Origin of the sequence: Pseudomonas sp. Irchel s3a10 (assembly GCF_900187525.1) — a bacterium.
In the GTDB taxonomy this organism is placed as follows: Bacteria; Pseudomonadota; Gammaproteobacteria; order Pseudomonadales; family Pseudomonadaceae; genus Aquipseudomonas; species Aquipseudomonas koreensis_G.
Window position 1 is genome coordinate 576,716 of record NZ_FYDR01000003.1, and the last position, 57,286, is coordinate 634,001.

49 protein-coding genes (2 of these 49 cut by a window edge) are annotated in these 57,286 nt (G+C 61.2%); 24 read left to right on the plus strand and 25 right to left on the minus strand.

Annotated elements, in window-relative coordinates; translation table 11 throughout:
* Positions 1 to 1,228, plus strand: the 3' portion of a protein-coding gene (locus CKW11_RS12600; RefSeq protein ID WP_256582062.1) for an autotransporter outer membrane beta-barrel domain-containing protein. The gene continues 953 nt to the left of window position 1, outside the view; only the last 1,228 of its 2,181 coding nucleotides appear in the window; the start codon falls outside the window, past its left edge; it ends in the stop codon at positions 1,226 to 1,228.
* Between the two features lie 135 nt (positions 1,229 to 1,363).
* Here the strand turns inward: CKW11_RS12600 and oadA are convergent, their stop codons facing one another.
* Together oadA and CKW11_RS12610 are read right to left on the minus strand one after the other, a co-directional pair.
* Positions 1,364 to 3,172 carry a sodium-extruding oxaloacetate decarboxylase subunit alpha gene (gene oadA, locus CKW11_RS12605; RefSeq protein ID WP_095137762.1) on the minus strand — a complete coding sequence of 603 codons (1,809 nt, stop codon included), beginning with the start codon at positions 3,170 to 3,172 and terminating at the stop codon, positions 1,364 to 1,366.
* A gap of 11 nt (positions 3,173 to 3,183) precedes the next feature.
* The gene (locus CKW11_RS12610) at positions 3,184 to 4,599 is read right to left on the minus strand and encodes an acetyl-CoA carboxylase biotin carboxylase subunit (protein WP_027610345.1); all 1,416 of its coding nucleotides are present in this window, start codon (positions 4,597 to 4,599) and stop codon (positions 3,184 to 3,186) included.
* 190 nt (positions 4,600 to 4,789) lie between these two features.
* On the opposite strand from CKW11_RS12610, the gene CKW11_RS12615 reads away from it, so the two are divergent.
* Complete coding sequence (locus tag CKW11_RS12615; protein WP_095137763.1) at positions 4,790 to 5,752, plus strand: LysR family transcriptional regulator; 963 nt, start codon at positions 4,790 to 4,792, stop codon at positions 5,750 to 5,752.
* On the opposite strand, the gene CKW11_RS28830 is transcribed toward CKW11_RS12615, so the two are convergent.
* The 3 genes from CKW11_RS28830 to CKW11_RS12635 form a co-directional block, all read right to left on the minus strand.
* On the minus strand, positions 5,694 to 5,906 hold the full coding sequence (locus tag CKW11_RS28830; RefSeq protein ID WP_095137820.1) for a PA3496 family putative envelope integrity protein: 213 nt from the start codon (positions 5,904 to 5,906) through the stop codon (positions 5,694 to 5,696). The genes CKW11_RS12615 and CKW11_RS28830 overlap by 59 nt on opposite strands.
* Positions 5,907 to 6,138: 232 nt before the next feature.
* Positions 6,139 to 7,005, minus strand: a complete 867-nt coding sequence (hexR, locus tag CKW11_RS12630) for a transcriptional regulator HexR (protein ID WP_007962240.1) — start codon at positions 7,003 to 7,005, stop codon at positions 6,139 to 6,141.
* A gap of 127 nt (positions 7,006 to 7,132) precedes the next feature.
* On the minus strand, positions 7,133 to 9,934 hold the full coding sequence (locus CKW11_RS12635; RefSeq protein WP_262924713.1) for a GGDEF domain-containing phosphodiesterase: 2,802 nt from the start codon (positions 9,932 to 9,934) through the stop codon (positions 7,133 to 7,135).
* A 329-nt stretch (positions 9,935 to 10,263) separates the two neighbouring features.
* On the opposite strand from CKW11_RS12635, the gene uvrD reads away from it, so the two are divergent.
* From uvrD to CKW11_RS12650, 3 genes are all read left to right on the plus strand, one after another.
* Complete coding sequence (gene uvrD / locus CKW11_RS12640; RefSeq protein ID WP_095137765.1) at positions 10,264 to 12,447, plus strand: DNA helicase II; 2,184 nt, start codon at positions 10,264 to 10,266, stop codon at positions 12,445 to 12,447.
* A 288-nt stretch (positions 12,448 to 12,735) separates the two neighbouring features.
* Positions 12,736 to 13,611, plus strand: coding sequence for a Tim44 domain-containing protein (locus CKW11_RS12645; RefSeq protein ID WP_095137766.1), 876 nt, complete (start codon positions 12,736 to 12,738; stop codon positions 13,609 to 13,611).
* A gap of 136 nt (positions 13,612 to 13,747) precedes the next feature.
* On the plus strand, positions 13,748 to 14,155 hold the full coding sequence (locus tag CKW11_RS12650; RefSeq protein ID WP_095137767.1) for an SMI1/KNR4 family protein: 408 nt from the start codon (positions 13,748 to 13,750) through the stop codon (positions 14,153 to 14,155).
* Between the two features lie 21 nt (positions 14,156 to 14,176).
* On the opposite strand, the gene CKW11_RS12655 is transcribed toward CKW11_RS12650, so the two are convergent.
* Entirely contained in the window at positions 14,177 to 15,940 is a 1,764-nt protein-coding gene (locus CKW11_RS12655) for a cation:proton antiporter (RefSeq protein ID WP_007960872.1), read from the minus strand.
* A 282-nt stretch (positions 15,941 to 16,222) separates the two neighbouring features.
* On the opposite strand from CKW11_RS12655, the gene CKW11_RS12660 reads away from it, so the two are divergent.
* Positions 16,223 to 16,705 carry an acyl-CoA thioesterase gene (locus tag CKW11_RS12660; protein WP_041073853.1) on the plus strand — a complete coding sequence of 161 codons (483 nt, stop codon included), beginning with the start codon at positions 16,223 to 16,225 and terminating at the stop codon, positions 16,703 to 16,705.
* Positions 16,706 to 16,834: 129 nt separating this feature from the next.
* Here the strand turns inward: CKW11_RS12660 and pdxY are convergent, their stop codons facing one another.
* Positions 16,835 to 17,707, minus strand: a complete 873-nt coding sequence (pdxY, locus tag CKW11_RS12665) for a pyridoxal kinase PdxY (protein ID WP_027610337.1) — start codon at positions 17,705 to 17,707, stop codon at positions 16,835 to 16,837.
* Positions 17,708 to 17,824: 117 nt separating this feature from the next.
* Between pdxY and CKW11_RS12670 the strand changes: the two genes are divergently transcribed.
* Entirely contained in the window at positions 17,825 to 18,238 is a 414-nt protein-coding gene (locus CKW11_RS12670; protein WP_095137768.1) for a DUF3301 domain-containing protein, read from the plus strand.
* 1 nt (position 18,239) lies between these two features.
* On the opposite strand, the gene CKW11_RS12675 is transcribed toward CKW11_RS12670, so the two are convergent.
* The gene (locus CKW11_RS12675) at positions 18,240 to 19,211 is read right to left on the minus strand and encodes a GTP-binding protein (RefSeq protein WP_095137769.1); all 972 of its coding nucleotides are present in this window, start codon (positions 19,209 to 19,211) and stop codon (positions 18,240 to 18,242) included.
* Between the two features lie 28 nt (positions 19,212 to 19,239).
* Between CKW11_RS12675 and CKW11_RS12680 the strand changes: the two genes are divergently transcribed.
* Positions 19,240 to 19,596, plus strand: coding sequence for an NADH:ubiquinone oxidoreductase (locus tag CKW11_RS12680; RefSeq protein WP_095137821.1), 357 nt, complete (start codon positions 19,240 to 19,242; stop codon positions 19,594 to 19,596).
* 4 nt (positions 19,597 to 19,600) lie between these two features.
* Here CKW11_RS12680 and CKW11_RS12685 read toward each other — a convergent pair whose 3' ends face one another.
* Complete coding sequence (locus CKW11_RS12685) at positions 19,601 to 20,251, minus strand: DUF1826 domain-containing protein (protein ID WP_095137770.1); 651 nt, start codon at positions 20,249 to 20,251, stop codon at positions 19,601 to 19,603.
* Positions 20,251 to 21,456, minus strand: a complete 1,206-nt coding sequence (gene zigA, locus CKW11_RS12690; RefSeq protein ID WP_095137771.1) for a zinc metallochaperone GTPase ZigA — start codon at positions 21,454 to 21,456, stop codon at positions 20,251 to 20,253. The genes CKW11_RS12685 and zigA overlap by 1 nt, the downstream gene beginning before the upstream one ends.
* 234 nt (positions 21,457 to 21,690) lie before the next feature.
* Between zigA and CKW11_RS12695 the strand changes: the two genes are divergently transcribed.
* Positions 21,691 to 22,068 carry a glutamine synthetase gene (locus CKW11_RS12695; RefSeq protein ID WP_095137772.1) on the plus strand — a complete coding sequence of 126 codons (378 nt, stop codon included), beginning with the start codon at positions 21,691 to 21,693 and terminating at the stop codon, positions 22,066 to 22,068.
* Here CKW11_RS12695 and CKW11_RS12700 read toward each other — a convergent pair.
* Positions 22,065 to 23,267, minus strand: coding sequence for an N-acetylmuramoyl-L-alanine amidase (locus tag CKW11_RS12700; RefSeq protein ID WP_095137773.1), 1,203 nt, complete (start codon positions 23,265 to 23,267; stop codon positions 22,065 to 22,067). The two genes, CKW11_RS12695 and CKW11_RS12700, sit on opposite strands and share 4 nt — an antisense overlap.
* Positions 23,268 to 23,351: 84 nt before the next feature.
* Here CKW11_RS12700 and folE2 point away from each other — a divergent pair, with 84 nt between their 5' ends.
* The 6 genes from folE2 to CKW11_RS12730 are packed head-to-tail and all read left to right on the plus strand — an operon-like array spanning position 23,352 to position 28,558.
* Positions 23,352 to 24,248, plus strand: coding sequence for a GTP cyclohydrolase FolE2 (folE2, locus tag CKW11_RS12705; RefSeq protein ID WP_095137774.1), 897 nt, complete (start codon positions 23,352 to 23,354; stop codon positions 24,246 to 24,248).
* Positions 24,245 to 24,913, plus strand: coding sequence for a metal ABC transporter ATP-binding protein (locus CKW11_RS12710; RefSeq protein ID WP_095137775.1), 669 nt, complete (start codon positions 24,245 to 24,247; stop codon positions 24,911 to 24,913). The genes folE2 and CKW11_RS12710 overlap by 4 nt, the downstream gene beginning before the upstream one ends.
* Complete coding sequence (locus CKW11_RS12715; RefSeq protein WP_095137776.1) at positions 24,913 to 25,779, plus strand: metal ABC transporter permease; 867 nt, start codon at positions 24,913 to 24,915, stop codon at positions 25,777 to 25,779. The genes CKW11_RS12710 and CKW11_RS12715 overlap by 1 nt, the downstream gene beginning before the upstream one ends.
* A gap of 11 nt (positions 25,780 to 25,790) precedes the next feature.
* Positions 25,791 to 26,666, plus strand: a complete 876-nt coding sequence (locus tag CKW11_RS12720) for a metal ABC transporter substrate-binding protein (protein WP_095137777.1) — start codon at positions 25,791 to 25,793, stop codon at positions 26,664 to 26,666.
* On the plus strand, positions 26,663 to 27,223 hold the full coding sequence (locus CKW11_RS12725; RefSeq protein ID WP_095137778.1) for a DapH/DapD/GlmU-related protein: 561 nt from the start codon (positions 26,663 to 26,665) through the stop codon (positions 27,221 to 27,223). Before CKW11_RS12720 ends, CKW11_RS12725 begins: the two co-directional genes overlap by 4 nt.
* 3 nt (positions 27,224 to 27,226) lie before the next feature.
* The gene (locus tag CKW11_RS12730) at positions 27,227 to 28,558 is read left to right on the plus strand and encodes a dihydroorotase (protein ID WP_095137779.1); all 1,332 of its coding nucleotides are present in this window, start codon (positions 27,227 to 27,229) and stop codon (positions 28,556 to 28,558) included.
* Between the two features lie 81 nt (positions 28,559 to 28,639).
* Here CKW11_RS12730 and CKW11_RS12735 read toward each other — a convergent pair whose 3' ends face one another.
* The gene (locus CKW11_RS12735) at positions 28,640 to 29,158 is read right to left on the minus strand and encodes a DUF3617 domain-containing protein (RefSeq protein WP_027610324.1); all 519 of its coding nucleotides are present in this window, start codon (positions 29,156 to 29,158) and stop codon (positions 28,640 to 28,642) included.
* A 131-nt stretch (positions 29,159 to 29,289) separates the two neighbouring features.
* Here CKW11_RS12735 and cls point away from each other — a divergent pair, with 131 nt between their 5' ends.
* Positions 29,290 to 30,729, plus strand: coding sequence for a cardiolipin synthase (gene cls / locus CKW11_RS12740; protein ID WP_095137780.1), 1,440 nt, complete (start codon positions 29,290 to 29,292; stop codon positions 30,727 to 30,729).
* Between the two features lie 38 nt (positions 30,730 to 30,767).
* On the opposite strand, the gene cfaB is transcribed toward cls, so the two are convergent.
* From cfaB to hflK (CKW11_RS12765), 5 genes are all read right to left on the minus strand, one after another.
* Complete coding sequence (gene cfaB / locus CKW11_RS12745; protein WP_095137781.1) at positions 30,768 to 31,955, minus strand: C17 cyclopropane fatty acid synthase CfaB; 1,188 nt, start codon at positions 31,953 to 31,955, stop codon at positions 30,768 to 30,770.
* 210 nt (positions 31,956 to 32,165) lie between these two features.
* The gene (locus CKW11_RS12750; protein ID WP_095137782.1) at positions 32,166 to 34,073 is read right to left on the minus strand and encodes a heavy metal translocating P-type ATPase; all 1,908 of its coding nucleotides are present in this window, start codon (positions 34,071 to 34,073) and stop codon (positions 32,166 to 32,168) included.
* Positions 34,070 to 35,131, minus strand: a complete 1,062-nt coding sequence (gene hflK, locus CKW11_RS12755; RefSeq protein ID WP_095137783.1) for a protease modulator HflK — start codon at positions 35,129 to 35,131, stop codon at positions 34,070 to 34,072. The genes CKW11_RS12750 and hflK (CKW11_RS12755) overlap by 4 nt, the downstream gene beginning before the upstream one ends.
* Complete coding sequence (gene hflC, locus CKW11_RS12760) at positions 35,128 to 36,168, minus strand: protease modulator HflC (RefSeq protein WP_095137784.1); 1,041 nt, start codon at positions 36,166 to 36,168, stop codon at positions 35,128 to 35,130. Before hflC ends, hflK (CKW11_RS12755) begins: the two co-directional genes overlap by 4 nt.
* Complete coding sequence (gene hflK, locus CKW11_RS12765) at positions 36,165 to 38,126, minus strand: protease modulator HflK (protein ID WP_095137785.1); 1,962 nt, start codon at positions 38,124 to 38,126, stop codon at positions 36,165 to 36,167. The genes hflC and hflK (CKW11_RS12765) overlap by 4 nt, the downstream gene beginning before the upstream one ends.
* A 210-nt stretch (positions 38,127 to 38,336) precedes the next feature.
* On the opposite strand from hflK (CKW11_RS12765), the gene lpdA reads away from it, so the two are divergent.
* Positions 38,337 to 39,737, plus strand: a complete 1,401-nt coding sequence (lpdA, locus tag CKW11_RS12770) for a dihydrolipoyl dehydrogenase (protein ID WP_095137786.1) — start codon at positions 38,337 to 38,339, stop codon at positions 39,735 to 39,737.
* A 111-nt stretch (positions 39,738 to 39,848) separates the two neighbouring features.
* Here lpdA and CKW11_RS12775 read toward each other — a convergent pair whose 3' ends face one another.
* Entirely contained in the window at positions 39,849 to 40,322 is a 474-nt protein-coding gene (locus CKW11_RS12775) for an Lrp/AsnC family transcriptional regulator (RefSeq protein ID WP_007960832.1), read from the minus strand.
* Positions 40,323 to 40,466: 144 nt separating this feature from the next.
* Here CKW11_RS12775 and CKW11_RS12780 point away from each other — a divergent pair, with 144 nt between their 5' ends.
* Positions 40,467 to 41,096: a LysE family translocator gene (locus CKW11_RS12780; RefSeq protein ID WP_095137787.1), complete on the plus strand. Its 630-nt coding sequence runs from the start codon at positions 40,467 to 40,469 to the stop codon at positions 41,094 to 41,096.
* Here the strand turns inward: CKW11_RS12780 and CKW11_RS12785 are convergent.
* The 7 genes from CKW11_RS12785 to CKW11_RS12815 form a co-directional block, all read right to left on the minus strand.
* Positions 41,093 to 43,231 carry a hypothetical protein gene (locus CKW11_RS12785; RefSeq protein ID WP_095137788.1) on the minus strand — a complete coding sequence of 713 codons (2,139 nt, stop codon included), beginning with the start codon at positions 43,229 to 43,231 and terminating at the stop codon, positions 41,093 to 41,095. The two genes, CKW11_RS12780 and CKW11_RS12785, sit on opposite strands and share 4 nt — an antisense overlap.
* Complete coding sequence (locus CKW11_RS12790; protein WP_095137789.1) at positions 43,218 to 44,405, minus strand: DUF3142 domain-containing protein; 1,188 nt, start codon at positions 44,403 to 44,405, stop codon at positions 43,218 to 43,220. The genes CKW11_RS12785 and CKW11_RS12790 overlap by 14 nt, the downstream gene beginning before the upstream one ends.
* A gap of 149 nt (positions 44,406 to 44,554) precedes the next feature.
* Positions 44,555 to 45,382, minus strand: coding sequence for a class I SAM-dependent methyltransferase (locus CKW11_RS12795; protein ID WP_095137790.1), 828 nt, complete (start codon positions 45,380 to 45,382; stop codon positions 44,555 to 44,557).
* Positions 45,376 to 46,530 carry an acyltransferase gene (locus CKW11_RS12800; protein WP_095137791.1) on the minus strand — a complete coding sequence of 385 codons (1,155 nt, stop codon included), beginning with the start codon at positions 46,528 to 46,530 and terminating at the stop codon, positions 45,376 to 45,378. Before CKW11_RS12800 ends, CKW11_RS12795 begins: the two co-directional genes overlap by 7 nt.
* Positions 46,527 to 47,405, minus strand: a complete 879-nt coding sequence (locus CKW11_RS12805; RefSeq protein WP_095137792.1) for a class I SAM-dependent methyltransferase — start codon at positions 47,403 to 47,405, stop codon at positions 46,527 to 46,529. Before CKW11_RS12805 ends, CKW11_RS12800 begins: the two co-directional genes overlap by 4 nt.
* Positions 47,402 to 48,706, minus strand: a complete 1,305-nt coding sequence (locus CKW11_RS12810; protein ID WP_095137793.1) for a glycosyltransferase — start codon at positions 48,704 to 48,706, stop codon at positions 47,402 to 47,404. Before CKW11_RS12810 ends, CKW11_RS12805 begins: the two co-directional genes overlap by 4 nt.
* Positions 48,700 to 50,325: a glycosyltransferase gene (locus tag CKW11_RS12815; protein ID WP_095137822.1), complete on the minus strand. Its 1,626-nt coding sequence runs from the start codon at positions 50,323 to 50,325 to the stop codon at positions 48,700 to 48,702. The genes CKW11_RS12810 and CKW11_RS12815 overlap by 7 nt, the downstream gene beginning before the upstream one ends.
* A gap of 427 nt (positions 50,326 to 50,752) precedes the next feature.
* Between CKW11_RS12815 and CKW11_RS12820 the strand changes: the two genes are divergently transcribed.
* The 6 genes in view from CKW11_RS12820 to CKW11_RS12845 are tightly spaced (at most 3 nt apart) and all read left to right on the plus strand, a layout consistent with a single transcriptional unit that may run on beyond the window.
* Entirely contained in the window at positions 50,753 to 51,667 is a 915-nt protein-coding gene (locus CKW11_RS12820; RefSeq protein ID WP_095137794.1) for a GDP-mannose 4,6-dehydratase, read from the plus strand.
* Positions 51,664 to 52,632: a GDP-mannose 4,6-dehydratase gene (gene gmd / locus CKW11_RS12825; protein WP_007960806.1), complete on the plus strand. Its 969-nt coding sequence runs from the start codon at positions 51,664 to 51,666 to the stop codon at positions 52,630 to 52,632. Before CKW11_RS12820 ends, gmd begins: the two co-directional genes overlap by 4 nt.
* 3 nt (positions 52,633 to 52,635) lie before the next feature.
* Complete coding sequence (locus CKW11_RS12830) at positions 52,636 to 54,078, plus strand: mannose-1-phosphate guanylyltransferase/mannose-6-phosphate isomerase (RefSeq protein ID WP_095137795.1); 1,443 nt, start codon at positions 52,636 to 52,638, stop codon at positions 54,076 to 54,078.
* Positions 54,078 to 54,875 carry an ABC transporter permease gene (locus CKW11_RS12835; RefSeq protein ID WP_047596956.1) on the plus strand — a complete coding sequence of 266 codons (798 nt, stop codon included), beginning with the start codon at positions 54,078 to 54,080 and terminating at the stop codon, positions 54,873 to 54,875. The genes CKW11_RS12830 and CKW11_RS12835 overlap by 1 nt, the downstream gene beginning before the upstream one ends.
* Positions 54,875 to 56,140: an ABC transporter ATP-binding protein gene (locus tag CKW11_RS12840; RefSeq protein WP_095137796.1), complete on the plus strand. Its 1,266-nt coding sequence runs from the start codon at positions 54,875 to 54,877 to the stop codon at positions 56,138 to 56,140. Before CKW11_RS12835 ends, CKW11_RS12840 begins: the two co-directional genes overlap by 1 nt.
* Positions 56,137 to 57,286 carry the 5' portion of a glycosyltransferase family 1 protein gene (locus CKW11_RS12845; RefSeq protein ID WP_095137797.1) on the plus strand. 227 nt of this gene lie beyond the right edge of the window, so the window shows 1,150 of its 1,377 coding nt (coding positions 1-1,150); it begins with the start codon at positions 56,137 to 56,139; its stop codon lies beyond the right edge, outside the window. Before CKW11_RS12840 ends, CKW11_RS12845 begins: the two co-directional genes overlap by 4 nt.

A 57,286-nucleotide genomic window follows, 5' to 3' on the forward strand; every position in this document is an offset into this window, starting at 1 on the left:
GACACCCTCCACATCTCAGCAACCTCAGCAACCTCAGCAACCTCAGCAACCTCAGCAACCTCAGCAACCTCAGCAACCTCAGCAACCTCAGCAACCTCAGCAACCTCAGCAACCTCAGCAACCTCAGCAACCTAAAGAGCCTGAGCCCTCCGGCGAGTCTGCGATAGCCCTTGGCTCATCCGCTGCTACCAACCAGGCGGTCACATCCCTGCTGGGTGCCAGCAACGCAACGGCCAGCGTGGCCCTTGAACAACTTGCCGCTGGCAGCAACGCCAACCTTGCCAAAGCCACCCTGAACAGCGTCAACCCGATCAGCGCCAGCATGCTCTCGGCGATGCATCAACTGGGGGGCAACGCAGGTGCAAAAAGCCTGGGTAGTGAGCCGCGCCCGGCTGCTGATGGTGCCGGTTCCGGACGTGTCTGGCTGCAAGCTCTGGGACATGGCGGCAAGGTCGATCGTGATTACGACAGTGCCCTCAAACACTCCACCCACGGTTTGGTCCTGGGGGCCGACTGGCAATTCGACGAACAGTGGCATGTCGGCCTGATGGGGGCGAAAGCGCAAACCCGGCTCGATGCCCAACAGTTTGACGGCGATCTCGACAGCTGGCACCTCGGCGCCTACGCGCTGCGTCAGGACGGCCCGTTCGCCCTGCGTCTGGGGGCCTCGTACGGCAATCATGACGGCAGTGGCAAACGTCACGTTGCCTTCAATGGTTTCAGTGATCGCCTCAAGAGCAGCTATGACGCCAGCACCCAGCAGGTGTTTGCCGAAGTCGGCTACGACCTGGGGCGTGGCAACGTCAGCTTCGAACCGTTCGCCAGCGTCGGCTATCAACGCTACCAGCGTGATGGTTACACCGAGAAAGGTGGCGATGCGGCGCTCAAGGTTCAGGGGCAAACCCGGGCGAACCCGAGCAGCACCGTCGGCCTGCGCCTGGCGAAAACCAGTCACTTGGCCAACGACATGCAGTTGACGCCGCGTCTCAGCGCCAGCGTGAAACACACCTATGGCGAGCTCGATAACGAAACGCGCCAGCAGCTGGTCAAGGGTGGCAAAAGCTTTGAAGTCGCCGGGGCCGAGATGGATCGCAACAGCTTCACGCTGGACGCCGGTCTTGATCTGACCTTGTCCGCCAGTAACACTCTGGGCATCGGCCTCACCGGCGAGACCGGAAGCGACAGCCGCAGTTACGGCGTGACGGGCCAGTGGCGTATGGCGTTCTGACACAACTCTACGTGTAAAAGCTGCCGCAGGCTCGGGCCTGCGGCAGCCCCTACAAAGAACAGCCATATTGCAGGCGAAAAAAAAGGGGAGCACATGCCCCCCCGAGGTTTAAAACGTTGAATCGCGGCAGTTATCTCAGCCTTCGATCTCGATCAGGATTTCGCCAGGATTCACCCGGTCGCCCTTGGCCACATGGATGGCGGTGACCTTGCCGGCAATCGCTGCCTGAACTTCGGTTTCCATCTTCATCGCTTCGGTGATCAGCACCGACTGGCCAGCCTTGACGGTGTCGCCCTCCTTGACCAGCACATCGACAATGTTGCCCGGCATGGTGGTACTGACGTGGCCCGGTGCCGACGCTTGTTTGCGTTTGCTGCTGCCACCGCCGACGAATTCGTTGAGCGGTTCGAACACCACTTCTTCCGGCATGCCGTCGATGGACAGGTAGAAGTGACGCTTGCCTTCGGCCTTCACGCCAACCCCGGTGATGTCGACGCGGTAGGTTTCGCCGTGGACGTCGATGACAAACTCGGTCGGTACGCCTTCGCCACCGGCCTTCGCCACACCACCGGCCTCAGGGATCGGCAACAGCACTTCCGGAACGAGGGTGCCGGCGGCACGCTCTTCGAGGAACTTGCGGCCGATGTCCGGGAACATGGCGAAGGTCAGCACGTCTTCTTCGGACTTGGCCAGCGCACCGATGTCGGCACGCAGCTTGGTCATTTCCGGCTTGAGCAGATCGGCCGGGCGTACGTCGATCACCTCTTCGCTGCCGATGGCCTGACGACGCAGTTTTTCATTAACCACGCCCGGCGCTTTGCCGTAGCCGCCTTGCAGATACAGCTTCACTTCGTTGGTGATGGTCTTGTAGCGCTCGCCGGCCAGCACGTTGAAGAACGCCTGGGTGCCGACGATCTGCGAGGTCGGAGTCACCAGCGGCGGGAAACCGAGGTCTTCCCGTACACGCGGGATTTCCGCCAGTACTTCGCCCATGCGGTTCAACGCGCCCTGCTCTTTCAACTGGTTGGCGAGGTTGGAGATCATCCCGCCCGGTACCTGGTTGACTTGCACACGGGTGTCGACGGCGGTGAACTCGCTTTCGAACTGGTGGTACTTTTTGCGCACGGCGTAGAAGTACAGACCGATTTCCTGCAGCAACTCCAGGTTCAGACCGGTGTCGTACTCGGTGCCCTTGAGCGCAGCGACCATTGACTCGGTGCCCGGATGGCTGGTGCCCGAGGCGAAGCTGGAGATCGCGGTGTCGATGTGGTCGGCGCCGTTTTCGATGGCTTTCAATTGACACATCGCCGCCAGACCAGCCGTGTCATGCGAATGGATGAACACCGGCAGCGACTGCTCGGCTTTCAACGCACGAACCAGTTCACCGGTGGCGTACGGGGTGAGCAGACCGGCCATGTCCTTGATTGCCACCGAGTCGCAACCCATGGCTTCCATCTGCTTGGCCTGCGCCACGAACGCGTCGATGGTGTGCACCGGGCTGGTGGTGTAGGCGATGGTGCCCTGGGCGTGTTTACCCGCAGCCTTCACTGCTTCGATGGCCACGCGCAGGTTACGCACGTCGTTCATCGCGTCGAAGATGCGGAACACGTCGATGCCGTTGACCGCGGCCTTGGCGACGAAGGCTTTGACCACGTCGTCGCTGTAGTGGCGATAGCCGAGCAGGTTCTGGCCGCGCAGGAGCATTTGCAGGCGGGTGTTAGGCAGCGCGGCACGCAGTTGGCGCAGACGCTCCCACGGGTCTTCTTTCAGAAAGCGCACGCAGGCGTCGAACGTCGCACCGCCCCAGCACTCCAGCGACCAGTAGCCGACTTTGTCGAGCTTGTCGCAGATCGGCAGCATGTCTTCAGTGCGCATGCGGGTGGCGAGCAGCGATTGGTGAGCGTCGCGCAGGATGGTATCGGTGACAAAAATCTTCTTGGACATTGTTGTATTCCTCACAGGCCTGCGTGGGCGGCGATGGCGGCGGCGATGGCCAGGGCCAGCTCTTCGGGTTTGCGCTTGATCGAGTAGTTGGTCAGTTCCGGGTGGCTTTCCACGAAGCTGGTATTGAACTGGCCGCTACGGAATTCCGGGTTGCGCAGGATTTCCTGGTAATACGCGGCGGTGGTTTTCACGCCTTGCAGACGCATGTCGTCGAGGGCGCGCAGGCCACGGTCCATCGCCTCTTCCCAAGTCAACGCCCAGACCACCAGTTTCAGGCACATCGAGTCGTAGAACGGCGGAATGGTGTAGCCGGTGTAGATCGCCGTGTCGGTGCGCACGCCCGGGCCGCCAGGGGCGTAGTAACGAGTGATCTTGCCGAAGCTCGGCAGGAAGTTGTTTTTCGGGTCTTCGGCGTTGATGCGGAACTGCAACGCGAAACCACGGTGCTGAATGTCTTCCTGCTTCACCGACAGCGGCAGGCCGGAGGCGATGCGGATCTGTTCGCGGACGATATCGATCCCGGTGATTTCTTCAGTGATGGTGTGCTCCACCTGCACCCGGGTGTTCATCTCCATGAAGTACACCTCGCCCTCGGCGAGCAGGAACTCCACGGTGCCGGCGTTCTCGTAACCCACGGCCTTGGCCGCACGCACCGACAGGTCGCCGATGTAGGCGCGCTGTTCCGGGGTCAGTTGCGGGCTCGGGGCGATCTCGATCAGCTTCTGGTTGCGGCGCTGGATCGAGCAGTCACGCTCGAACAGGTGCACCACGTTGCCGAAGCTGTCGCCGAGGATCTGCGCTTCGATGTGCTTGGGATTGACGATGCATTTTTCCAGGAACACTTCTGCCGAACCGAAGGCCTTGGTCGCTTCGGAAATCACTCGTGGGAAATTCTGTTCGAGCTCTTCGCGGCTGTTGCAGCGACGGATGCCGCGACCGCCACCACCGGAGGTGGCCTTGAGCATCACCGGATAACCGATGCGGTCGCCTTCGGTCAGGGCTTCTTCGATGCCCGACACGTTGCCTTCGGTACCCGGGGTGACCGGTACACCGGCCTTGATCATGCTGCGCCGGGCTTCGGTCTTGTCGCCCATGCGGCGAATGACTTCTGCCGACGGGCCGATGAATTTGATTCCGCGTTCGGCGCAGATGTCTGCCAGCTCAGCGTTTTCCGAAAGGAAGCCGTAACCGGGGTGCAATGCATCGCAACCGGTTTCCACCGCCAGGTTCACCAGCTTGCGCGGGTTGAGGTAGCCGGCCAGTGGCTCGGCACCAATGCTGTGGGCTTCGTCCGCGCGCTTCACATGCAAGGCATGGCGGTCGGCGTCGGAAAAAATCGCAACCGAGCGAATGCCCATCTCGGCGCAGGCCCGCACGATTCGTACGGCAATCTCACCACGGTTGGCGATCAGGATCTTTTTTATCACTTGGAAATTCCCTTGAGCCGGTGGCACCACGACCTGCTAGACCCAGGTCGACGCGTGACCAAATGTTTCAATCTGGTCGCGCCCCCACACTAGCCCTCGCAAGGGATTAACAAAAATGAATAAAAATTGGGTCAGGCATAAGTAAAGACTTATAGTTAAATCATCACCCTGCCGTCAGAGCCTATAAGAAATGCGTAAGTCCTTGATGCGTATGACATTACGCCAATTGCAGATCTTCAACGAAGTGTGTGATTTACGCTCTTACAGCCGCGCCGCCGATGAAATGTCTCTGACACAACCGGCCGTCAGCCTACAGATTCGTCAGCTTGAAGAGCTGATCGGCCAGCCATTATTCGATTACGTCGGCAAAAAACTTTACATGACCGAGGCTGCCGAAGCCCTGCAGCGCGCCAGCCGGGATATCTTTGGCCGCCTGGAAAACCTCGACATGCAGTTGTCGGACATGCAGGGTTCGCTGCAGGGCCAGTTGAAACTGGCCGTGGAATCCAGCGCCAAATACTTCGTGCCGCACCTGTTCGCCGCGTTCAAGCGCCAGCATCCGGAAGTGAACCTGCAATTGACCGTGGTCAACCGCGGTCAGGTGATCCGCCGCCTCTCGGACAACCGCGATGATCTGGTGATCATGTCGATGGTGCCGCAGGACATGGGCCTGGAATTTCTACCGTTCCTGAACAATCCGATTGTCGCCGTGGCGCGCCCGGATCATCCGTTGGCGCACATGGGGCCGCTACGCTTGCAGGATCTCGAGCCTTACACGCTGCTGATCCGCGAACCGGGTTCGGGCACGCGACTGGCCTGCGAAGAGTATTTCAAAGAGAAGCGCGTGCACTTCACCCAGACCCAGGAAGTGGCCTCGGCGGAAGCCCAGCGTGAATGCGTGGTGGCGGGTCTGGGCGTGGCGCTGTTGACGCGCCACGCCCTGAACCTGGAGCTGGCGACCGGCGGCCTGGTCGAGCTGCCGGTCGAAGAGTTGCCGCTGTTTCGCAGCTGGTGTCTGGTGCAAGCCAAAGCCAAACGGCTGTCACCGGTAGCGCACGCCTTCCTGGCGTTTATCCGCAGCGAGCGGATGCAGATCAGCGCGCTGGTTGAACGCTTCGACGGGAAGCTGCGGGCGCTGCCTGCCAGTGATTAAGTTCGAGTTCCTCGGGAAAACCACCGATTTCAGCCTGAAGCTGACGGAGTTCGAAGCGATCTTCGATCGCGCGACGGAATTCCATGCGACGCTGGTCTTCCTGCTGACGACGGGTTTTCGCGGCGCTGTTGCGTTCTTCGTAGGGCTGAGCCATTTCGAGTCTCCCAAGGCGAGTACGGGAGTTTCACGATAGGCGGGAGGGATGACGGTTTGGCTGCGCGGGGATGACAGTGCGATGAAACTTTGCAAATTGCGGTGCTATTGAGGACGCTTTCGCGAGCAAGCCCGCTCCCACATTTGATCTCGGTACGACGCAAAATCTGTGGTTACCAGAGATCCCCTGTGGGAGCGGGCTTGCTCGCGAATAAGGTCGGAACGACCTTGCTTTAATCGTCCAGCGCTTTCACGGCCTTGGGGGATAGCCGCAAGCTGCGCAGACTGCGCTTCACGCTCTTAAGGTGGTTGACCAGGCTCGGTCCGCGCGCCATGGCCACGCCCATCGCCAGCACGTCGATCACCACCAGATGGGCGATACGCGAGGTCAGTGGCGTATAAATCTCGGTGTCTTCGTGCACATCGATCGCCAGGTTGACGGTCGATAGCTCAGCCAGCGGTGTCTGGCTCGGGCACAAGGTGATCAGTGACGCGCCGCTCTCACGCACCAGATTGGCAGTAATCAGCAGATCCTTGGAGCGCCCGGACTGGGAAATGCAGATCGCCACATCGGTCGGCTTCAACGTCACCGCCGACATCGCCTGCATGTGCGGGTCGGAATATGCTGCCGCCGTCAGCAGCAAACGGAAGAACTTGTGCTGCGCATCCGCCGCCACCGCGCCCGACGCGCCAAAGCCGTAGAACTCGACACGCTGCGCCTGAGACATCAGCGTCACCGCGCGCTGCAATTCCACCGGATCGAGCTTCTCGCGAACCTCCATCAGGGTGTGCAACGTGGTGTCGAAAATTTTCAGGCTGTAGTCGGCGACCGAGTCGTCTTCATGGATCGCGAACTGACCGAAACTGGCACCGGCGGCTAGGCTTTGCGCCAGTTTCAGCTTGAGATCCTGAAACCCGGAGCAGCCGATGGCCCGGCAGAAACGCACAATGGTCGGCTCGCTGATGCCGACGCTGTGGGCCAGGTCGGCCATGGAACTGTGCATCACGGCCGCAGGGTCAAGCAGCACGTGGTCGGCGACCTTGAGCTCCGACTTGCGTAACAGGTGACGTGACTGGGCGATGTGTTGCAGCAGATTCAAGGGGCTGGACTCTTCTTATGGGCAAGGATGTAGCACGCTTGTAGTTATACTACATGAATTGGCTTTTTGCCTGCTCAATGCGTAACTCCATGTCCCCATATCAGGCACGATGGAGTGCATGTAGCCCTTAAAGCGGATTTCCCTGTTCACGCAAAAGCCCGGCCAGACGCTCAGCCTCCACAGGGCGACTGATCAGATACCCCTGAACTTCGTCGCAGCGCTCAGCACGTAAAAACTCCAGCTGCTCCTGCCGCTCGACACCTTCTGCCACCACTTTCAACGACAGCCCGTGAGCCATGGCGATGATTGCCCGGGTAATCGCCGCATCCTCACTGCCCTGCCCCAGCCCGCGAATGAACGCCTGATCGATCTTCACGTAATCCACCGGAATCCGCTTGAGATAACTCAGCGACGAATAGCCAGTGCCGAAATCGTCGATTGCCAACTTCACCCCCAGATCGCGCAACTGCTGGAAGGTCGCGATGATGTGTTCGACGCTGTCGAGCAGTTGACTCTCGGTGAGTTCGAGTTCGAGGTAGTGCGGCGCCAGGCCGGTTTCCTCCAGCACCTGCCGCACCAGACTGACCAGTTTGCCTTGGCGCAACTGATGCACCGACAGGTTCACCGATACCCGAATCGGCTCCAGCCCCTGACGCTGCCACTCGCACGCCTGCCAGCAGGCCTGGCGCAGTACGAATTCGCCGATCGGCCCGATCAGTCCGGTTTCCTCGGCCAGGCCAATGAAATCCCCCGGCGGTACCCGGCCCATGCCTGGATGATCCCAACGCACCAACGCTTCCGCCGCATTCAGGCGTCCGGTCTGCAGGCACAGCTTCGGTTGGTAAAACACCTTGAGCTGCTTGTCTTCGATGGCTTTGCGCAGCTGGTTTTCCAGTTGCAGGCGCTCAAGGGTGCTGGCCTGCAGGCTGTCGGTGTAGAACTGGAAATTGTTGCCGCCCAGATGCTTGGCGTGTTGCATGGCCATGTTCGACTGACTGACCAGCGCCGAGATTTCCCGAGCGTTGTCCGGCAGCATGCTGATGCCCATTGAGGCGCTGACCACCAGTTCATGCCCTTCGACCGTCAACGGCAGGCGCAGCTTGCTCGACAGCCGCGTCGCGACCCGCGCCAGGCTCGACAGGTTGCCGTAGGCATCGAACAGTACGGCAAACTCGTCACCGGACAGTCGGGCGATGGTGTCGGCCTCCGGCAACGCATTGACTAAGCGACGGGCCATTTTCTGCAGCAACTGATCCGCCACCTCATGGCCGAGGCTGTCGTTGAGCAATTTAAAGCGATCCAGATTGATGTGCAGCAGCGCCAGACTGCGGCGCCCGCCCTGACGCACGCGCTGATGGGCTTCGTGCAGGCGTTCGCGGAACAGCGAGCGGTTCGCCAGCCCGGTCAGCTCATCGTAATGCGTCAGGAAGCGCATGCGCTCCTCGGATTCGCGCCGCGCCGATAGATCGGCGAAGAAGCCGACGATATGGCTGACATTTCCCCGACTGTCGCGCACCGCGTTGAGTTGCAGCCACTGCGGATACAGCTCGCCGTTCTTGCGGGTTTCCACCAGTTCGCCTTGCCAGCTGCCGTGCTGCTCCAGCGCGTGGCGGATTGCAACGTAATGCCGCCGCGCATCACGACTGCACGGCAGCTCGACGACGTTGCGCCCGAGCATGTCTTCAATGTCATAACCGGTGACGCGGCTGAACGCCTGATTGATCGCGATCAAGGCGTAGTTCGGATCAAGAATGACGATGCCTTCGCTGGCCGCTTCGAACACCGTGGCCGCCAGTCGCTGCTGTTCTTCGAGGCTTTTACTGACGCTGATGTCGCGCCGGGTGCCAACCATGCGGATCACCCGGCCAGCGTCACTGCGCTCCACGGCGCGCCCGCGATCCTCGATCCACACCCAATGGCCGTCGCCGTGACGCACGCGGTATTCGATCTGATAGTCCTCGGTGCGGCCCTTCAGGTGCTCGATCAGCGCCTGCTTGAGCCCGGGCACATCTTCAGGGTGCAAACGTGGCTTGAGGTCACGCAGGATCGCCGTGACGTACTCGGGCGCGAGGCCGAACAGTTCCTGGATCTGCGTGTGGTGGACCTCGTCGGTTTGCAGGTTCCAGTCCCACAACCCCAGTTCACTGGCCTTCAACGCCAGGGCCAGCCGTGCTTCGCTTTTGCTCAGCGCCTGATTGGCCACGTCCAGCTCGCGGCTGCGCTGGGCCACGCGATCTTCCAGCTCGACCTGCGCCTCACGCAATTGGCCCTCGGCACAGCGCCGCTGTTCGATCTCCTTGGCCAGTGCCTGATTGAGCTGCTCGCTGCGGTTCTGCGCTTGCTGCAGGTGTTCGATCAGGTGCTGATTCTGAAAGCGTCGCAACAAGCCGCGATCAATCAGCCGATTGACCTGCCAGGCGACCACGCTCAGCGAACCGAGCAGAATCAGCCCGAGCCAGCCCCAACCGCGCGCTTGCTCATCACCGCCCCAGAACAGGTAACCGATCGCCGGCAGCAGGCACGGCAAGGTAAAGGACAGAAACGCCGGCAGGCTGACGGCGTAGGCAACGCTGGCCGATAACGTCGCGGCACCGATCAGGCCGAACACCCAGGCTTGCTGCATGAAGTTGTCGGCGGGCACCAGGGCGATGCCGGCACCGGCCAGGGTCAAGCCGGTCATGGTCGAGCCGAGCAGGAACATGCGGAACCAGATCGGCTGGGCCTGGCGGTCCGGGATCGCCGAATCGAACGCCGCGACCTGTATTACCCGCAGTGCCACCAGCGACAACAACCAGACCAGCCAGATGCTGACCACGAAATAGCGCTGCGGGCTCCAGAGCAAAGCGGCGCAGACCAGACCATTGAGCAACATGAACATCGTCGGCAGCAGCGAGCCCTGATACAGCAGGCGCGTGCGTTCTACCGCCATTTCGGTGGCGTAATGCTTGCGGATGACCCGGGGTTCCACAGAGGGGCCCGACAGGTCTGAGCTGAGGGTCTTGTGCAATGTTGTTGTTCTTATAAGAGTGAGCAGGGCCCGAAACGTGGACGGAGCATACACAAGCCGATCCCGTTGCCAAACTGCTCCAGATCATAATTTGAACGAAACTTTCCCCCGCCCGATCACCGGCAAAACCCGCAGAGCGAGACGGGCTGAAGCCTGCAGGCAGTGACCAACCGGTCGTCATCGGCGGCACTTTCATCGGCTAATGCAAAGCTCGGTTTGCCCGGGCCTGCGGCGCACCCTAGAATGCCCCGATGCGCGATGATCTCTCCCTTCTGCTGAACTCCCTCAACGATGCCCAACGCCAGGCCGTAGCAGCCCCCGTTGGCCGTCAGTTGGTCCTGGCCGGTGCCGGTTCCGGTAAAACCCGAGTGCTGGTGCACCGTATCGCCTGGTTGATCCAGGTCGAAAATGCCTCGCCTCACTCAATCCTGTCGGTGACCTTCACCAACAAGGCCGCTGCCGAGATGCGTCATCGCATCGAGCAGTTGCTGGGTATCAACCCGGCCGGCATGTGGGTCGGCACCTTTCACGGCCTGGCGCACCGCCTGTTGCGGGCGCACTGGCAGGAAGCCGGGTTGAGCCAGACGTTCCAGATTCTCGACAGCGACGACCAGCAGCGACTGGTCAAGCGGGTGATCCGCGAGCTCGGGCTCGACGAGCAACGCTGGCCGGCCCGTCAGGCCCAGTGGTTCATCAACGGGCAGAAAGACGAAGGTCTGCGCCCGCAACACATTCAGGCCAGCGGCGACCTGTACCTGGCGACCATGCGCGGCATTTACGAAGCTTACGAGGCGGCCTGCCAGCGCGCCGGCGTCATCGACTTCTCCGAACTGCTGCTGCGCGCCCTCGACCTGTGGCGCGATCATCCGGGTCTGCTGGCGCACTATCAGAAGCGCTTCCGCCACATCCTCGTCGACGAGTTCCAGGACACCAACGCCGTGCAGTACGCCTGGTTGCGCCTGCTCGGCAAGGGCGGCGACAGCCTGATGGTGGTCGGCGACGACGACCAGTCGATCTACGGCTGGCGCGGGGCGAAAATCGAGAACATTCATCAGTACTCCTCCGACTTCCCGGATTCGGTGACCATTCGTCTGGAGCAGAACTACCGCTCCACTGCCGGCATCCTCAAGGCGGCCAACGCCCTGATCGCCAACAATACCGGACGTCTCGGCAAAGAGCTGTGGACCGACGGCGGCGACGGCGAAGCGATCAATCTGTACGCCGCGTTCAACGAACACGACGAAGCACGTTACGTTGTCGAGACCATCGAAAGCGCGCTGAAAACCGGTCTGGCTCGGAGCGATATCGCGATTCTCTACCGCTCCAACGCCCAATCGCGCGTTCTCGAAGAAGCCTTGCTCCGTGAGCGCATTCCGTACCGCATCTATGGCGGCCAGCGCTTCTTCGAACGCGCGGAAATCAAGAACGCCATGGCTTACCTGCGCTTGCTCGAAGGCCGTGGCAACGACGCCGCGCTGGAGCGGGTGATCAACGTCCCGGCCCGTGGCATTGGCGAGAAAACCGTCGAAGCGATCCGCGACCATGCTCGCCACAGCGATGTGTCGATGTGGGAAGCGATGCGCCAACTGGTCGCCAATAAAGGCCTGACCGGTCGTGCAGCGGGTGCCTTGGGTGCGTTTATCGAGCTGATCGAAAACCTTGCCGCCAAGTGCATGGAGATGCCACTGCACTTGATGACGCAGACCGTCATCGAGCAATCGGGACTGATCGCCTATCACGAAGCGGAAAAAGGCGAGAAAGGCCAGGCCCGAGTGGAAAACCTTGAGGAACTGGTCAGCGCCGCGCGCAACTTCGAAACCACCGAAGAGGACGAAGAGCTGACGCCACTGGCGGCATTCCTCGGCCACGCGTCGCTGGAAGCCGGCGACACTCAAGCCGACGAGCACGAAGACAGCATTCAGCTGATGACCTTGCACAGCGCCAAAGGCCTGGAATTCCCCTACGTGTTCCTGGTGGGCATGGAAGAAGGCCTGTTCCCGCACAAGATGAGCCTGGAAGAACCGGGTCGTCTGGAAGAAGAACGCCGCCTCGCCTACGTCGGCATCACCCGAGCCATGCAGAATCTGGTGATGACCTATGCTGAAACCCGGCGCCTGTACGGCAGCGAAACCTACAACAAGGTCTCGCGTTTCGTCCGTGAAGTGCCGAAAGGTCTGATTCAGGAAGTGCGCCTGTCGAACAGCGTCAGCCGACCGTTCGGCGGCAACCAGTCGATGAGCGGCAGCAACCTGTTCAGCGGCAGTGAGATTCCGGAGACCGGCTTCAGCCTCGGTCAGGCCGTGCGCCACTCGATCTTCGGTGACGGTGTAATCCTCAACTTCGAGGGTTCAGGCGCGCAGGCGCGGGTGCAGGTGAACTTCAGCGAAGGCAGCAAGTGGCTGATGCTGGGGTACGCCAAACTGGAAGCAATTTAACGCAGGACCAATGTGGGAGCGGGCTTGCTCGCGAAGGCGTGTTGTCAGTCGGCATAAATGTCACTGAAGTACCGCATTCGCGAGCAAGCCCGCTCCCACAGGATTTGTGTCGGCTTGTTTCCCGCTGAACCTATCGCATTTTCCTACAGACAAAAGTACATGGCCTTATTGCTTCGACGGAGCTGAACGTAACCTGTCAGGCAAAAGCCCGAAACACTCTCTCGCTAGCCAGTAACACTTCAGCTGTGCAACATGGCGCGCGTGTCTCCACAAACGGGAATTCCCTTTATGAAACGTTTTCTTAGCATCGCCATGGCGTTGTGCATCGGCCTGACGATGAGCCTCGACGCCAACGCCAAGCGCTTTGGTGGTGGCAAAAGTGCCGGCGCTGCGCCGACGCACCAGACCAGCCAGATGGCTCCTTCTTCCCCAGGCATGGGCGGCGCAGCAGCGACCGCTGGTGCTGCCGGCGCTGCCGGTGCCGCGGCCAAGGCCGGTGGCGCTTCGAAATGGCTCGGCCCTCTGGCCGGTATCGCCGCCGGTGGCCTGCTCGCTTCCATGTTCATGGGCGGCGGCTTCCAGGGCATGCAGATCTTCGACATTCTGATCATGGCCGTGATCGCGTTCGTGATCTTCCGCTTCATCGCTGCGCGTCGACGCAAGCAGCAGGAGCACCTGGCTCCGGCCGGCGCGCCGATGCAGCGTGAAGCGTTCGAACAGAAGTCTGCTGCCATGGGTTCGATCTTCGGTGGTTCGGCCGCGCCGGTTGCCGCTCGTCCGGTGATCAATGCGCCGGCGTGGTTCAACGAGCAGAACTTCCTTGAAGCTGCACGCAGCCACTTCCAGTCCCTGCAGCAGCACTGGGACGCCAACGAAATGGACAAGATCGCCGAGTTCGTGACCCCGCAGATGCTCGACTTCCTCAAGCGTGAGCGTGCGGATCTGGGCGAAGGCTTCCAGTCGACCTACATCGACAATCTGCAGGTACAACTGGACGGCGTGGATGATCGTGCCGACAAGACCATCGCCACCCTGACCTTCAGCGGTGTGTCGAAGACCTCGCGTTTCGACCAGGGCGAAGTGTTCAGCGAAAGCTGGAACATGGAACGTCCACAGGGCGAGAACCAGCCTTGGCTGGTTGCCGGTATCCGCCAGAACGGCTGATCCCTCTGCGCTACGCATGCAGTAATAAAAACCCCAGCCTCGGCTGGGGTTTTCTATTTCGCGGTTGCATCTATAGCGAGCTACTGTATAAACCGGCCCATATAAACCGCGCCATTCAAGCAAGAGGATCCCGGACGTGGAAGAAATCATCGAACAACTGCGCGAAGCCAACGAACCCGTACCGGTTCCACTGGAGTTGCCTGACGAAGACTTGCTGGTCGAAATCGAAGAACAACTGTTCATCGACATTCCGTTTGTCTTCAAAGAGTTTTTGCTGACCGTCAGCGATGTGGTCTACGGCAGCCTCGAACCGGTAACCGTTACCGATCCACAATCCCACACCTACTTGCCGGATGTTGCCGCCAATGCCTGGGACGTCGGTGTGGATCGCAGTCTGATCCCGATCTGTCAGGACGGCGACGATTACTACTGTGTCGAAGAAGATGGCACCGTGGTGCTGTGGCAGGCGGAAGAAGAGCTGCTGGCCGAAGAAACCTGGGAATCCGTGTGGCACTGGGCGCGGGACGTCTGGCTGGAAAGCTGATTCGCCAGACGCCCCGGCCGGTCAGTGCCCCGACGATTCCTTGTGATTGTCGAGGGTTTCCAGCAGGGCCACCTGCATCCGCGTGTGCACGCGGATGAACCAGCGCCAGAGCAGCGCCGCCACGGCGGCCGCGACCACGGCGACCAGCACCAGCAACTTGTTGGTCGGCAGAATACTGGCCGACAAGGCTGCCAGCAGCAGGAAAATCACCAGCAGCGAGAGAATCGGGATCACTTCGGAGATCACCCGACGCACTCGCTGCGTGTGCCGCCCAGCCATCTCCGGCTTCACGCCCATCTCCGCCAGCAGCATCGACAGCGCCTTGAGCTTGCGATACGCGGCGATCAGGAACGGCAGCGACAGAAGCAGTGCCCCGCCCCAGATCAATGCCTTCTGCCAGCTCGGATCAGCGATCCAGTCCTGCATCCACACTGACAGCCGCCCGGCAAAGAACGCACCACTGAAGAAGATCGCGATCACCAGCGCCAGATTGACCCCGACCTGCAACAGAATCCGTCGGATCATCGCCGCCAGCATCGCGCCCTCGCCTTGCGGCTGAATGCTGCGCAGCCATTCGCCATACATGCCGAACACCCGGCCCAAACGCTTGGGCACCGCCGCCGAGAGCTTGATCGACAGCGGATCGGCCGCGCGGATCAGGTAAGGCGTAAGCAGCGTGGTGATCACCGACACCGCCACCGCAACGGGATAAAGGAAGTTGCTGGTGACCTGCAGCGTCATCCCGAGCGCAGCGATGATGAAGGAAAATTCGCCAATCTGTGACAGCCCCATCCCGACCCGCAGTGAGGTGCGTCCGTCATTGCCAGCGATAAAGGCGCCGAGGCCACAAGACAACATCTTGCCGAGCACCACAGCCACGGTGATTACCGCGATTGGCCAGGCATATTGCAACAGGATCATCGGATCGAGCATCAGGCCGATAGCGACGAAGAAGATTGCACTGAACAGGTCACGAACCGGCTCGATCAGGCGTTCGATCTTCAGCAACTGCCGCGACTCGGCCATGATCGCGCCGATCAGGAAGGCGCCGAGCACCATGCTGTATTCGAGCTTGACCACCAGCAGGCAGAAGCCGAAACACAGCCCCAGCACGGTGATCAGCAGCATCTCGTTGCTTTCGAATTTGGCGACATACGCCAACAGACGCGGCACCAGCAGAATGCCCACCACCAGGGCGACGATCATGAACAGCGAGAGCTTGCCGACCGTGGAAAACACTTCGCCCGAGCTGACCGTGCCGCTGACCGCGATGCTCGACAGCAGGGCAATAATGCCAATGCCGAGGATGTCCTCGACGATCAGTACGCCGAAGATCAGCTGCGCGAAGCGCTCGTTCTTCATCTTCAGGTCGTTGAGCGCCTTGACGATGATGGTGGTTGAGGAGATGGCGAGGATCGCACCGAGGAACAGCGAGTCCATGGTGTTCCAGTCGAACCATCGGCCGATTTCATAGCCGATCCAGATCATCAGGACGATTTCGAGGAACGCCGCAATAAACGCCGTGGCCCCGACCTTGAACAACTTGCGCAGACTGAATTCCAGGCCGAGACAGAACATCAGGAAGATCACCCCCAGTTCGGCGAGGGTCTTGATGGTTTCTTCGTCGTGGATCAGGCCGAACGGCGGTGTGTGCGGGCCAATGATGAAACCGGCGACGATGTAGCCGAGCACCACCGGCTGCTTGAAGCGGTGAAACAGCACGGTGACCACACCTGCGACCAACATGATCACTGCCAGGTCCTGAATAAAGCTGATGGCATGCATGGTGTGGGCTCCTTGTCTGACGTGACCCGCCGTCAGACTTCAGAAAGGTCTGAGCGAGCTGGGTAAAAATCCGCTTTTCGTGTAGGAATTGCCCTTGGGCAGGGCCTTTTGCAGGTTAACACCGCGACTTCCGGCTGGAAGGCGGTGCAATATAAGGAAACAGATCGGCGCCGGCGTGACGGCAGACAGTCGTCTGGCGTCCCGATAACGGTGCTTTTGAAAAAGCCACCAGGCACCCGCAGAGGTGCGTCCAGCCATCCAGCCTTGATCCGTGAGAACGTTATGGAACCCGGAAACGCCCAACTGTCGATGACGGTATTGATGACCCCCGACATGGCCAACTTCTCTGGCAATGTCCACGGCGGTACCCTGCTCAAATACCTCGACGAAGTGGCCTACGCCTGCGCGAGCCGCTATGCCGGCCGCTACGTGGTAACGCTGTCGGTGGATCAGGTGATTTTCCGCGAGCCGATCCATGTCGGCGAACTGGTGACCTTCCTCGCGTCGGTCAACTACACCGGCAACACCTCGATGGAAGTCGGTATCAAAGTGGTGACCGAAAACATCCGCGAGCGCTCGGTGCGCCACACCAACAGCTGCTTCTTCACCATGGTCGCGGTGGATGACCAGCGCAAACCGGCCCCCGTGCCGCCGCTGCAACCGCAGAACAGTGAAGACAAGCGTCGTTATATGCAGGCCCAGCAGCGTCGGCAGATTCGTCAGGAGTTGGAAAAGCGTTATCAGGAGATCAAGGGCGACGCCTGACCTTTGGAATGATGTTGCTTTACAGATCGCCTTCGCGAGCAAGCCCGCTCCCACATTGAATCGCAGTCCTCCCATGGGAATGCAGTCGAATGTGGGAGCGGCTTGCTCGCGAATGGAGGTAATGCGGTCTTACAGGCTGATCGCCGTCGCCTCGAACTTCACCCGCGGATGCGCAATCCGGTCCTGCGCCCGCACCAGTTGCAGCTCATAACTGGCGCAGGCCTGGGTTTCCAGCAGCACTTCATGCACCGCCGCGGCGGTGAACTCAAACGCCGCTACCAGACTGTCGCCGAGCAGCACCCGCGCCAGGAACAAACCGGACGTCAGATCGCCCACGCCCACCGGCTGACGCGGAAACGCCAGCAGCGGACGGCGCAGGTGCCAGCTTTCATCAGCGGTCACCAACAACATCTCGAAACCGTCCGCCGGCTTGCCCGGATAATCCAGATGCTTGACCAACACCGCTTTCGGCCCGCGCGCCAGCAACGCCCGAGCCATCGCCAGGCAGTCGAACAACGACTGCGGCTTGCGCCCGGAGAAGCTGTCCAGCTCCAGTTGGTTAGGGCACATGATGTCCGCCACCGCAGCTGCTTCCTCCAAGAGGAAATCACTGACTTCGGCCGGCACACTGCAGCCCTTCTCCGGATGGCCCATCACCGGGTCGCACAGGTACAAAGCCTTTGGATTGACCGATTTGATGCGTTCGACGCCACTGAGAATCGCCCGGCCCTGCGCCGCGCTGCCCAGATAACCGGAAAGCACGGCATCGCAGTTGCCCAGTTCGCCGATGGCGGCGATGCCTTCGACCAGTTCAGGAATCTGGTGCGGCGCCAGCACTTCACCGGCCCATTGCCCGTACTGGGTGTGATTGGAAAACTGCACGGTGTTGAGCGGCCAGACATTCACCCCGACTCGCTGCATCGGAAACACGGCGGCGCTGTTGCCGGCGTGGCCGAAGACCACATGGGACTGGATGGCGAGCAGATGAGGCGTACGTTTCATTCGGGTCATTCCGTAAAACGATTGAAATTCAAGCCGCGCAGTATGCGACGAAACACAGCCTGTACGACAGACCGGCGACGCAGTTAAGCTGAGCTTATCTTTTGGAGTTTCCTGTTGATGCTGACCCTCGAAAACATCTTCGTGCTGATGCTGTTCGCCGCTGCCGGCGCATGGTTATGGCACAACCACGGCTTGCGCGAGCGGGCGCTGGAGCGGGTCAAGCAGCATTGCATCAACGTCGGCGTCGAACTGCTGGACGGTAACGTCGCGTTGAAAAAAATCGGTCTGATCAAAGATACGAGCGGACGGCGGCGCCTGGCCCGGGTCTATAACTTCGAGTTCACCGTGACCGGCGAAACCCGGCACAACGGCACCATCACCCAGTTCGGCGCGCACAGTGCGCAGATCGAGCTGGCGCCCTACCCGGCGCCGTTCGACGACACGCCGCCGGTGGTCGAGGTCACTCGTCCGCGGGCCGAAGTAATCGAACTGAGCCAGTGGCGTCAGGAACACACCAAGTGGAAGCCTTGAGCTAACCCGTCGGCACCCGGCATTGCGCCATGCCTGACTGCAATTCATCGATACGTTGCGCATCGGCAAAGATCAGTTCTATACGTGAATCCCGCCGCCACTCGCTGGGTTGCCAATCCAGTTCAGTGTTATCCACGGCATTGGCCGACACCCAACCCTGTGCGCTGTGGATAACCAGTTTGGCCCGCCGCCAATCCAGGCTCCTCAGCCATTGGTTCAGACGTTGCGTATCGAACGTCTGTCCCGGGTGCCAACGCCAGCCGATGCTCCAACCGCCCTCCTGTGCCTGACTCAGGCAGATCGGCACGGCCGGATCGGTCCAGATTGCCGGAATCGATCCCGCCCCCTGCGGTACGACGAGGTTATCCATACCTGCCATTGCTTGCGCCGCCACACCCGGCAACTCGCGTAAAGGCAGTTGCGCCTGCTGCGTCCAGATCAGTTTGACTGCCGGCAAACGCTCGGCGATGGTCTGCCGCGCGGCCTCATCCAGACTTTCTGCCTTGTTCAGCAACAGCAGACCAGCGCTGGCCAAAGCGTCCTGCTGAGCGGGCGGCAACGCTTTCCCGGCGGCCAGCGCCTGGGCATCCAGCACTAACACACAGGGCTGCAGCGCCAGCACACCCAACCACGGCGCTTCGCTTAACTGCTTGAGCAACTGCGCCGGATGGCCCAATCCGGACGGCTCGATGAACAGCCGATCCGGTCTGGCCTTGCGCAGCAAACGGCCGAGGCCGATCTGAAACGGCGCACCATTCACGCAACACAGACACCCTCCGGCGACTTCGCCCAGTGCGATACCATCGGTGTCGCGGGTCAGCAACGCAGCATCGAGGCCGATCTGACCGAACTCGTTAATCAGCACCGCCCAGCGCTCGCCGTCCGGCCGTTGGGCCATAAGCTGGCGAATCAGGCTGGTCTTGCCGGCGCCCAAAGGGCCGGCGATGACATGGGTAGGAATGTTCTGCAACATGACTAGGCGTTTTCTGAGGGGATTGGACATGCGTTGGATGGGATGGTCGTTGCTGTTGATGCTGCTGTCGAGCGAAGCATGGGCCCAGGCTTGCGTGGTGCACAGCCAGGGGGAGCGGCTCGACGTTAGAGTCTGCCAGCAGAACCGCAATATTCCCGAGAAGCTGTTCAGCGACGGCTTCTGCCAACCGACCCTGGCCGGGCAGAAAGTCGAGGTGCAGTACGTCGATCAATGCCCAAGCGGCGCGTTCGGCGTGTGCAGCAACGCGCAAGTCGCCAATATGCCCTATCGCCAGGATATCCACTATTACGGCGTCGCCTCCGACGCGGCGTATTTGCAGCCGTACTGCGAAGGCCAGAGCCAGGGCAAGTGGCTCAAGCCTTGAGCCGTCAGCCGAGCCAGTCGAGGGTCAACAGCAGTCGTCGCTCACCCGGCGCCGGTTGCGGGGAGCGATGAATCAGGCCGAAGCCTTCGTTGCCGTGCCACTTCTCGCCTTTCAATAGCGCCACATCACCACGCTTGAGTTGCTGGATTTGGCTCATGCCGTGTGGCTCGGCGTTGGCCTGGCCCAACTGCTCGCGATCCATCACGCCCTCTTTGAGCCATTGGCTGCCAATCCCGGCATAGGTGGTGATCAAGCGCACCGGCACATGATCGACATGGAAGCGTGGGCACATGGCCTTGTCCAACACCCGCAGGCGCAGGCCGATACGCCGTGCCCCCAATAGACAGGCGAAGGCACTCACCAGCCATTGCAGGTCAGCGATGAAGCCTTCGTAGCCTTGCAGATCACGGAACCCGGCGGCCAATCCTTGCAGATCAGGGTCGGCGTCCTCATTCGGCAATTCGATGCACAGCGCTTCCGCCAAAGGCTCGTTGAGCGACAGCAGCAACTCTGCGAAATAGGCGATGTGCGGCGGCAGTTGACGCTGCCAGACCGCGAGATTGACGTCGTCTTCAAGGATTCGCGCCAGCGTTTTCGGCGTCGCACCTTGATGCTGATGGCATGCCCGGTTCTGCTGCAGTTTGAGCGCAAGCATCAGGCGGCCTCTTCGTGCCAAGGGCCGAACGGGTCCGGCAGTCTGCGCCAACCGTCTACGCCATCGGCCATTTCTTCGTCAGTCAGCAGGCAGGCATCGAGCTCCGACTTGAGCTGTACGAAGTCGATGTTCTGGCCAATGAATACCAGCTCCTGACGACAATCTCCGACGCTCGGCGTCCAGTTTTCCATGATTGCTGCAGTACTTTCCTGATCCTGCGGCCATTGATTTTTCGGCACGAAACGCCACCAGCGACCCGCGAAACCATGGCGCATCAAACCGCCGGCCTGCGACCAACTGCCTGCGTCGCAGGGTTTGCTGGCGAGCCAGAAGAAGCCTTTGGAGCGCAGCAGTTTGCCGTTCGGCCATGGGCGATCGATGAAGTCGAAAAAGCGCTGCGGATGGAACGGGCGGCGTGCGCGGTAGGCCGTCGAGGCGATACCGTATTCCGTGGTTTCCGGCTCGTGCTCACCGCGCAACTCCTGCAACCAACCCGGGGCCTGAGCAGCTTTCTCGAAATCGAAACGCCCGGTGTTGAGGATTTTCTCCAGGGGCACCTCGCCCATCACCATCGGGAAGACCTCTGCCTGGGCGTTGAGGCGCTTGAGGATTGCCATCAGCTCCTCGCGCTCTTGGCGACTGATAAGGTCGATCTTGCTGATCAGCAGTACGTCGGCGAATTCGATTTGTTCGATCAGCAGATCGGTGATCGAGCGTTCATCTTCATCGCCCAGAGTCTCGCCGCGGGACGCAAGGCTTTCGGCAGCCTGATAGTCGAGGAGAAAATTCACGCCGTCGACTACCGTGACCATGGTGTCGAGCCGCGCGACGTCGGCCAGGCTCTGACCGTGTTCATCGCGGAAGGTAAACGTTTCGGCGACCGGTAGCGGCTCGGAAATGCCGGTGGATTCGATGAGCAGGTAATCGAATCTTCCTTCGCGGGCGAGTTTGCTGACTTCTTCGAGCAGGTCCTCGCGTAACGTACAGCAAATACAACCGTTGCTCATCTCCACCAGTTTTTCTTCCGCACGGTTAAGGCTGACATCGCGCTGGACTTCGCTGCCATCAATATTGATCTCGCTCATATCGTTAACGATGACAGCAACGCGCAAGCCTTCTCGATTACGTAGTACGTAATTCAAAAGTGTACTTTTTCCGGCGCCGAGAAAGCCCGAAAGAACGGTCACTGGAAGCTTGTGTGACATTGGATAATCCTCATCAGATGGTGGCCGATGTGCGCTTTTGCCTGGTTTGGCGTAGCGCACCGCGTTCTAGAGCTTCAAAACAGCGATATGGCAGAAGCAGACGCTTGAAATCGGCGAGCTCAGGCTCAATTCAATTTTATGTTATAGTATAACAATATAAATAAGCCAGTCCTGCTCTTGTCCGAAACGCTAAAGAGCAAGAAGCTGTACGCAATCCGCCCATCGGGAACCGCGATGAAAGATGCCCTGAAATGCTCGCTGCTGAGTCTCGCGTTGCTGTCGGGCGCCAACGCCTGGGGGCAAATTCCCGCGCTCGCCAACTGCACACGCAGTGCGAATCTGCTGGCCTGCATTGATGCACATGGCAATGCCTACAGCGTGAACACCGTGGGCAACACGATTTACCTGCGTGGCTTTGAAAAAGACGGCAAGCGCTACTGGGCACAGACCAACAGTCGCTTCGGCCAACTGACGTTCTTCACCGGGATCGCCTCTGACGGGGAAACCTGGGTTGGTTACACCCGTCGCGTCGGCTGGACGACGATCAATCGCTTTTCCAGCTCTGGCGGCAGTAGCGCCAAGTTCACCTGCAGTCGGATCACCGGCTGCTAAACCCGCGTTTTTTGCTGCCCCTGCTGCCAGGCGATGTAGCTGTCGACCGGTGGATTCTTCTGAAAGTAACGCTGCAGCCCTTCGAACAAACCATCCGCCACGGCTTGCTGATGTCGAGGCGTGACCAGTCGCTGGCTGTCGCGGGCGTTGGAAATGAAGCCGGTTTCCACCAGAATCGACGGCACGTCCGGCGACTTCAACACGGCAAATCCTGCCTGCTCCACGCGCTTTTGATGCAGTGTGGTAATGCCTGCCAGACTGCCGAGAACGGTGCTGCCGAGTTGCAAACTGGCGGCGATGGTAGCGTTCATCGACATGTCGAGGATAACCCCGGCGAGCATCGGATCCTTGTCCTTGAGATTGAGCAGACTGGTCGCACCCAGCAGATCCGCGCCGTTCTCCCGCTGTGCCATGAAGCGTGCAGTAGCTGACGTCGCACCACCTTCGGACAGGCAATATACCGACGCTCCCGACGCCGTCAGACGCGGTGCCGCGTCGGCGTGCACCGAGATAAACATGTCGGCCTTGTGCTGACGAGCGATGTCCACACGCTTGCGAAGCGGCACGAAGAAGTCGTCATTGCGCACCAGTTTGACGTCGAAGCCTTTCTCCTTTTTCAGGCGTTTGGCGAGCAATTGCGCGATGGAGAGCACCACATCCTTTTCCCGCTCACCCTTGGCGCCGACTGCACCTGGGTCTTTCCCGCCGTGTCCGGGATCAACGACGACGATGATGTCGCGCTTGGGGTGAGCCAGATTCGAAGGTGTTTCACGTGGAACCATTGCCTGGCTAGATACCGGTTTGGCGTTTACCAGATCAAGCACCAAGCGGTGTCCCTGGCCATCTTGAGGCGCCAAAAGGAAGCTGTTGAGAAACACTGGATTGTTCAAATCAAGAACGATCCGTGTGTCACCCTGACCAAAGTGCCCTGAACGAATGGCACGAATCGCGGTATCAGCCAGCGCCAATTGACTGAAATCGCCACTCAAACTTGCCCCGGAAAGATCGATAATCAAACGTTCTGGAGCGCTCAGCGAAAAGGTTTTGTAGCGTACCGGACCGCTGAGGTCGAAAACCAATCTCAGTTTGTCATCCGAACGCCAGAGGCGCGCATTGCGAATTTGCGTAGCCGAAACAGTGAAGGGAAAAGCCAAAGCCGTGCTGGCCAGAAGTAGGTTGAGCAGATGACGTCGGTGCATATGAAAACCCGTTCATGAAAAAGGCATCGTGATTTGAATTGTTATAATGTAACATTCAATTCAATCAACACGATGGTCCCGAACATGAATTCGCTGACACTTCCGGATATCGCCACGCAAGCCGCTCGACAAGCACTGCCGCTCGAGTGGGTGGGAATGCGCGGCATTGCGTTACCCGTTTTGCTGGAGGGCCAACGCCTGAATGCGAAGGCTGATGCGGGCGTCAGCCTCGACGATGGCGAGGCGCGCGGCATCCACATGTCACGTCTGTATTTGGCACTGGCAGCACTGGAACGGCACAACCTCTCACCTGCCAGATTGCGCGAAGTACTCGAGGACTTTCTGGCCAGCCATGACGGCTTATCCAACAGCGCCTACCTGAATATTCACTGCGAAGTGTTGCTGAAAAGGCCCGCGTTAGTCAGCCCTCTGGCTGGTTGGAAGAGCTACCCAGTGAGCATTTCTGCGAGCCTGAAAAACAAAGTGTTCCACGTGGAACTGAAAATAGAAGTGCCCTACTCCTCAACTTGCCCTTGCTCAGCAGCGTTGGCGCGGCAGTTGATTCAACAGCAATTCATCGATGATTTCGCCAACAAGCCACTGCAACATGCCGAAGTTTTGGCCTGGCTAGGATCAAGCCAAGGCATTGTCGCCACCCCGCACAGCCAACGCAGCACCGCGCAATTGCATATGCATCTCGACGGATTCATCGATGAGCTACCCCTGAGCGCAATCATCAATGACGCCGAAGCGGCGCTCGGCACCGCCGTACAAACCGCTGTGAAACGCGCCGACGAACAAGCCTTCGCTCTGGCCAATGGACAGAACCTGATGTTCTGCGAAGACGCTGCGCGACGACTTAATCTGGCCCTGCGTCGCTCTCCCGGCGTCAGTGGCTTCCACCTGCGAGTGATCCACGCCGAAAGCCTGCACGCCCACGACGCTGTCGCTGAAAGCCACTGGCACAGAGAACTCGCATGATCCGTTGCCACACCCTGAGTTGGGGCGCACCCGGCCAACCACTGACTTCGCCACTGACCCTCTCGCTGGAACACGGCAGCCTCAGCGCCATCATCGGCGCCAACGGCTGCGGTAAAAGCAGCCTGCTGAAAGTCATCGCCGGATTGCAGAAGCCGTTATCGGGAAAGGTCGCACTGGGTGTTCCACGTCAGGGCGGTTTGGCGTTCCTGCCGCAACAGCAACACCTCGACCGACAGTTCCCCATCAGCCTCGAAGAGCTGGTGGCTGCGGGTTTCTGGGGCCGTCGACTGTCGACGCAACTGCGCACGCAACGACTCGTCGACGCCTTGGAAAACTGGCACTTGAGCGGATTGGAAAAACGTCCGCTGATGGCTCTTTCCGGTGGCGAATTGCAACGCGCCCTGCTCGCCCGCTTGAGTCTGACCGACGCCCCATTGCTGCTCCTCGACGAGCCCCATGCCGCGCTCGATGAACTGGGTCAGCAATTGCTTTGGCAGCACATCCACGGTTGGCACTCCGAAGGACGGACACTCTTGATGGTCTGCCATGACCTCGCCGCCGTCCGTCAACACATCCCGCAGACCCTGTTGATCAAAAACCGCGAATGCGTGTTCGGCCCCAGTGCCGAACTAATCCAGCAAACACCCAATATGCAGGTGGCCTGATGCTCACCGTCGCCCACCTCTGGCACCCGTTCAGCGAGTTCGTGTTCATGCGCCGAGCGCTGCTCGGCGGACTGGTATTGGCCTGTAGCACAGCGCCGCTCGGTGTGTTTCTGATCCTGCGACGCATGAGCCTGATCGGTGACGCCGTCGCCCACGGCATCCTTCCCGGCGCGGCATTGGGCTTCTGGTTCGCCGGTCTGAGTCTGCCTGCGCTGACCCTCGGTGGTCTGGGTGCCGGCCTGAGCATGGCCGGACTAGCCGCCTGGATTACCCGTCGCACTGGCCTGCGCGAAGACGCCAGTCTCGCAGCGATCTACCCGATCTCACTCGCCAGTGGCGTGCTGATTCTTGGCATCGCCGGCAAGCGTCTCGACCTGCTGCACTTGCTGTTCGGCTCGGCGCTCGCCGTCGACGGCCCGACCCTCAACGGCATGTTATGGGTCTCGGCCCTCAGCCTGATCGCCTTGGCAGTCATCTACAGACCGCTGCTGCTCGACACCCTCGACCCGTTATTCCTGCAAACCGTCAGCCGCCTCGGCCCTCTCGCTCACGGCGTGTTCCTGACCTTGGTGGTGCTCAATCTGGTGATCGGTTTCCAGGCCATCGGCGCCTTGATGGTGGTTGGTCTGATGATGCTGCCCGCCGCCGCTTCACGGTTCTGGAGCCGTCGCCTGGCGAGCCTGATTGCCATCTCGGCGCTTATCGGCTGCCTCTCGGTGTGGTGCGGATTGCTGATCTCGTTCTACTACTCGCTGCCCAGTGGTCCGGCGATCGTGCTGGTCGCCGGCATTGGTTATCTGCTGTCCGTGGTGTTCGGACCGGTACACGGTTTGCTACGCCGCCCGCCTTTGCTCACATCCCAATGAGGTGTTTCCCGATGCGCGCTCTACTCGTGTTGTTCAGCCTGATGCTGTCGATGTCGTTGTCGGCGGCGGAAAAATTACCGGTGGTCACCAGCTTCAGCATCCTCGCCGACATGGTTCACCAGGTGGGTGGCGAGCATGTCCAGATCACCAACATGGTCGGCCCGGACGCCGACGCGCACACCTATGAACCGACACCGGACGACGCGAAAGCGCTGCTCAAAGCCAAACTGATCATCAAGAACGGCCTCGGTTTCGAGCCTTGGCTAGATCGCCTGGTGACCAGCACCGAGACCAAATCCCCCGTCATCAGCGCCAGTCATGGCGTGATACCACGCTCGCTGGAGGAAGACGGCGAGACCATTCCCGACCCGCACGCCTGGCACAACCTGGCAAACACCGAGCTGTACATCGCCAACATCACCAAGGCGCTGATCGCCGCCGATCCGGCGAACAAGGCCGATTACCAACGCAACAGCCAGACCTACCTGAAACAGATCTACACCCTGCTCGCCGAAGCCAAGGCCAAGCTCGGCTCGCTGCCACCGGGCAATCGCAAGATCGTCACCAGCCACGATGCCTTCGGTTATCTCGGTCAGGCCTACGGCATCGACTTCATGGCGCCGCAAGGTCTGTCCACCGAGCGTGAACCTTCGGCTGCCGAAGTCGCCGCGCTGATCACCCAGATCCGTCAGGCCAAGGTCAAAGCGGTGTTCATGGAAAACATCAAGGACGCACGCCTGCTCAAGCAGATCGCCGAGGAAAGCGGCGCACACATCGGCGGCACCCTGTACTCCGATGCCCTCGCCGCCAGTGGCCCGGCCAGTACCTTTACCGGACTGTTCGAATACAACCTCAACACCCTTTATGACGCACTGAGCCAGCCATGATCCGCAAAAATCCTTCCGGCGATCTGCCGCACATTGCCAAGTCGGCCTACGTCGATAAAACCGCGATCATCTGTGGCAAGGTGGTCATTGGCGAGAACGTCTTCGTCGGTCCCTACGCGGTGATACGCGCCGATGAAGTAGACGCTTCGGGCACGATGGAGCCGATCACCATCGGCGCCAATTCGAACATTCAGGACGGCGTGGTGATCCATTCCAAATCCGGCGCTGCGGTGACCATCGGCGAGTTCACCTCGATCGCTCACCGGTCGATCGTGCATGGCCCGTGCGTGGTCGGCGACCGGGTGTTCATCGGCTTCAACAGCGTGCTGTTCAATTGCGTGGTCGGTGATGGCTGCGTGGTGCGGCACAACTCGGTGGTCGATGGCCGCGATTTGCCGGACGCGTTCTACGTGCCCTCCACCACCCGTATCGGCCCCCACACCGACCTTTCGCAGTTCCCGCCAGTGAGTGTCAGCGCCTCGGAATTTTCCGAAGACGTGGCCCGCACCAACGTCGATCTGGTGCGCGGCTACAAAGCCTTGCAGAACGAGTTCTGAACCATGAGCAGCGTGCTGATTCGCAACGCCAGACTGGTCAATGAAGGACGCGAGTTCGACGGTGATCTGCTGGTCAGCCATGGCCGCATCGTCAAGATCGCGCGCAGCATCGACGGTGAAAATGCCCGTGTGGAAATCGACGCCAATGGCCAATGGCTGTTGCCGGGGATGATTGATGATCAGGTGCATTTTCGCGAACCGGGAGCGCCGGCCAAGGGCTGCATCCACACCGAGTCGCGTGCGGCGGTGGCAGGCGGCATCACCAGTTTCATGGACATGCCCAACACCCAGCCGGCCACCCTCACCCTCGAAGCGCTGGCGGATAAAAAGCGTCGGGCGGCGATTAACTCCGTGGCCAACTACGGCTTTCACTTTGGCGTCAGTCAGGACAACCTCGACACCGTCGCCGCGCTCAACCCCTGCGAAGTGGCCGGGGTCAAAGTGTTCATGGGTGCGTCCACCGGCAACATGTTGGTGGACGATCCGAGAACGCTCGAGCGTTTATTCGCCGAGGCGCCGACGATACTGCTGGCGCATTGCGAACACACGCCGAGCATCGAGGCCAATGCAGCACGCCTGCGCGAACGCCTCGGCGAACACTTGCCGGCGAATATCCATGCACTGATTCGCGATGCCGAGGCTTGCTACCGCTCCTCTTCGCTGGCAGTGGAACTGGCGAAACGTCACGGTACCCGCCTGCATGTCTTGCACCTGACCACCGCTCGCGAACTCGAGTTGTTCGAGGACAAGCCGCTCGCCCAGAAACACATCAGCGCTGAAGTCTGCCTGCATCATCTGCTGTTTGATGACCGCGACTATCCATCCCTCGGCAACCTGATCAAGTGCAATCCGGCGATCAAGACCCAAACCGACCGTGACGCCTTGCGCGCAGCGTTACTGAGCAATCGACTGGATGTGATCGGCAGCGATCACGCACCGCATACCTGGGCGGAAAAACAGCGCCCGTACGCCGAGGCGCCGTCCGGTTTGCCGCTGGTGCAACATGCCCTGCCGGCACTGCTGGAGCTGGTCGCCGATGGCGTGCTGCCGATCACCACCTTGGTGGCAAAGACCAGCCATCGGGTGGCGGATCTGTTTGCGATTCCGGATCGGGGTTATTTGCGCGAGGGGTATTGGGCGGATCTGGTGCTGGTTGAGCCAGCGGCGTTAGAAGTGTCGCGGCAACCGATTCTGTCGCAGTGCGGATGGACGCCTTTTGCTGACAGGACTTTTCGCTATCGGGTGAATACCACGTTGGTGTCGGGGCAGATTGCCTGGCGGGAACAGCGTATCAACGAAGGATGTCAGGGGCTGGCGCTGCGATTTATGCGGTGACAACCAAGACGCCTTCGCGAGCAAGCCCGCTCCCACAGGAATCATCTTGTGCCTGTGGGAGCGGGCTTGCTCGCGAAGCTTTTAAGCTCTTGGCTTCACGGTACCGCAATCCTGACCCAACCACACCGCACGGGTTTCCAGACTGCCCTTCTGGTTGATGCCGATGGCGTTGAACGTGCCGTTGGCCACAGTGGTGAACTCACGATCACTCAGGAACGTCGCGACACCCGTGCCTTGCGCTTTCGGGCAACTGAAGCGGAATTTCCACTGGTTGCCGGTGCGCTCGGTGATCTGCTGTTTGCAGCCCGACTGCGGATCGGCCAGCGGAATATCATTGGTCGCCACCTGCTGCGGCGTCAGGCAAGCACGAATGCCTTTACCGCCGATGTTGATCCCGTTTTTCTCCAGCGCCGCACGCTGTTGCGGGGTCATCTGACCTTGCAACTGGCCGAGGATCGATTGCACATCCATGGGCTGGTCATCGACCTTGACGTTGCTCGAGGTCATTTCCCACAGCCCCGGCTGCAGCATTTGCGCCTGCGCAACCACCGGCATTGCCAAACCCAGGCCCAGCGCCAAACCCAGCAGACGAACGTTCATCGAAAAACTCCTGATCAGTAGTGGCCGTTAGACGTCGGCCGATTGCTTCGGTTCATGCACCAATTAAATAGCGACATTCACCTCGGAACATGGTCTGTTACGCATTGAGTCTTCAGGAGCAAGGCTGCCCCATGGATTATTTTGGACCGCATATTTTCGGTTATCTGATCGCCCTGATACATAGCCTCGGCTTGATCGCCGCGATCCACGCGGTGCTCACCGTACGCACCGCTCAAGGCTCGATCGCCTGGGCATTGTCGCTTATTTTCATTCCCTACCTGACGCTCATCCCTTATCTGGTTTTCGGTCGCAGCACCTTCGACGGCTATATCAAGGCGCGCCGTCAGGCCAACGAACAGATGCGCCAAGCGATCTCCGAGTTGAACTGGCGCCCGTGGGTCGAAGAAGCCCTCACCGCCCGCGCCTCGAAGGCCTACGCCTCGCTACGCGCCATGCCCAAACTTGGGCGGATGCCGTGCCTGGCGAACAACCAGGTGCAACTGCTGGTGAATGGCCACGCGACCTTCGAGGCGATTTTCCAGGCCATTGATGAAGCGCGCGAAGCAGTACTGGTGCAGTTTTTCATCATCCATGACGACCGCCTCGGTCAGCGCCTGCGCGACCTGTTGCTGAAGAAAGCCGCCGAAGGCGTGGCGATTCATCTGCTCTACGACCGCATCGGCAGCCACGCCCTGCCCCACAGTTACGTGCAGGCGTTGCGCGATGGCGGTGTCGAGGTCAAAGCCTTCGCCACACGCAGTGGCTGGCTCAATCGCTTCCAGGTGAATTTCCGCAACCACCGCAAAATCGTCGTGGTCGATGGCGTGCTCGGCTTTGTCGGCGGGCACAACGTCGGTGATGAATACCTGGGCGAGAAACCGCCGCTGGCGCCCTGGCGCGATACCCACGTGCAGGTGCGCGGGCCGGTAGTTGCCTGCATGCAGGAGTCGTTTGCCGAGGATTGGTTCTGGGCCGCACGGACGTTGCCGCCACTGATCCTGCCGGATGTTTACCCGGAGGACGGCGTGCTCTGCCAGTTGCTGGCGAGCGGCCCGGCCGATGCCTACGAAACCTGTTCGCTGTTCTTTGTCGAAGCGATCCATGCCGCAACCGAGCGAGTGTGGATCACCAGCCCGTACTTCATTCCCGATGAAGCCGTGTTCGCCGCGTTGCGTCTGGCGGTGCTGCGCGGCGTCGACGTGCGCCTGCTGCTGCCATCGCGTCCAGATCACCGCATCGTCTACGCCGCTTCCAGCTTGTATGCGTTTGAAGCTGTGCGCGCCGGCGTGCGGGTGTTCCGCTACGAGCCGGGGTTCCTGCATCAGAAAGTGGTGTTGATCGACAGCGAAATCAGCGCCATCGGTAGCGCCAATCTGGACAACCGCTCGTTTCGGCTGAATTTCGAAGTGATGCTGCTGACCGTTGATAGCGAATTCGCCGCGCACGTGGAACACATGCTCAACGATGATTTCGAGCAGGCTTATGAAGTCGCCAAAGAAGAAAGCCGGGAGATCCACCGCCTGCAACAGCTCGGCATGCGGATCGCCCGGCTTATTTCACCGATTCTTTGACCGGCCGCTCGCTCGAATGAGCGAACGGTCGTCAGGCCTCAGGGGTGGTAAATATCGTCGCGGGTCCAGGGCAGTTCATGGCTGCCATCCGGATGCGCTTTCACCGCTAGAATCTGATGCAGATTGATCCAGCCCCGGGCGAACGCATAGGCACACCCGGCCAGATACAGGCGCCAGATGCGCAGCGCCTGATCCGGCACCAGTTTTCCGGCCGCTTCGAGATTGTCCTCAAGACGCTCGCTCCAGTGATCCAGCGTGCGCGCGTAATGCAGGCGCAGGCTTTCGACGTCGACGATCTCCAGCCCGGCTTCGCTGATCTCGGCTGAGATCATCGCCAAGTGCGGCAGCTCACCGTTGGGGAACACGTATTTCTCGATGAAGTCGCCGGCACCGCGGCCTACCGGACGGCCGTCGGTGTGTTTGGCGGTGATGCCGTGGTTCATCACCAGACCGCCCTCCTTCACCGCGCCGAACAAGACCTTGCAGTACTCGGCGAGGTTGGCGTGGCCGACGTGTTCGAACATGCCGACGCTGACCACCTTGTCGAAACGCCCGTCCTGCGGCAGGTCGCGGTAGTCGAGCAATTGCAGTTCAACCTGATCTTCCAGACCCTCGGCTTTTACGCGCTCACGGGCCAGTTCCAGCTGTTCCTTGCTCAAGGTGATGCCGAACACTTTGGCGCCGAATTCACGCGCCGCGTAACGCGCCAGACCACCCCAGCCACAACCGACATCCAGCAGGTAATCACCCGGCTGCAAACGCAGCTTGCGACACAGATGGCGGAACTTGGCTCGCTGCGCCTGTTCCAGGGTTTCGCTGCCGGTTTCGAAATAGGCGCAGGAATAGGCCATGTCGCTGTCCAGCCACAGCTGATAGAACTCGTTGGACAGGTCGTAGTGATAGGAAATGGCTTTGGCGTCGGTTTCCTTGTCGTGCACCGAACGCACCGGCTGAGCGTCCTCATCGTCATTGAGCAAGGCGCTGCTCAATTCGTCGCAGACCCGAATGACCTCGCTGATCGAGCCCTCCAGTTCCAGCCTGCCTTCGACAAACGCCGCCCCCAGCGCGTCGAGACTTGGATGGGTGAACTGGGTGACCATCGTCGGGTCCTTGACCACGATGGTGACGCTGGGCGTCGGCCCCAGATTGAACTCATGGCCATCCCAGAGTCGCAAGCGAAGCGGAAGCTGCAGATTCTGTAAGGCCGGTGGAAGTTGCGCGAGCATGGAAAATCCCCCCTTGTTTCAGACGTCAGATCTGAGGGTAGACCATCCTTGAAAAATAGCAGGCTATCGATTTAATTAGCCGAGACTATCGTTCCAGACGCTCCATCATGCCCTCATGCACCCACTGTTTAAGCCCAGGTAACGGCAATGAAGTGTGCGCCCTCTATATAGATGACTGCCTATTCGGCGCACAGTTCGCTGAACCACACTTCAGCGATCATCCTTGAGCTTGAGCAATGGCTCCTGAAACCGCAGCAGTCGCCCGGCATTGCCCAACACCAGCAACGTACTGAGGTTGTGCAGCAGCGCGGCGATCATCGCTCCGGCCGCGCCGAGCCAGCCGAATGCCGCAAACACCACGATTGCCAGGGTCCAGCCCAGACCGATGATCACGTTGACCTGCAAGGTTCGGCGGCACTGGCGACTGAGTCGCACACAGGTGCCGAGGCGACGCAGATCGCTGCCGATCAGCACGATGTCCGCCGAGGCCAGCGCAATGTCAGCACCGCCGGCGCCCATCGCGACACCGACCACACCAGCCTTGAGCGCCAGCGAATCATTGATGCCGTCGCCCACCACCATCGGCCGGAAGCCGTTGTCGATTTCCTTGAGCACGCGGTTGAGCTTGTCCTCGGGCAGCGCCTGCGCTTGCAGCTCTTGCAGGCCGACCTCACGGGCCAGGGTCTGCGCGACACTCTGGCGGTCGCCGGTCAGCAGCAACTGGCGACCCAGGCCGAGCTCGCGCAATTCAGCGAGGGCAAAGCGCGCTTCCGGTTTGACGCTATCGGCCAGCAGCAACCAGGCGACAAACTCGCCGTTCAGTGCCAATCCGGCAATCGGCCCGTCGTGCTCGGGAACGGTGGTGGTGACAATGCCCAGTTGCGCGAACAGTTCGGGACGGCCCAGTGCCGCCTCGCCCTGCCCGGTCATGGCGACCACCCCGAGCCCCTGACGCTCGTGGATATCAGTCAGCGGCAGGCTCTGCTCCTGATTGACCAACCCCGCCAACGCACGGCTGACCGGGTGACTGCTGGCGGCGCCGAGACTGGCCGCCAATGCCATCACCGAAGCCTGATCCAGGCGCGGGCTGCTGATCGATTGCAAACGCAAGGTGCCGTAAGTCAGGGTGCCGGTCTTGTCGACCACCAGTGATGTGAGATCTGCCAGCTCCTCAAGGAACGCCGAGCTGCGAATCAGAATGCCGTGGCGCGCCGCCACCGCCACTCCGGCAATCGCCGTGGCCGGTGCCGACAGCACCAAGGCGCAGGGACAGGCCGCAACCAGCACCGCGAGCATCGCTTGCGCGTCATTGGTGACAAACCAGGTCACCGCCGCCAACAGCAACACCAGCAGCATGTAGCTGCCGGCATAGCGTTCAAGCAGACGAGTGATCGGCGGTTTCGAGCGTTCGGCGTTCTGCATCAGCGCGATGACTTTGCCCAGCGTCGACTGATCGCCGGTGCGGGTCACCTCAACGCGCAGCAAGCCGTCGAGGTTGATCGCGCCACCGAACACCGTCATGCCCACCGCCGTTTCCACTGGCACCGACTCGCCGGTGATCGACGCGGTGTCGAGGCTGGCCTGACCGAACAACACCCGGCCATCCGCCGGCACCCGATCGCCCGCGCGTACCTCTACAGTGTCACCGGGTTTCAGCAGGCCGTTATCGACTTCGATGATCGAGCCGTCCGCTTGAATCTTGCGGGCGTGACTGCGAGTCAATTGGCCGAGGGCGTAAATCGCTTCCTGCGAGCCGATCACACTGCGCTCTTCCAGCACGTGGCCGAAGATCATGATGATCGGCAGCAACGCAGCCGTCAGCAGATCGCCGGTCGCCCATGCGCCGAGCATCGCCAGGGCAATCAGTTGATCAGTAATGCCGTGCAGACTCGGATAACGCAGGCTGTACCACGCCGAACGCATCACCGGCACCGCCACCAATAAGGAAGCGAAACCCAGCAGCAACTGACTGACCCCGGTTTGCTCCGGCATCAACCAACGCCAGATCAGACCGAGGCCGAGCAAGCCAAGGGCAAGCATCGCCAGGGTCAATTGCCGTGCCGCGCGGCGCTGTTCGGCCGAGGACAACAGGCTCGGTGCAGCAGTGGTCGCAGTCATTTACTGGCTCCCTGAATGATCAGGCGGGAATCGTCTTTCGGATCGACCGTGGTCACTGAACCAGCCTGACCAAGAATCTTCGGCATGCGTTCGCGGTACAGCCGCAGGAGCATCTGCGGATCGGTACCCTGTTGTTGCGCCTTGGCCAGGCTCATCACCGTGGCGGTGTCGGCAGAGGCTTTCGCCAACCGCTCACCGGCCTGGGCATGAGCCACTTGCAGGGTACGGTCGGCTTGCTCATTCGCGGTCTGGGTGAGTTTTTCCGCTTCGGTGCGTGCATTGGCGACGGCTTTGTCGGCCTGCTGACTGGCGGTCAATACCGCATTGAAAGCGCTGACCGCCGGATCCGGCAGACTCGACTGCACGTCGACCCGCGCCACTTCGATGCCGATGCCCTGCCCACTCGCCTTCAACTCAGCCAGACGCTGGTTGATGCCTTGCACCAAATCACCGCGCAGACGCTCGCGTCGCTCGGCGGCCTGATTATCGACACTGATCAACTCGGGCCGCGCGACCAGAATCGTGTCCAGATCCCGGGCGGCGGTCAGGGCCACCGCGCTGCGGGTGACCAGCCGATCCAGTGCTGGCAGCACATGATCACCCTGCAGTACGAAGTCATAGGGATCGCTGACTTTGTAGAACACCCGCACATCCAGTTGCACCACGCCGGCGTCGCCGGTGAGCAAATAGCCGGAACCGGCCAGCGCATCACTCAGCGGTGTGGCGAAGGTCGCCACACGATCAGCCTTGATCGCCTCACTGCTGCGCAGCAGGTTTTCCACTCGGCGCTCGATGACCCGATCAGCTGCCGGCAGCAAAACCACCTGCTCGAACGGCTGCGGCCAGGCCAGTAACAGCCCGGCATTCTGGATGCGCTGCAGTGCGCCGAAGTGCAACACCACCGCGCGATTCTGTGGATCAATCTGCCGCACATTGGAAAATGCCCACGCCAACGCAGCCAATACCGTCACTGCGTACAAGGCGAAAAAAGCCAAGCGTCCGGCCTGAATCCACGGACTGCTCAACGAATGTGTTCCACGTGGAACTTCATCACTCATGGCTGCGATCCGGATTTGTTTTCAACAGTCGGCGGGCCGTCCACCAGCACGCGGAATGGCGCAGCGTCGGTGCGCAGGATCAGCTTGGTGTCCGGCGTCACGATGGTGCCAAGGGTATCCAGTGAGCGCAGCAGGTTGTACAGCTGCGGTGAGCCAGCGTACGCACGACCATAGATTTGCGCGGCTTCGACCCGCGACTGTGCTTCGATTTCTGCGGCCTCCACCGTGGCATCGGCCTGGACAATTCGTGCATCGCGCTCGGCGGCCGAGCGAATCTGCGCAGCCTCACGCTTGCCAATGGCGGTGCGTTCGGTGGCGATTGTTTCACGCTCGGCGCGCATCCGGTCGACCGTGGCCGTGAGCGTCACCGACGGCAAGGTCAGGCGTTCGATGCCCACTTGCACCACGCGCACGCCGTAGGTGGCCAGCAACTGCTGGTCGATCTGCTGACGCAGTTGCGCTTCGAAATCGGCAATACGCACTTTGCTGGCATCAGTATTCACCAGATCCGCCAAGTCGAAACTGCTGGCGGTGGTTTCCAGCGCCGAGCCGACAAAGGTGCGAATCTGTCGCGCCGCTTCGTCCGGCTGGTTCTGCACCGCGCGCATGAAACGCTGCACATTGTCCGGGTCACCCTGCACCTGCCACGCCACGTAAGCCTGAACGATGATGCGCAAGCCATCGCGGGTGCCAACATCCTGCAAACCACTCGAGGTGGTACGCAGACGCAGATCCACCGGGATCGCCGCTTCGAACGGTGCCGGCCAGCGCCAGCTCAAACCCGGCTCAAGCAACACTCGAGACGGATTACCGAAACGGGTGATGACCGTGGCCTCGCCCGAACGCACCTGGACCAGGCTTGCCGCCGCGATGGCAAACCCCACCAGCAACAACGCCCAGCCCATGCGCCGCCACGGGAACGGCCCCGCCTCTTCCGGAGCATCGTGGTGATGATGCCCATGATGATGGTGATGCCCGGCGTGGCCGTGATCGTGGCCGCTGTGGTCATGCGAATCGTGAGTGTGCGACTGGCTCAATGGGCAACTCCTGGTTGAGCGGTGGTGCGCGCAGGCGTCGGATCAGCCGGCAGTGTGAATGTACGCAAATCGATGGTCGGCGCATTGCTGCTGCCGCCTAGACGGTGGTCGAGTACCAACAGTTTGGCCTTGCTCAAGCCGAGGCTGAGCTGACTCAGATATTGCTCGAGCACGAACGCCTGGCCGGCGCTGGCATAGGCTTTCTGCTCAGCGCTGAACTTCAGATCTGCCGCCTGCGCCGCCGCATTGATTTCACGGGCGCTGGCACTGGCCTGATCGCGAGCGAGGCTGGCCTGCAATTGCGCCTGATTACTGACTTCTGCCGCAGCGCCGCGCTCACGGGAGATCAACGCCTGCGCGCCGATCTGCGCCGCCTGTACGTCGTGATAAGCATTGGCTGCACCGGCGGGTGGATGAATCGCTTCGACCACGGTGGCGAGAATCTCCACACCGCTGTCGAGTTTCTGTAGATCACCTTGCACCGCACGACCGATTTCTTCGCCCAGCCCTACCCGGTCGGCACCGAGCAAACCGTCGAGGGTGCGCGAGGCAAAATCGTGCACCAGAATCCGGCTCGCGGTACTGCGGATCAGCGTCGGCACATCGGCATTGTTGTAGGTTGCCGCCAAGGCGTCCTGATCCCGCAGGCCGATGCGATAGACGAAGCGCACGTCCATGTTGACGATCTGAAAGCTCTGCTGATCGCCACGGCTGCTGGCGATCACTTGGGATTTGTCGTTGACGTGGCTGGCATCCCACAAGCGGTTGGCGGTCATCGGCGCCGGGCCTTCGGCAGGCTCAGCCTGGGTTGGCGCGGGAGCATCGCCGACGCTGGTTGCCAACTCGTGCACCACGCCATTCTCGACGCTCAATACACGGCCCAATGGCCACGGCAGACCGGCATGCAATCCGGGGCCGAACACTTGCACCGGTTTGCCGAAGCGCTCGTAGATACCGCGCCCCTGCAGCGGAATTTCTTGGATACCGGTCAGCAGCCAACCGATCGCAGCAACCAGCGCCAGCACCGGCAGAAAGGCCCGGCGCATGTAACTGAACGCCCAGATCTGGCGCAGATCGATGCCGAAACGGTTGTGCAATTCGTGCTGCAAGGCGAGCAACGGCTGCGGTGGCCAACGCAGCATATCGGCAACAAAACTGCGCGCCAGCAGGGTCGGTTCGAGCTGCTCGCGACGAGGGCTGAACACCGACAGAACTGCGCGCAATAGCAACTCGATCGCAACCAATCCCGGCAAGATCCCTATCAACACCGCAAGCCGTACTGGCCACACCGAAGCCTCGCTGGCGAACAGCAGGCACAACGCACCCAGCACCAGACTGATGATCGCCACCCGCGCCAGTTGCGCAAGCGATCCGGCTTCCGGCCATTGCGCCGGGTTTTCCTGAGCCAGTTGCCGCTCCAGCACCAGCAAGCCGAAACCCAGCAGCAACATCAGCGCCGCGCCCACCGTGGCCGACAACCCGACCGCAGCGGCCGGCAACGTCGGACTCCACACCTGCCCGATGGCGAGCACCACCAGCACTGACCAGCCGCCCAGCCACAACGTGGCCGCACCAATCTGACCGAGCAGGTGCAAACCGCGCTGACTCAAACGCTCCAGCAATCGTTCGTACCAGCCATCAGGTGCGGTTTGCTCGACCTCGTTCAGCGGTTCCTGCGCCATTGGGTACATGACCCGTGCGCGCCATTGCGTCACCCACCACGCCGACTGCAAACCGGCGACCAGCACCAGCAACGCCGCGCCCAGATTCACCAGCAATGCCGGCCATATCGATTGCGCGGCAAACAGCTCGACAAACAACGCCAGCACCCACCCTGCCCCGGCCAATCCGCCGAGGCCGATGGCCAGACGACGCAAGCGTCGCCCCTGTGTGGCCGCTTGTTGAAAGCGCGGCAACTCGGTCACTTGCGTGCCATCGACATCCAGATCGACTTGCATATCACCTCAAAGCCATTGATTCACCGGTCTAATCGTTACGATATAACGAAAAGCGTGAAATATTTGTACACAAATACGCTTATCTAAAGATGTGCGACCTGTCGCTTGCCTGAAGCCTTGACCGAAATGTCGGGAAGCGCACATATTACGCTCATAATTTTATCGACCGACTACTTTTAGCGATCCGCATCCCCAACGAGGAGCAACAGCATGAGCAACTACGACGTGGTCATTCTGGGCGGCGGCCCCGGCGGTTATAACGCGGCGATTCGCGCCGGCCAGTTGGGCCTGAAGGCGGCGTGCGTGGAAGGCCGCGCCACTCTCGGCGGCACCTGCCTGAACGTCGGTTGCATGCCGTCCAAGGCCTTGTTGCACGCCTCGGAGCTGTACGAGGCGGCCATGGGTGCGGAATTCGCCAACCTCGGCATCGAGGTCAAACCCACGCTCAACCTCGCGCAAATGATGAAACAGAAAGACGAAAGCGTGAGCGGCCTGACCAAAGGCATCGAGTTTCTGTTTCGCAAGAACAAGGTCGACTGGATCAAGGGCTGGGGCCACATCGACGGCCCGGGCAAAGTCACGGTGACCGACGAGCAGGGCAACAAAACCGAGCTGGGCGCCAAGGACATCATCATCGCCACCGGCTCCGAGCCTACGCCCCTGCCCGGCGTCGAGATCGACAATCAACGCATCCTCGACTCCACGGGCGCGCTGTCGCTGAGTGAAGTACCCAAGCATCTGGTGGTGATCGGCGCCGGGGTGATCGGCCTGGAGCTGGGTTCGGTCTGGCGCCGCCTCGGCGCCCAGGTGACGGTGGTCGAATACCTCGACCGCATCTGCCCGGGTGTTGATGGCGAGGCCGGCAAAACCCTGCAGCGTTCGCTGAGCAAGCAAGGCATCAGCTTCAAATTGAGCTCGAAGGTCACCAGCGCCACGACTTCGGCCAACGGCGTGCAACTGAGCGTTGAACCCGCCGCCGGTGGCAATGCTGAATTGCTCGAAGCCGACTACGTGCTGGTCTCGATCGGCCGGCGCCCGTACACCAAAGGCCTGGGCCTGGAGAACGTCGGCCTGAGCACCGACAAGCGCGGCATGCTCGCCAACCGCCAGCACCGCACCGAGGCCCCCGGCGTCTGGGTAATCGGTGACGTAACGTCCGGGCCGATGCTCGCGCACAAGGCCGAAGACGAAGCGATGGCCTGCGTGGAACAGATCGTCGGCAAGGCCGGCGAGGTCAATTACGACTTGATTCCCAACGTCATCTACACCCGGCCGGAACTGGCCAGCGTCGGCAAGACCGAGGAGCAACTGAAGGCCGAAGGTCGCGCCTACAAGGTCGGCAAGTTTCCGTTCACCGCCAACAGCCGGGCGAAGATCAACCATGAGACCGAAGGCTTCGCCAAGGTTCTCGCCGACGAACGCACGGACGAAATCCTCGGCGTGCACCTGGTCGGCCCGAGCGTCAGTGAAATGATCGGTGAATACTGCGTGGCCATGGAGTTCAGCGCCTCGGCCGAAGACATCGCGCTGACCTGCCATCCGCACCCGACCCGCTCCGAAGCGCTGCGTCAGGCGGCGATGAATGTCGAGGGGATGGCGACGCAGATGTAGTCAGCAAAGGTTTGGGTGACCTGACGACCGCTATCGCGAGCAGGCTCACTCCTACAGGGGGGATGCGCCCAAATGTAGGAGTGAGCCTGCTCGCGATCAAGACGACTCGATCTACAGCGGCAGATGCCCCAACGGCAACGCCCCCGGGGTCTTCACCGTGTGAATCGCAAAGTTGCTGCGAATGTCGCTCACCCCCGGCAGCTTCAGCAGGCAGCCGCTGAGAAAGCGGTCATACGCGCGCAGATCCGGCACCACCACCTGCAACAGAAAGTCCGACTCCCCCGACACCAGAAACGCCGAGATCACTTCCGGCAGCGCTGTGACCGCCGCGTAAAAGGCTTCGGCCTGCTCATCGTTGTGGCGCTCGACCTTGACTCCGACAAACACCGTCAGCCCCAGCCCCACTTCATCGCGATCGAGGTTGGCCTGATAGCCACGAATCACCCCGGCTTCCTCCAGCATCCGCACCCGGCGCAGGCAAGGAGACGCCGACAGGCCGATCTCGTCTGCCAGTTCGACATTGCTCAGCCGGCCGTTGCGCTGTAGCGCGGCGAGAATTTTGCGATCGAAAGCGTCAAGTTTCATGTTTGGCAGATCCCGATGGTCAAGGCGCAAAAAGAAAGCAGGTTATGCCAATAACGAAGCTTTTTGAAGCTGACTTCGCAAGCACCTGCCCCGCCCTTCAGCCATAGACTTTGCTCACCGAATCGATAACGAAAGGGCTGCGACATGGCGAGTATCTGGATGTTTTTTCTGGCATTGGCGGTGGTCTTCCTGCTGCCCGGCCCGGACATGATCCTGCTATTGCAAACCGGCGCCCGCCAAGGTCGTGGCGCGGCACTGGCGACCGCCGTGGGCCTGGCGATAGCCCGAGGCTGTCACGTGGCATTGGCGGCATTGGGTCTGGCGGCGCTGTTCAAGGCAGCGCCGTGGACGTTTGATCTGGTGCGCCTGGCCGGTGCGGCGTACCTGCTGTGGATTGGCATTCAATGCCTGCGCAGCAGCTTGCTGCCGAACCTGAATACGGCTGCCGTGACTGACACCCAAGGACAATGGCGCGAGGCGATTCGCCGTGGCCTGCTGACCAATCTGCTCAATCCCAAGGCCTTGCTGTTCTGCTCGGTGCTGTTGCCACAATTCATCGTCAATGACGGCGCAGCGGTACTGACCCAATTTGCCACCCTCGGCGTGCTGCTGGTAGCCGTCGGGCTGCTGTTCGACAGCGCCTACGCCCTGACCGGCGCGGCGCTGGGCCGTTGGCTGCAACACAGTCCAACCGCCCAACGCGTTCAGCAATGGCTGTTCGGCAGCCTGCTGATCGGCTTCGCCGTACGCCTGACGTTTATCCAGCAGGCCTAGGGTTTGCGGGACTTGCGTTGGCGCCGGCTGATCAGCGCCAATGCAACGCCGACCCCCAGCACGATCGCGCCGATCTGTACCGGCCATTTGTAAGGCCGCAGGGCCGTGCGCGCGGCATCGGTCACTTGGGTGACGTAACGCTTGTCGGCGTTTTCGAAATCCGGGTACGGGCACTGATTGCCAAAGTCCACCGCCCACGGCACGTACGGCCCTTCGTTGACGTAACGCCGATAGATCGCGCTCTGCTCTTCGAGGCTGCTGTTGAAACCGGCGGCATTGCACAACACCGCAGCAAACGCCTGACTGGTATGCGGCAAATTATCGGCGGCCCGGCTGGCCAGCGCGGTGGCGACAAAACGGTAGTGATAACGCTCGTCCGGCTGCGCCTGGCTGGCCTTCTGGCGCTGCACTTCAGCCTCGGCCACCAGCGGCCCGACTTTCAGCTCAGTGTTTTCCAGACTGTAGTTGCCGCCAAACGTGGCGTAGTCCGGCGCCATCTCATAGCCGAGAATGTCCATGCCCCATTCGCGCGCGGTCCACGCCGCGTTGTACAAGGCGCTGGCGCGTTTGCTCGGCCACCACGCAGCGTCAGCCTTCATCCGTTGCTCGCCGTACAGACGGGCCTTGTGCTGCAGATCGGGATTGTCGAAATAGCCGACCGCTTCCTCGTAATGCCCTTCACGCAGCAAGCGCCGCCCCAGCAGATTGCGCAGGCTGGCGGCAACCGGTAGCGGCACGTAGTTGTCGCGCTGCTGCTGGGTCAGCGCCGGCGGCGCCGGCACGTTGTCATCGACATAGCGCTTGAGTTCCTCGACCGTCAGCACGCGCTCGGCCACCGTCGCCGCGTCAAACCAGTAAAGGCTGTTGCTGCGATACAACTGCACGAACGCTTGCAGGTACTCGCCGCGTTGCAGCGCGAGAATCGCGCTTTCGCCCTCGACCCGACATTTCGGCTGGACGATTTCGAAGTCCCAGTCCGGAGTACGCCGGTAGCCCCAATCCTCGCTCTGCGGGAAAGCCTGCGCAGCTTTGGCGTAGGCGGCAGCCGCGGCATTTTTATCGCCGTCACGCACTGCCAGCTTGGCCCGCAGCCACCACGCCAGTCCGCCGTCACCGGCGTTTTCAAGGAAGGCCTTGGCGCTGGCGTAATCACCCTGTTGATAGTTCATCGCCGCCAGTCGATCAGCGTTTTCCAGGCTGCCATGGGTGCTGTCCTGCAGCAGCTTGATGAGTTTCTTCTCGTTCGGCGGTTGCTCATCGAATGACCAACCCATGCGGCTGATCAACGAAGCGGTAACCAGTTGCTGCACGGCTTTGCGCTCCAGCAACTTGGCCAGTTGCGGTTCGGGCAGTTCGGCCAGCTCATTCATCAGTTGTTTCAGCGAGGTGTAACCCACGGCCGAGCCGTGCAGGTTCTGCGCTTCGTACAGTTCGATGGCGCCGCTCCAGTCGCCGGCGTTGCGCAGCACCCGCGCCTCTTCGCCGAGGCTGGCAACCCCCAGCTCCAGCGGGTCGCTGAAGCCATCGATGCTCAGTTGTCGAGCCTGACGGAAGGCCGCGCGCGCATCCTCCAGCACTTCGATGACATCGCCCGCCTCGGCACTCATGGCAAACCAGGCACGACCCAGGGAGTAAGCCGCCCAGGTGCTGCGCAGCGGACGCTGATCGGCCGGCAGTGCCAGCACTTTGTTGAAATATTCGATCGCCAGCGGATGATCGCCAGTGGCGAACGCCACCGCGCCGGCCACGTAAAAACGGATTTCCGCCGGCAGACTGGCGCCCTGCGCCTCGACCTGACGCGCATCGCTCAGGCCACGCAGTTGCTTGACCAGCGCCTGTTGCTCGGCGCTCAGACCGACCTGCTCGGCTTTTTCACGAAGCGCAGCAGGCTCGCTTGCGTCACCGTAAATATCGTCGGGATTGTGCGTCGCCGCCGTGACATTCTTCAGCCCGGCAATGGTCTTGCCGAGGCGGCTGATCTCGAAGTTGAAGTTGCCCTCCGGCAGTTCGGCCAGGCTTTGCCCGCGATTGTCGAGCAGGCGCATCGGGAAGTCCGGGCCGCAGGCCAACGCCGAACCCAGCGGCAGGCTGAGGCTCAGGCAGAGCAGATGGCGGGGCCAGTTACGGGTCAACATGCGAACCTCCTTGATCAATAAATGCACAGCGCGCCCAACCGATGGCGCGTTGTCCGCCCGCCGGCAGACGACCGTCGCGCAGGCGGGTGAAGGTAAGCAGATCCGCGCTCTGTTGCAACGAGTAACCGGCGAGTGCATCGGCGCCTTCGCAAGCGCTGGCCTTGACGGTGATACGCGTGGGCCAGGCACTGTCGAGGTTACCGGCATTGCGCAGGGTGATGTCCTGCAGGCCATCGTGGTCGTTGAACGTCAGGCCGAGTTGGCTGCTCAAGGCATCGCCGCGGGCCACGGCGCGCAACGTGGTCAGGCTCCAGGCCCGACGATCATTGGCCAGCGGCAGGCGAAACCAGATCAGCCCGGCCAGATGTTCCGGGCGCTCCTCGCGCAGGTCTTTGGCCAGTCCGCTCAGTTGCTGCGGATCGGCGAGCAGTTCACGGCGTTGCCCGTCGCGCTCGAGTGGCACTTCACTTTCCACCACCGGGGCTCCATCGGCATCCGGCAGCAGCGCTACGCCATAGGCCGGCAGCGCCAGATAAAACGGTTTGTCGGTCAACCGGCCCCAGGCCTTGGCCCAGCGTCGTGCCTTCTCGGGGTCGAACAGACCACGACGCGGATCGCTGACCGCATGCACCTGCAGCACACTGCTGTCGACGCTGGCCAGCAGCGCCGGCAGTTGCGGACTGTCGAGCCAGGCCGGCAACGCAGTGATGCTCAGCGGCAGGTTGGCCGGCAATGCGCCACGCAGATTCACAAGGAAATCGGTATAGGCCGGCAGACGCGCATTACCGGCGTCATGATCGATCTCGACCCCGCTCACCGTCAGCCCCTGCGCTTGCCAGTCAGCCAGCATTTGAAGGATCTGTGCGCTCACCTGCTGCTGATCGAGCGCCTTGAGCTGACAGTCGAGGCGAATCACCGCGATCAGAGGCCGGCCATCGTGCTGGAGCAACGGCGCATCGATACGCGCCCGATGCCAGCCGTCATTGGGGAATGCCTGCAAGGCCAGCACACGCAGTGTCGAGAAGCTCTCGCGGCTATCGCGCAGGGCAGCATCATGGGCCGGGGTCCATTGGCGTTGCCAGATATACAGTTGTTGATCGAGGGCGGGGGCGTCATGCCGCTCACAAGCAGCGAGCAGCATTGCCGCGATCAAAATCGAAAAGCCGAACCGCATGAAATGCCTATTCCCTGCCGATGCAAAAATGCAGGGTACACAAATCCCTGTAGGAGTGAGCCTGCTCGCTATGACGGAGTAGCAGGCAACATCGATATCGACTGTTAGTGCGCCATCGTGAGCAGGCTCACTCCTACAGGGAGAGCGACTCAAGGCTTGCGGGCAATGATCACCTGACTCTTCGCCACCACTGCATCCAGCGCCTGCTTGATCTGCGCACCCCGGGGCGAATCGAGCACCGCTTGCCAGGTGTTGGCCCAATGCTCGAGCAACGGGTGATCCGGGTTGCTGAAATCGACCTTGGCTTCCCAGAACAGCAGCATCCACATCGACCAGTAAAAACCGTACTGGCTGTGGCTGATGATCTCCAGCCCGGCGTCGCTGACCATGGTCTTGAACTGCTCTTCGCTGATGATGCGAATGTGGTTGGGCTTCTGGAAATACTCCGGCGCCGCAATGTCCTTCTGCAAATCTTCTGAGCTTGGGTGCGGCACGCTCAGCAGGTACAGCGCACCGGACTGGCCGACCCGCACCAGTTCGGCAAGAAACTGCGCCGGGTCGTCGACGTGCTCGATGACTTCGGTGGACACCACGCGGGTGGCGGTGCCGTCGGCAATCGGCAACGGATTGCAGTCGGTGACGTGGCACTCGACGCTGCGCGCCGGGGTATCACTCAGGCGCTGGCGGGTGGCCTCGACCTTGGCCCCGTCGATGTCGGCAATGATGATCTTTGCCCCGCGCATGCCGCAGAAATGCACGTTGCCGCCATCACCACAGCCGACATCGAGCAAGGTGTCATCGGCGGTCACCGGGAAGCCCTTGAACAGCTCGCCGGTCTCCTGGTTGAACCAGCCGCTGAGCTTGGCGTCGTAGAGGCCGAGCATGTACGGATCGACCTTGTCCACCACCGGGGCGACGGGTTGCGCGGGGGCCGGTGCAGGCGTCGTCGCCGTGAGTTTTTTCAAGAGGCTCAGCATGAGGTGGCTCCGGGGGTTGAAACGGCGGTTCGGGATATATCGAGACGCCGCACCAGAGCAGCACCGCGATTACGCATCGGCATTTCGATGAGGCGGTAGTTCAGCTCGCTGAGCAGCACGATCAGGCCGAAGGCGATCAGCAAGGTGAGAATCGGGTGCCCGGCCGGGCTCGGCAAACCGGCAGCCTGCAAACGGAAGATCAGCTCACGCACCAGCAGATAGGCCGGGATATGAATCAGGTAAATGCCGTAGGAACGACTGCCGATCCACGCCATCAACCGTTGCAGGTGGCCTGCCGGCAGCAGGTAATCGCGGTTGTACGAGGCGATCCACACCAGCAGCGCGCCGAGCACGGCAATCGAGCCGATGCGATAAGGCGCGAAGGTGAAACGGTCGGTGGCCATGAAACTCATCAGCAGCGCCACGCCGATCAACACTGACACGCCAGCCCACGGTCGCCGCAGAAACGTCGGCTGCCAGCGCTGGTAAGACGGTTGCGCACTCCACAGCGCCAGCAGCACGCCGAGCGCCAGCGCATCGGTGCGCACCACCATCAGCAATGGCGTGCGCAGGGTGAACAGTTGCACCGCGACCAGCGCCAGCAAGGCCCAGACCAGATGCTTGCGGCACAGCACAATCAGCAGCGGGAACAGCAGGTAAAACTGCTCCTCCAGCGCCAGGCTCCAGTAGACGAAACTGCTGCCGTATTCGTAATGAAAGAAGCTGTCGGCAAAACGGAAATTGGCGTACTGCAACACCCCCGCCAGCGTCGCCTGCAGGTTGGCGTGCAAGCTGCCAAAGGCACCGGAGCGGTTAAGAAACACGCACGCGAGAAGGATCAGCGCCAGCCACAGCCAGGCCGACGGCAACAGGCGAAACACCCGCCGCAGCCAGAAATTGCGCGTCTGCTGCCAATACTCCTGACGCGTCGTGCAGCCTTGCAGCGCGGGGATCAGGCTGCGTGCGATGACAAAGCCGGAGATCGCGAAAAACAGATCGACGCCCCACCACGGTTGCGCCCAGGCGTGGATGTTTTCCAGCAGCGGCACCGTATCGGTGAACAGGCTGCCCTGCAGGTGATGGAACAGCACGCCGAGGACGGCGATGGCACGCAGTACCTCGATGTCCATGATCCGCCTGGCGCTCATGGCTGACTCCGGGCTTCGCCAGCCAGCGGTTTGCGAGCGATGATCACCTGGCTCTTGGGCATGAAGCGGTCGAGCATCTGCTTGATCGCCAAACCGTCGGGCTGCGCCAGCAGGTCTTGCCAGGTGCGCGCCCAGCTCTCCATCAGCGGCGGATACGGCGCCTGAATCCGGTCACGTACCGCGCCACCGAGGTCACGGCCGGCGGCACGCTCGCTGGCCCAGAAAAAGATCATGCCCATCACCCAGAAGAACCCGCTGGCCTGTCGATGCTCGATCACCAGCCCGGCGTTCTCCACCAGTTCGGCAAAGCGCTGCTCGGTGAAAATCTGCACGTGATTGGGCGTCTGGTAATAACTTGCCGGGGCGATGTCTTGTTGCAGGTGCTCGCCTACCGGTGCCGGAACACTCAGCAGGTACTGTGCGCCCGGGCGGCCCATGCGCACCAGTTCAGCCATGAACGGCTCGGGCTGGTCGATGTGCTCCAGCACTTCCATGCACACCACTTTGCTCGCGCAACCAGCGGCCAGCGGCAATGGCAGGCTGTTGCTGACCAGTCCCAGACTCAGCTTGTTACTCTGCGCCTCAACCTGCCGGGCCAGATCGCGAACCTTGTCATGTTCGCTGTCAGTGAAAATTACCGAGGCGCCCTGCCGCACGGCAAATAACGTCGCCACGCCTTCGCCACAACCGACGTCGAGCAACGTGTCATCAGCCGTGATCGCGAAGCCCTTGAGCAACTCGCCGCTGCCCTGCAAAAACCAGCCGTCGAGAATCGCATCATGCAAACCCACGTCCCGTGGCGAAACCTGGCCGGGCGGCTCAGGTGCATCAGGCAAGGGCACCGGGCGCAAGCGTGCGAGCAGGCGCCGGATCATGCGCTCGCGGCTTCCACGGACGACGCTTTGATGACTTGCGCACGCTGGGCAAAAAAGCTCCGCAGACGCTCTTCAGCGCTCGCCTGACTGCAGAATTTCTGCAAATTGTGCACCGCATGCCCGGACATCCGTGCATAGCGTTCGACATCGTTTTTCGCCACCGCGTAACTGTCGCGATACGCCGCGCACAGCGAGTCCCAATCGGTCATGTAGCGCAGGGTGCGGTAGGCGGCCCGTGGGTCGTGAGGCCAGGCCGTGAGTTCATCGGTGGAGTCGACGATGAACGCGTTGTCGCTGTCGACATAGTCAGCCATCGCTGTGTTCAGCGGCGCAATCGCCGGTTTGCCGCAGGACATGAACTCCATCAGCGGCAGGCACTGCCCTTCGCCATAGGAACTGTTGACCACATAGCTGGTGGCCTGCACCAGCGCTTCATAATCGGCGTCCGCCAGATAACCGTGGATCAGCACGATCCGGCACTGGTAGGACTGGTTCTTGTACAGGTGATGCAGCATGTCATTCAGGGCATTGGCGATGTCATGGTGCGTGAGTTTCAGCACCAGGGTCGCATCGGCGACATCACGAAACGTGGTGCAGAAGGCACTGATCATGTCCTGCCAGTTCTTGCGCCCGTCGTACGGGTTGAACACCGAGGTGTAGACCACGCCGTCCAGTTGCAACTGGCAGTCCTGCGGCGGCCCGGCAAACGACAGCGGCGTGCCTTCGCACAACCCCGGCGGACCGTACGCGCGCAGATCCACCGTGCGACTGTCGAGCAAAAGGCCGCGCAACTTCAACTGCACCGCTTCGACCACTGGCTGCTTGCGCAACTGCGCACCGCGTGCGGCGAAGCGATCCCACACTGGCGCGGGAATCGCGCAGATCGGGTAGTCCGCGCCCATCACGTCGCAGACCGCGTTCACCGTGAAACTCGAATGGGTAATCGCCATGCCGCAGGCGTTCAACACCACGCGCCAGTCGTGACGCGGCTCGCCGTGCCAGCTCTCGGTGGGGATGGTGCTGAACTCCCAGGCAAATACCGGGATGGTCGGGCAGGCGTAATGAATCGGCGTGCGATGCGGCGGCGAGAACGACAGAAACACGCACGCCTCGCCGCGACTCAGGCAATCGAAGTACAGGCGATCGACCAACTCGTCCGGGTTGCTCACTTCAATCACTTGCCCGATGCGCTCCAGCACCGGGCGGAATTCCTTGAGGACAAAGTAGTAGCTGTATTCGGGCCGGCCGAGGTTCTGCTGGATATTGCTCTTGTTGGTTTCGGAATGAATGATGATCAGCATGATGCAGCCCCCGCCTCGGCGATCAGCTCTGGGCTTGGACTCGGCGTCAGTTGAAAAAACTGCGCCAGACGCTGCTGCACCGGAGCAAAACTGCAGTACTCGCGCATGCGCTCATTGGCCGCCAGGGCCATGGCCTGATAGGCCACCGGATCGTTCTTGGCCATGGCGTAGCTGTCCTCATAGGCCTTTTTCAACGAGCCCCAGTCCGGGCGATGGCGCAGGGTACGGTAGAGGATCCGCACATCATCCGGCCAGATGGTCGGCTCACGGCTGGACTTGACGATGAAACCGACGCGTTCATCGATGTAGTCGTGCATCGCCGTATGGTCCGGGGCAATCACCGGACGGCCGCAGGACATGAATTCCATCAGCGGCAGGCACAGGCCTTCGCAGCGCGACGCGTTGACGTAGAAACTGGCCGCACCGTAAAGCCTGGCGAACTCTTCGTCCTCCAGATAGCCGTGCATGACCACTACCCGGCAGGCGAATGGCGACAGCTGCGACAACAAGGTGATCAGGTGCACGTAGTAAGTCGCCAGATCGTTCTGCGTCATCTTCAGCACCAGCGTGGCATCTTCGACGTCGCGCATGGCCCAGCAGAAGGCCGTGATCAGGTGATGCCAGTTCTTGCGCCCGTCTTCGGGGTTGAACACGCTCACATACACCACGCCGCTGACCTCGGTCTGCAGCGTGGCGCTGGTATCCGGCAGGCAGGCCTGTGGATGCTCGGCCACCGTCGGTGCTTCGACACTGACCATTGGCGGCAATGGTTCGGAGGCTGGCGTACGCAACCGGAAGAGCTGGCGGCGCAGAGCGACCGGCAGCAAATCGCGCACGGCTTCGCGGTACCACAGCAGCAAGTTGTGCTTGAGCAGAAACAGCCGTGGGTGTTCGTTGGAGGCCGTTGTCGCTCGCCAGCCTTCGCGCAAGTAATGCTTGGTGATGAACGCGCGCCGGCGCAGGGTCAGTTCCGGTGGTGGTGGGACAGGTTCGGACGGCGCAGCGATGTCGACCGGCTCGCAGGCCTCCACCGCCTGCTCGTTGGGCGTAGGTGCAATCAACCCATCGGCGGACAAGCCGAGGGCTCGGCTGTCGATGATGCAGCCCTTGATCTGCAACACCGCGCCCGGGTTCACCGGCGCAGCAGGGTATTGCTGGCGCACTGCGGCGAAGCCTTCCCACAACGGGGTCGGCAATACCAGCACAGGGAAGTCTTCACCCATGGTCCGGCGAATGGCTTGCGCCGTGTGACTGGACAAGGTGATCGCCCGACCGTGGCGCGCGAGAATCCGGCTCCAGTCATGGTGAGCGTCTTCTTCGCGAGGGGCGACCGGGATCGAGTCGTACTCCCACGCGATCACGCAGACCACGGGGCATTGCAGGTCGGTCGGAGTTTTATGCGGCGGAGCGAACGAAAGAAAGAGGCTGTCCTGACCGGCCAGTTGCAACTGGCGGTACAACGGGTCGACTTCGGCCGCCGACGCCACCACGTGCACTTGCCCAAGGCTTTCCAGCACAGGACGGTAGGCCTTGAGCACGAAGTAATAGCTGTATTCCGGACGTCCCAGACTCTGGCTGATGGAGCGGTCGTTGACGTCCGAGTAAAGAATGAAATTCATGGCATCCCACGGTGAAACCACCATCCCGGAAGTTTCACGCTATGACGGCCAAGCGCCGAATCGAGTCGGGATCACCGCTGCTCGTCCTTCGTCCTGGAACTCGTCTTCGTTCTTGTTTTAGTGGCTGGTTTCACCCTGTTGCGCAACAACCCCGGCGAACCTGGGGAGATGGCGACGAGGGCCATTCTAAACACATCCGTCGCGAGTCCGGGAACCGCCCGGCGAGAATAAATCGGACTACGCTGATGAGAACTGACCGGTCACGGTTTGCGCTGTTGAAATTGCCGAGCAATTGGCACAGATTGGTAACAAACAACTACAACAACGACTTCGCCTGGTGTCATGTCGGTCTTTTCATCCGGCCTGACAGACTTCTCCTCAAAGCCTGTGGGAAAGTGGCGAAAGTTCAAGACCAAGGGGTCGCTGTTTGAAAAAGCGTCTGTTCATCACGGGCCTCAGTGGATTCGTGGGACAACATCTCCAGTCGCGTCTGGCTCAGCCTGACTCGACATGGGAACTGCTGCCTGCCGCTGCACCTTACGATCTCACGGCACCTGCCAGCCTCGTCGACCTGTGGCCACAATTGCCCGACGCGGTGATTCATCTGGCCGGCCAGACCTTCGTTCCCGAAGCCTTCCGCGATCCGGCCCGCACGCTCGAAATCAATCTGCTCGGCACCCTCAATCTGTTGCAGGCGCTCAAGGCCCGCGGATTTCAGGGGACCTTCCTGTATGTCAGTTCCGGCGACGTCTATGGTCAGGTTGCCGAAAGCGCCCTGCCCATCACCGAACTGCAACCGCCCTGCCCGCGCAATCCGTACGCGGTGAGCAAACTGTCGGCGGAGTTTCTCAGCCTGCAATGGGGCCTGAGCGAAGGCTGGCCGGTGCTTGTAGCGCGGCCGTTCAACCATATCGGCAGCGGGCAGAAAGACAACTTTGTCATTGCCAGTGCTGCACGCCAGATCAACCGCATCAAACAGGGCCTGCAAGCCCCGCAACTGGAAGTCGGCGACATCGACGTCACGCGCGATTTCCTCGATGTCGGCGATGTGATCTCGGCGTATTTCGCTCTGCTGGAAAAAGGCACGCCGGGGCAGGTCTACAACATTTGCTCGGGCCGCGAGCAAAGCATCCGCAGCCTGATCGAACAGCTGGGCGACCTGGCCGAGGTCGACCTGCAACTGGTGCAGGATCCGGCGCGCCTGCGCCGTGCGGATCAGCGTCGCGTTTGCGGCAGTCACGCAAGGCTGGCCCAGACCACGGGATGGACGCCGGAAATTACAACACAACAATCCCTGCGGGCGATCCTGTCCGACTGGGAGCAGCGAGTACGACAAGAATGAAAAGTGCACTGATCACAGGGATCACCGGCCAGGACGGCGCTTATCTGGCCAGACTGTTGCTCGACAAGGGCTACAAGGTTCACGGTCTGGTCGCACGGCGCAGCAGCGATTCACGCTGGCGCCTGCGCGAGATGGGCGTCGAAGGTGACATTGTCTACCTGGACGGTGACATGGCCGATGCCTGTTCAGTGCAGCGCGCAGTGATCAAGTCGGCGCCGGACGAAGTCTACAACCTGGCTGCGCAAAGCTTTGTCGCCGCTTCCTGGAATCAGCCGGTGACCACCGGTATCGTCGATGGCCTGGGCGTGACCCACCTGCTCGAAGCGATCCGCCAGTTCAGCCCGCACACGCGTTTCTATCAGGCCTCGACCAGCGAAATGTTCGGCCTGATCCAGGCTGAGCAGCAGGACGAGAACACCCCGTTCTACCCGCGCAGCCCCTACGGCGTGGCCAAACTCTACGGCCACTGGATCACCGTCAACTACCGCGAAAGTTTCGACCTGCACGCCAGCAGCGGCATTCTGTTCAACCATGAATCGCCGCTGCGTGGCATCGAATTCGTCACCCGCAAGGTCACCGACGCCGCCGCCCGCATCAAACAGGGCAAGCAGCAGGAACTGGCCCTGGGCAACATCGACGCCAAGCGCGACTGGGGCTTTGCCGGCGACTACGTGGAAGCCATGTGGCTGATGCTGCAACAGGACAAGCCTGACGATTTCGTGGTCGCCACCGGTGTCACCACCACCGTGCGCGAAATGTGCCGCATCGCCTTCGATCACGTCGGTTTGAACTACCGCGATTACGTAAAGATCGACCCGGCGTTCTTCCGCCCGGCCGAAGTCGAAGTGCTGCTCGGCAACCCGGCCAAGGCGCAGCGGGTGCTGGGCTGGAAGCCGAAAACCGACCTCGACACCCTGATCCGCATGATGATGGATGCGGACATGAAACGCGTCGCCAAGGAGTAGGCCATGCTGATCCCCGTGATTCTGTCCGGCGGTGCCGGTACTCGTCTGTGGCCGGTGTCCCGCGAGGGCCATCCCAAGCCGTTCATGACCCTGCCCGACGGCCAGTCGCTGCTGGGCAAGACCTATCAGCGTGCCGCCGCATTGCTGGACGGCTGGGGCGACATCGTCACGGTGACCAACCGCGAGTACTACTTCCAGAGCAAGGATCACTATTGCGCCGCTCATGTGTCGCGCCATCGCGGGCATTTCCTGCTGGAGCCGACCGGGCGCAACACCGCCCCGGCGATTGCTGCGGCAGCCCTGTCGCTGCAGGCGCTGCACGGCGACGATGCGATCATGGTGGTGATGCCCGCCGATCATCTGATCGTTAATCAGCAAGCCCTCAAGAGCGCCGTCGAACACGCGGTCAACCTGGCGAAGGACGGTTATCTGGTGACCTTCGGCGTGTTGCCGACCGCCCCGGAAACCAGCTTCGGCTACATCGAAACCGGCGCGCCCCTCGACGCCAAAGGCGCGGCGAAAGTGCAGCGCTTCGTGGAAAAGCCCGACCTGCAAACGGCCACGCATTACCTGGAAAGCGGCAACTTCCTGTGGAACTCAGGCATGTTCTGCTTCACCACCGCGACCCTGATCAACGAACTGCAACTGCACGCCCCGGAGCTGCTGGAACAGACCCGCGCCTGCATGGAGGCCAGCGCCGCGGTGGAAACCGTCGGCTGCCTGCAGCAGGAACTGTCACCGACACTGTTTGCTGAGATCACCGACATCTCCATCGATTACGCGTTGATGGAACGCTCCGACAAAGTCGTGGTGGTACCCGCCGGTTTCGACTGGAGCGACATCGGTTCGTGGGGCGCCGTGGCAGCGCTGGTACCGGCCGATGCCGACAATAATCGCGCCAGCGGCGAAGCGGTCTTCATCGACAGCCACAACAACTTCGTGCAGAGCGAAGGCCGACTGGTGGCCGCCGTGGGTGTGGATAACCTGATCATCGTCGACACCGCCGACGCGGTGCTGGTGGCGCATGCCGACCGTACCCAGGATGTGCGGCGCGTCGCCCGGCAGCTCAAGGACAAATCCCACGAAGCCTACCGCCTGCATCGCACGGTGAGTCGTCCGTGGGGCACCTACACCGTGCTCGAGGAAGGCCCGCGCTTCAAGATCAAACGCATCGTGGTCAAGCCCGGCGGCAAGCTGTCGCTGCAGATGCACCATCACCGCAACGAACACTGGGTGGTGGTCGAAGGCATGGCCAAGGTCACCAACAACGGCAGCGGCACGCATCTGGTGGCCAAGAACGAATCGACATTCATTGCCGCCGGACACCGACATCGTCTGGAAAACCCCGGGGTGATCGACCTGGTGATCATCGAAGTACAAAGCGGCGAATACCTCGGTGAAGACGACATCGTGCGCTTCGAAGACCAATACGGCAGGACGGTTTGATGCTGCTTTCCCTGTATCGCTCGCTGCGCAGCTACCGCGGATTCATCCTCGGCAGCGTCAAGCGGGAGTTTCAGGCGCGTTATCGCAATTCGCTGTTCGGCGCGCTGTGGACCGTGCTCAATCCGTTGTCGATGATCGTCGTGTACACGGTGATCTTTTCCCAGATCATGCGCGCGCGCCTGCCGGGGGTCGATGACGGTCTGGCCTACAGCGTGTACCTGTGCGCCGGCCTGCTGACCTGGGGGCTGTTCGCGGAAATCACCTCGCGCAGCCAGAGCATGTTTCTGGAAAACGCCAACCTGCTGAAGAAAATCAGCTTCCCGCGCATCTGCCTGCCGGTGATTGCGCTGCTCAACGCCGGGATCAACTTCGCGATCATCCTGGCGCTGTTCTTCGGTTTTCTGCTGATCAGCGGACGCCTTCCCGGCATGGCCTTGCTGGCGCTGATTCCACTGTTGCTGGTGCAGGTGATCTTTGCGGCCGGGCTGGGGATGATCCTCGGCATCCTCAACGTATTCTTCCGCGATGTCGGGCAGATGTTCGGCATCTGCCTGCAGTTCTGGTTCTGGCTGACACCGATCGTTTACCCGCTGTCGATCCTGCCGCCGGGCATCCAGCACCTGATCAGCCTCAACCCGATGACGGCGCTGATGACCAGTTACCAGAACGTGTTCCTCTACAACCAGTGGCCGAACTGGCCGTCGCTGCTGCCGTTGCTGATCCTCGGCCTGCTGTTCTGCGCCATGGCCCTGCGCCTGTTCCGGCAACGTGTCGGCGAAATGGTGGATGAACTCTGATGGGGCATATACGCGTCAGTGGCCTGGGCAAGGCCTACAAGCAATACCCCAATCGCTGGAGCCGGCTGTTCGAGTGGCTGGTGCCGTTTTCCGGCATCCGGCACCACTTGCACTGGGTCCTGCAGGACATCGATTTCGAGATTCAACCCGGTGAAGCGGTCGGCATCGTCGGGGTCAACGGCGCGGGCAAAAGCACGCTGCTGAAGATGATCACCGGCACCACGCAACCCAGCTGCGGGCAGATTCAACTGCAGGGCCGCGTCGCCGCGCTGCTGGAACTGGGGATGGGCTTTCACCCGGACTTCACCGGCCGCCAGAACGCGTTCATGGCCGGCCAGTTGCTGGGTATGCAGGTCGAAGAGATCGAAGCGCTGATGCCGCAAATCGAGAGCTTTGCCGAAATCGGTGAAGCCATCGATCACCCGGTGCGCACCTATTCCAGCGGCATGCAGATGCGCCTGGCCTTCAGTGTTGCCACCGCCCGGCGTCCGGACATCCTGATCGTCGATGAAGCACTGTCGGTGGGCGACGCCTACTTCCAGCACAAAAGCTTCGAGCGCATCCGCAACTTCCGCAAGGCCGGCACCACGCTGCTGATCGTGTCCCACGACCGCTCTGCGATTCAGTCGATCTGCGACACTGCGATCCTGCTGGAAAACGGCCGCCTGGCCATGCGCGGCAAGCCCGAAGAAGTCATGGACTACTACAACGCCATGCTGGCCCAGCGCGAAGGCCAGATCGTGCGCCAGGAAATGCTCGCCAACGGCCAGGTGCAGACCATTTCCGGCACCGGTGAAGCGGGGATTGTCAGCGTGCGCCTGCTCGACGCTCAAGGGCGCAGTCTGGAAGTCGCGGAAGTCGGCCAGCCCGTGGTGCTGGAAGTGCAGACCGAAGTGCGGAAGGACATCGAACGGCTGGTGCTGGGCTTTCTGATCAAGGATCGCCTCGGCCAGGCGATCTACGGCATCAATACCCACCGGCAGGATCAGGCGATCAACGACCTGAGCGCGGGGGAACAGGTGACGTTCCGCTTCGCCTTCGACATGCGCCTGGGCAAGGGCAGCTATTCGGTGGCGCTGAGCCTGTCGCGCCTGGATTCGCACCTGGACCGCAACTTCGAATGGCGCGATTACGGTCTGGTCTTCCACGTCATCAACAACCGTCAGGAAGACTTCGTCGGCTGCTCGTGGCTACAGGCCCGAACCGAGATCAGCCGCTCCAGTGAAACTACCGCGCAGCAGCCGGACAGGGAGATCTCGCGATGACACGACTGTTGATGGAGTGCACCTACGTTTTCGAACACCCGTCCGCCAACTCCGGCATTCAACGGGTGGTGCGCAACGTTATTCAACAGTTGCCCGAGGCCAACGCCGAGCGCGAATGCATCCCGGTGGTAATGCTCGACGGTGCCTTGTATCAGGTGAAAAGCCTGGCGCCGATCAGAACCCCGACAATCAATCTGACCAGCCTGCGGGTGAAGCTGGAACAGTGGGCCAACGGCTTCTGGCTGCGCCATCGCGCGCTCGAACGACGCCGGCCTTTCAGCCAGTCGCATTTCGCCCGGCGGGTGTTGTACGTGCTCTGCCGGCTCACCGCGTTCGCCTGTTTCAGCCTGCCGATGCGCGTGCTCGGGCGCCTGCTCAAGGGCAAAGCGATTCCGAAGCGTTGCGTGCCGTTGCAACATCGGGCCGGCGATCAACTGGTGTTGCTCGACTCGTCCTGGCACGCCAATTTTTTCCCCTTGGCCGAACAACTCAAACGCGATGGCGTCGGTATCGTTTCAGTGATCTACGACCTGATCCCGCTGACCCATCCGCAGTTTTGCGACGCGGGTCTGGTCAAGGTGTTCAACGACTGGTTCGACTGGATCGCGCGCACCGCTGACGGCTATGTCGCGATCTCGACCACCATCCGCGATCAGGTGCGCCAGGAGATGCTGCGCCGGGTCGGCACGCAACAGGTGCAGCAGCGCTGGTTCGATTATTTCCACCTCGGTTCCGAACTGGACCTTAGCGACGCCGCAGCGGAGGTCGATCGCCACCTGCTGAACCTGTTCAAGACCCCGGAGCCAGTATTCCTGATGGTCAGCACCATCGAGCCGCGCAAGAACCACGCCTACCTGCTCGATGCCTTCGAACAGGCCTGGGCTGCCGGCTCCACGGCGCGCTTGTGCATTGTCGGGAAAATCGGCTGGAAGTGCGAGGCGCTGATCGAGCGGATTCGCCAGCATCCACAACTGAACCGTCGCCTGTTCATGTTCAACTCGCTGTCGGACAAGAGCCTCGAGCACGCCTACTCCCACGCCACCGCACTGGTGTTCCCGTCGCACGTCGAGGGTTTCGGCCTGCCTTTGGTGGAAGCCATGCAACGCGGGCTGCCGGCGATGGCCAGCGACATCCCGGTGTTCCGCG

Excerpts from the sequence above, each read along its gene's own strand:
- oadA (WP_095137762.1), bottom strand. The coding sequence starts at position 3,172 with ATGTCCAAGAAGATTTTTGTCACCGATACCATCCTGCGCGACGCTCAC.
- CKW11_RS12615 (WP_095137763.1), top strand. The coding sequence starts at position 4,790 with ATGCGTAAGTCCTTGATGCGTATGACATTACGCCAATTGCAGATCTTC.
- CKW11_RS28830 (WP_095137820.1), bottom strand. The coding sequence starts at position 5,906 with ATGGCTCAGCCCTACGAAGAACGCAACAGCGCCGCGAAAACCCGTCGT.
- CKW11_RS12635 (WP_262924713.1), bottom strand. The coding sequence starts at position 9,934 with ATGGCGGTAGAACGCACGCGCCTGCTGTATCAGGGCTCGCTGCTGCCG.
- uvrD (WP_095137765.1), top strand. The coding sequence starts at position 10,264 with ATGCGCGATGATCTCTCCCTTCTGCTGAACTCCCTCAACGATGCCCAA.
- CKW11_RS12645 (WP_095137766.1), top strand. The coding sequence starts at position 12,736 with ATGAAACGTTTTCTTAGCATCGCCATGGCGTTGTGCATCGGCCTGACG.
- CKW11_RS12655 (WP_007960872.1), bottom strand. The coding sequence starts at position 15,940 with ATGCATGCCATCAGCTTTATTCAGGACCTGGCAGTGATCATGTTGGTC.
- CKW11_RS12660 (WP_041073853.1), top strand. The coding sequence starts at position 16,223 with ATGGAACCCGGAAACGCCCAACTGTCGATGACGGTATTGATGACCCCC.
- pdxY (WP_027610337.1), bottom strand. The coding sequence starts at position 17,707 with ATGAAACGTACGCCTCATCTGCTCGCCATCCAGTCCCATGTGGTCTTC.
- CKW11_RS12670 (WP_095137768.1), top strand. The coding sequence starts at position 17,825 with ATGCTGACCCTCGAAAACATCTTCGTGCTGATGCTGTTCGCCGCTGCC.
- CKW11_RS12675 (WP_095137769.1), bottom strand. The coding sequence starts at position 19,211 with ATGTTGCAGAACATTCCTACCCATGTCATCGCCGGCCCTTTGGGCGCC.
- CKW11_RS12680 (WP_095137821.1), top strand. The coding sequence starts at position 19,240 with ATGCGTTGGATGGGATGGTCGTTGCTGTTGATGCTGCTGTCGAGCGAA.
- CKW11_RS12685 (WP_095137770.1), bottom strand. The coding sequence starts at position 20,251 with ATGCTTGCGCTCAAACTGCAGCAGAACCGGGCATGCCATCAGCATCAA.
- zigA (WP_095137771.1), bottom strand. The coding sequence starts at position 21,456 with ATGTCACACAAGCTTCCAGTGACCGTTCTTTCGGGCTTTCTCGGCGCC.
- CKW11_RS12695 (WP_095137772.1), top strand. The coding sequence starts at position 21,691 with ATGAAAGATGCCCTGAAATGCTCGCTGCTGAGTCTCGCGTTGCTGTCG.
- CKW11_RS12700 (WP_095137773.1), bottom strand. The coding sequence starts at position 23,267 with ATGCACCGACGTCATCTGCTCAACCTACTTCTGGCCAGCACGGCTTTG.
- folE2 (WP_095137774.1), top strand. The coding sequence starts at position 23,352 with ATGAATTCGCTGACACTTCCGGATATCGCCACGCAAGCCGCTCGACAA.
- CKW11_RS12710 (WP_095137775.1), top strand. The coding sequence starts at position 24,245 with ATGATCCGTTGCCACACCCTGAGTTGGGGCGCACCCGGCCAACCACTG.
- CKW11_RS12715 (WP_095137776.1), top strand. The coding sequence starts at position 24,913 with ATGCTCACCGTCGCCCACCTCTGGCACCCGTTCAGCGAGTTCGTGTTC.
- CKW11_RS12720 (WP_095137777.1), top strand. The coding sequence starts at position 25,791 with ATGCGCGCTCTACTCGTGTTGTTCAGCCTGATGCTGTCGATGTCGTTG.
- CKW11_RS12725 (WP_095137778.1), top strand. The coding sequence starts at position 26,663 with ATGATCCGCAAAAATCCTTCCGGCGATCTGCCGCACATTGCCAAGTCG.
- CKW11_RS12730 (WP_095137779.1), top strand. The coding sequence starts at position 27,227 with ATGAGCAGCGTGCTGATTCGCAACGCCAGACTGGTCAATGAAGGACGC.
- CKW11_RS12735 (WP_027610324.1), bottom strand. The coding sequence starts at position 29,158 with ATGAACGTTCGTCTGCTGGGTTTGGCGCTGGGCCTGGGTTTGGCAATG.
- cls (WP_095137780.1), top strand. The coding sequence starts at position 29,290 with ATGGATTATTTTGGACCGCATATTTTCGGTTATCTGATCGCCCTGATA.
- cfaB (WP_095137781.1), bottom strand. The coding sequence starts at position 31,955 with ATGCTCGCGCAACTTCCACCGGCCTTACAGAATCTGCAGCTTCCGCTT.
- CKW11_RS12750 (WP_095137782.1), bottom strand. The coding sequence starts at position 34,073 with ATGACTGCGACCACTGCTGCACCGAGCCTGTTGTCCTCGGCCGAACAG.
- hflK (WP_095137783.1), bottom strand. The coding sequence starts at position 35,131 with ATGAGTGATGAAGTTCCACGTGGAACACATTCGTTGAGCAGTCCGTGG.
- hflK (WP_095137785.1), bottom strand. The coding sequence starts at position 38,126 with ATGCAAGTCGATCTGGATGTCGATGGCACGCAAGTGACCGAGTTGCCG.
- lpdA (WP_095137786.1), top strand. The coding sequence starts at position 38,337 with ATGAGCAACTACGACGTGGTCATTCTGGGCGGCGGCCCCGGCGGTTAT.
- CKW11_RS12775 (WP_007960832.1), bottom strand. The coding sequence starts at position 40,322 with ATGAAACTTGACGCTTTCGATCGCAAAATTCTCGCCGCGCTACAGCGC.
- CKW11_RS12780 (WP_095137787.1), top strand. The coding sequence starts at position 40,467 with ATGGCGAGTATCTGGATGTTTTTTCTGGCATTGGCGGTGGTCTTCCTG.
- CKW11_RS12785 (WP_095137788.1), bottom strand. The coding sequence starts at position 43,231 with ATGTTGACCCGTAACTGGCCCCGCCATCTGCTCTGCCTGAGCCTCAGC.
- CKW11_RS12790 (WP_095137789.1), bottom strand. The coding sequence starts at position 44,405 with ATGCGGTTCGGCTTTTCGATTTTGATCGCGGCAATGCTGCTCGCTGCT.
- CKW11_RS12795 (WP_095137790.1), bottom strand. The coding sequence starts at position 45,382 with ATGCTGAGCCTCTTGAAAAAACTCACGGCGACGACGCCTGCACCGGCC.
- CKW11_RS12800 (WP_095137791.1), bottom strand. The coding sequence starts at position 46,530 with ATGAGCGCCAGGCGGATCATGGACATCGAGGTACTGCGTGCCATCGCC.
- CKW11_RS12805 (WP_095137792.1), bottom strand. The coding sequence starts at position 47,405 with ATGATCCGGCGCCTGCTCGCACGCTTGCGCCCGGTGCCCTTGCCTGAT.
- CKW11_RS12810 (WP_095137793.1), bottom strand. The coding sequence starts at position 48,706 with ATGCTGATCATCATTCATTCCGAAACCAACAAGAGCAATATCCAGCAG.
- CKW11_RS12815 (WP_095137822.1), bottom strand. The coding sequence starts at position 50,325 with ATGAATTTCATTCTTTACTCGGACGTCAACGACCGCTCCATCAGCCAG.
- gmd (WP_007960806.1), top strand. The coding sequence starts at position 51,664 with ATGAAAAGTGCACTGATCACAGGGATCACCGGCCAGGACGGCGCTTAT.
- CKW11_RS12830 (WP_095137795.1), top strand. The coding sequence starts at position 52,636 with ATGCTGATCCCCGTGATTCTGTCCGGCGGTGCCGGTACTCGTCTGTGG.
- CKW11_RS12835 (WP_047596956.1), top strand. The coding sequence starts at position 54,078 with ATGCTGCTTTCCCTGTATCGCTCGCTGCGCAGCTACCGCGGATTCATC.
- CKW11_RS12840 (WP_095137796.1), top strand. The coding sequence starts at position 54,875 with ATGGGGCATATACGCGTCAGTGGCCTGGGCAAGGCCTACAAGCAATAC.